Annotated in this window: 51 protein-coding genes (1 of these 51 cut by a window edge); 33 read left to right on the top strand and 18 right to left on the bottom strand. The window is 62.0% G+C overall.

Annotated features, from left to right (window positions below):
• The 4 genes from ACFIQF_RS21750 to dsrO form a co-directional block, all read right to left on the bottom strand.
• Positions 1–139 carry the start of a helix-turn-helix transcriptional regulator gene (locus tag ACFIQF_RS21750; protein ID WP_393945739.1) on the bottom strand. It extends 443 nt beyond the left edge of the window, so 139 of the gene's 582 nt are visible here — the first part of the coding sequence; the start codon lies at positions 137–139; its stop codon lies off the left edge, out of view.
• A gap of 270 nt (positions 140–409) precedes the next feature.
• A complete protein-coding gene (locus ACFIQF_RS21745; RefSeq protein WP_393945738.1) occupies positions 410–3,610 on the bottom strand; it encodes a tetrathionate reductase subunit A in 3,201 nt (1,066 codons plus the stop codon).
• Between the two features lie 96 nt (positions 3,611–3,706).
• The gene (gene nrfD / locus ACFIQF_RS21740) at positions 3,707–4,747 is read right to left on the bottom strand and encodes an NrfD/PsrC family molybdoenzyme membrane anchor subunit (protein ID WP_393945737.1); all 1,041 of its coding nucleotides are present in this window, start codon (positions 4,745–4,747) and stop codon (positions 3,707–3,709) included.
• A 13-nt stretch (positions 4,748–4,760) separates the two neighbouring features.
• Positions 4,761–5,528: a sulfate reduction electron transfer complex DsrMKJOP subunit DsrO gene (gene dsrO, locus ACFIQF_RS21735; RefSeq protein ID WP_393945736.1), complete on the bottom strand. Its 768-nt coding sequence runs from the start codon at positions 5,526–5,528 to the stop codon at positions 4,761–4,763.
• Between the two features lie 375 nt (positions 5,529–5,903).
• On the opposite strand from dsrO, the gene lepA reads away from it, so the two are divergent.
• The 19 genes from lepA to ACFIQF_RS21640 all read left to right on the top strand — a co-directional run bounded on the left by lepA (position 5,904) and on the right by ACFIQF_RS21640 (position 24,536).
• Positions 5,904–7,712 carry a translation elongation factor 4 gene (gene lepA, locus ACFIQF_RS21730; protein WP_393945735.1) on the top strand — a complete coding sequence of 603 codons (1,809 nt, stop codon included), beginning with the start codon at positions 5,904–5,906 and terminating at the stop codon, positions 7,710–7,712.
• Between the two features lie 28 nt (positions 7,713–7,740).
• Positions 7,741–8,709: a signal peptidase I gene (lepB, locus tag ACFIQF_RS21725; protein ID WP_393945734.1), complete on the top strand. Its 969-nt coding sequence runs from the start codon at positions 7,741–7,743 to the stop codon at positions 8,707–8,709.
• Between the two features lie 25 nt (positions 8,710–8,734).
• On the top strand, positions 8,735–9,103 hold the full coding sequence (locus ACFIQF_RS21720) for a DUF4845 domain-containing protein (protein ID WP_393945767.1): 369 nt from the start codon (positions 8,735–8,737) through the stop codon (positions 9,101–9,103).
• Entirely contained in the window at positions 9,104–9,787 is a 684-nt protein-coding gene (gene rnc / locus ACFIQF_RS21715; protein ID WP_393945733.1) for a ribonuclease III, read from the top strand. It begins immediately after the preceding gene.
• A gap of 66 nt (positions 9,788–9,853) precedes the next feature.
• The gene (era, locus tag ACFIQF_RS21710; protein ID WP_393945766.1) at positions 9,854–10,846 is read left to right on the top strand and encodes a GTPase Era; all 993 of its coding nucleotides are present in this window, start codon (positions 9,854–9,856) and stop codon (positions 10,844–10,846) included.
• 52 nt (positions 10,847–10,898) lie between these two features.
• On the top strand, positions 10,899–11,660 hold the full coding sequence (recO, locus tag ACFIQF_RS21705) for a DNA repair protein RecO (protein ID WP_393945732.1): 762 nt from the start codon (positions 10,899–10,901) through the stop codon (positions 11,658–11,660).
• Positions 11,657–12,424 (top strand): pyridoxine 5'-phosphate synthase, encoded by a 768-nt coding sequence (locus tag ACFIQF_RS21700; protein ID WP_393945731.1) that lies wholly within the window; start codon positions 11,657–11,659, stop codon positions 12,422–12,424. Before recO ends, ACFIQF_RS21700 begins: the two co-directional genes overlap by 4 nt.
• Before the next feature lie 63 nt (positions 12,425–12,487).
• A complete protein-coding gene (acpS, locus tag ACFIQF_RS21695; protein WP_393945730.1) occupies positions 12,488–12,880 on the top strand; it encodes a holo-ACP synthase in 393 nt (130 codons plus the stop codon).
• 111 nt (positions 12,881–12,991) lie between these two features.
• Complete coding sequence (gene nagZ / locus ACFIQF_RS21690) at positions 12,992–14,083, top strand: beta-N-acetylhexosaminidase (protein WP_393945729.1); 1,092 nt, start codon at positions 12,992–12,994, stop codon at positions 14,081–14,083.
• Between the two features lie 436 nt (positions 14,084–14,519).
• The gene (locus ACFIQF_RS21685) at positions 14,520–15,218 is read left to right on the top strand and encodes a gluconate 2-dehydrogenase subunit 3 family protein (RefSeq protein ID WP_393945728.1); all 699 of its coding nucleotides are present in this window, start codon (positions 14,520–14,522) and stop codon (positions 15,216–15,218) included.
• Between the two features lie 3 nt (positions 15,219–15,221).
• Positions 15,222–16,991 (top strand): GMC family oxidoreductase, encoded by a 1,770-nt coding sequence (locus ACFIQF_RS21680; protein WP_393945727.1) that lies wholly within the window; start codon positions 15,222–15,224, stop codon positions 16,989–16,991.
• Positions 16,992–17,004: 13 nt separating this feature from the next.
• The gene (locus ACFIQF_RS21675) at positions 17,005–18,378 is read left to right on the top strand and encodes a c-type cytochrome (RefSeq protein ID WP_393945726.1); all 1,374 of its coding nucleotides are present in this window, start codon (positions 17,005–17,007) and stop codon (positions 18,376–18,378) included.
• A 171-nt stretch (positions 18,379–18,549) separates the two neighbouring features.
• A complete protein-coding gene (locus tag ACFIQF_RS21670) occupies positions 18,550–19,377 on the top strand; it encodes an ABC transporter substrate-binding protein (RefSeq protein WP_393945725.1) in 828 nt (275 codons plus the stop codon).
• Positions 19,378–19,464: 87 nt separating this feature from the next.
• The gene (locus tag ACFIQF_RS21665) at positions 19,465–20,286 is read left to right on the top strand and encodes an ABC transporter substrate-binding protein (RefSeq protein ID WP_393945724.1); all 822 of its coding nucleotides are present in this window, start codon (positions 19,465–19,467) and stop codon (positions 20,284–20,286) included.
• A gap of 137 nt (positions 20,287–20,423) precedes the next feature.
• Positions 20,424–21,248 carry a transporter substrate-binding domain-containing protein gene (locus tag ACFIQF_RS21660; protein WP_393945723.1) on the top strand — a complete coding sequence of 275 codons (825 nt, stop codon included), beginning with the start codon at positions 20,424–20,426 and terminating at the stop codon, positions 21,246–21,248.
• A gap of 68 nt (positions 21,249–21,316) precedes the next feature.
• The gene (locus ACFIQF_RS21655; RefSeq protein ID WP_393945722.1) at positions 21,317–22,012 is read left to right on the top strand and encodes an amino acid ABC transporter permease; all 696 of its coding nucleotides are present in this window, start codon (positions 21,317–21,319) and stop codon (positions 22,010–22,012) included.
• A 9-nt stretch (positions 22,013–22,021) separates the two neighbouring features.
• Positions 22,022–22,735, top strand: coding sequence for an amino acid ABC transporter permease (locus ACFIQF_RS21650; RefSeq protein ID WP_393945721.1), 714 nt, complete (start codon positions 22,022–22,024; stop codon positions 22,733–22,735).
• A complete protein-coding gene (locus ACFIQF_RS21645) occupies positions 22,732–23,472 on the top strand; it encodes an amino acid ABC transporter ATP-binding protein (protein ID WP_393945720.1) in 741 nt (246 codons plus the stop codon). Before ACFIQF_RS21650 ends, ACFIQF_RS21645 begins: the two co-directional genes overlap by 4 nt.
• Positions 23,473–23,507: 35 nt before the next feature.
• Positions 23,508–24,536 (top strand): isopenicillin N synthase family dioxygenase, encoded by a 1,029-nt coding sequence (locus ACFIQF_RS21640; RefSeq protein WP_393945719.1) that lies wholly within the window; start codon positions 23,508–23,510, stop codon positions 24,534–24,536.
• A gap of 88 nt (positions 24,537–24,624) precedes the next feature.
• Here ACFIQF_RS21640 and ACFIQF_RS21635 read toward each other — a convergent pair whose 3' ends face one another.
• From ACFIQF_RS21635 to lysS, 5 genes are all read right to left on the bottom strand, one after another.
• Positions 24,625–24,798, bottom strand: coding sequence for a DUF1328 domain-containing protein (locus ACFIQF_RS21635; protein WP_393945718.1), 174 nt, complete (start codon positions 24,796–24,798; stop codon positions 24,625–24,627).
• 128 nt (positions 24,799–24,926) lie between these two features.
• Positions 24,927–25,601: a mechanosensitive ion channel family protein gene (locus ACFIQF_RS21630; protein WP_393945717.1), complete on the bottom strand. Its 675-nt coding sequence runs from the start codon at positions 25,599–25,601 to the stop codon at positions 24,927–24,929.
• 90 nt (positions 25,602–25,691) lie between these two features.
• Positions 25,692–26,717 (bottom strand): hypothetical protein, encoded by a 1,026-nt coding sequence (locus ACFIQF_RS21625; RefSeq protein WP_393945716.1) that lies wholly within the window; start codon positions 26,715–26,717, stop codon positions 25,692–25,694.
• Between the two features lie 58 nt (positions 26,718–26,775).
• A complete protein-coding gene (locus tag ACFIQF_RS21620; protein WP_393945715.1) occupies positions 26,776–27,789 on the bottom strand; it encodes a hypothetical protein in 1,014 nt (337 codons plus the stop codon).
• Positions 27,790–27,919: 130 nt separating this feature from the next.
• Complete coding sequence (gene lysS, locus ACFIQF_RS21615) at positions 27,920–29,464, bottom strand: lysine--tRNA ligase (protein WP_393945714.1); 1,545 nt, start codon at positions 29,462–29,464, stop codon at positions 27,920–27,922.
• A 277-nt stretch (positions 29,465–29,741) separates the two neighbouring features.
• Between lysS and ACFIQF_RS21610 the strand changes: the two genes are divergently transcribed.
• Positions 29,742–30,299, top strand: coding sequence for a YggT family protein (locus tag ACFIQF_RS21610; RefSeq protein WP_393945713.1), 558 nt, complete (start codon positions 29,742–29,744; stop codon positions 30,297–30,299).
• 95 nt (positions 30,300–30,394) lie between these two features.
• Here the strand turns inward: ACFIQF_RS21610 and accD are convergent, their stop codons facing one another.
• From accD to truA, 5 genes are all read right to left on the bottom strand, one after another.
• Complete coding sequence (gene accD, locus ACFIQF_RS21605; RefSeq protein WP_393945712.1) at positions 30,395–31,267, bottom strand: acetyl-CoA carboxylase, carboxyltransferase subunit beta; 873 nt, start codon at positions 31,265–31,267, stop codon at positions 30,395–30,397.
• A 64-nt stretch (positions 31,268–31,331) separates the two neighbouring features.
• Positions 31,332–32,141, bottom strand: coding sequence for a tryptophan synthase subunit alpha (gene trpA, locus ACFIQF_RS21600; protein WP_393945711.1), 810 nt, complete (start codon positions 32,139–32,141; stop codon positions 31,332–31,334).
• On the bottom strand, positions 32,138–33,406 hold the full coding sequence (trpB, locus tag ACFIQF_RS21595) for a tryptophan synthase subunit beta (RefSeq protein WP_393945765.1): 1,269 nt from the start codon (positions 33,404–33,406) through the stop codon (positions 32,138–32,140). Before trpB ends, trpA begins: the two co-directional genes overlap by 4 nt.
• A complete protein-coding gene (locus ACFIQF_RS21590) occupies positions 33,399–34,127 on the bottom strand; it encodes a phosphoribosylanthranilate isomerase (protein WP_393945710.1) in 729 nt (242 codons plus the stop codon). The genes trpB and ACFIQF_RS21590 overlap by 8 nt, the downstream gene beginning before the upstream one ends.
• 15 nt (positions 34,128–34,142) lie before the next feature.
• A complete protein-coding gene (truA, locus tag ACFIQF_RS21585; protein ID WP_393945764.1) occupies positions 34,143–34,961 on the bottom strand; it encodes a tRNA pseudouridine(38-40) synthase TruA in 819 nt (272 codons plus the stop codon).
• Between the two features lie 220 nt (positions 34,962–35,181).
• Between truA and dnaB the strand changes: the two genes are divergently transcribed.
• Positions 35,182–36,591, top strand: coding sequence for a replicative DNA helicase (gene dnaB / locus ACFIQF_RS21580; RefSeq protein WP_393945709.1), 1,410 nt, complete (start codon positions 35,182–35,184; stop codon positions 36,589–36,591).
• A gap of 95 nt (positions 36,592–36,686) precedes the next feature.
• Here dnaB and ACFIQF_RS21575 read toward each other — a convergent pair whose 3' ends face one another.
• The gene (locus ACFIQF_RS21575) at positions 36,687–37,592 is read right to left on the bottom strand and encodes a LysR substrate-binding domain-containing protein (protein WP_393945708.1); all 906 of its coding nucleotides are present in this window, start codon (positions 37,590–37,592) and stop codon (positions 36,687–36,689) included.
• A 175-nt stretch (positions 37,593–37,767) separates the two neighbouring features.
• Between ACFIQF_RS21575 and ACFIQF_RS21570 the strand changes: the two genes are divergently transcribed.
• From ACFIQF_RS21570 to ACFIQF_RS21555, 4 genes are all read left to right on the top strand, one after another.
• Positions 37,768–38,904 carry a branched-chain amino acid ABC transporter substrate-binding protein gene (locus tag ACFIQF_RS21570; protein ID WP_393945707.1) on the top strand — a complete coding sequence of 379 codons (1,137 nt, stop codon included), beginning with the start codon at positions 37,768–37,770 and terminating at the stop codon, positions 38,902–38,904.
• 186 nt (positions 38,905–39,090) lie between these two features.
• A complete protein-coding gene (gene amaB, locus ACFIQF_RS21565; RefSeq protein ID WP_393945706.1) occupies positions 39,091–40,623 on the top strand; it encodes an L-piperidine-6-carboxylate dehydrogenase in 1,533 nt (510 codons plus the stop codon).
• A gap of 143 nt (positions 40,624–40,766) precedes the next feature.
• Positions 40,767–41,951, top strand: coding sequence for an NAD(P)/FAD-dependent oxidoreductase (locus tag ACFIQF_RS21560; RefSeq protein WP_393945705.1), 1,185 nt, complete (start codon positions 40,767–40,769; stop codon positions 41,949–41,951).
• Between the two features lie 79 nt (positions 41,952–42,030).
• Positions 42,031–43,719, top strand: coding sequence for a thiamine pyrophosphate-binding protein (locus tag ACFIQF_RS21555; RefSeq protein ID WP_393945704.1), 1,689 nt, complete (start codon positions 42,031–42,033; stop codon positions 43,717–43,719).
• Between the two features lie 85 nt (positions 43,720–43,804).
• On the opposite strand, the gene ACFIQF_RS21550 is transcribed toward ACFIQF_RS21555, so the two are convergent.
• From ACFIQF_RS21550 to ACFIQF_RS21540, 3 genes are all read right to left on the bottom strand, one after another.
• Positions 43,805–45,547 carry a PhoH family protein gene (locus ACFIQF_RS21550; protein ID WP_393945703.1) on the bottom strand — a complete coding sequence of 581 codons (1,743 nt, stop codon included), beginning with the start codon at positions 45,545–45,547 and terminating at the stop codon, positions 43,805–43,807.
• A gap of 275 nt (positions 45,548–45,822) precedes the next feature.
• On the bottom strand, positions 45,823–46,311 hold the full coding sequence (locus ACFIQF_RS21545; RefSeq protein WP_393945702.1) for a peroxiredoxin: 489 nt from the start codon (positions 46,309–46,311) through the stop codon (positions 45,823–45,825).
• A gap of 156 nt (positions 46,312–46,467) precedes the next feature.
• Complete coding sequence (locus ACFIQF_RS21540; RefSeq protein WP_393945701.1) at positions 46,468–46,848, bottom strand: Mth938-like domain-containing protein; 381 nt, start codon at positions 46,846–46,848, stop codon at positions 46,468–46,470.
• A 218-nt stretch (positions 46,849–47,066) separates the two neighbouring features.
• On the opposite strand from ACFIQF_RS21540, the gene ACFIQF_RS21535 reads away from it, so the two are divergent.
• From ACFIQF_RS21535 to ACFIQF_RS21500, 8 genes are all read left to right on the top strand, one after another.
• Entirely contained in the window at positions 47,067–48,362 is a 1,296-nt protein-coding gene (locus ACFIQF_RS21535; RefSeq protein ID WP_393945700.1) for a pyridoxal phosphate-dependent aminotransferase, read from the top strand.
• Between the two features lie 75 nt (positions 48,363–48,437).
• Positions 48,438–49,772, top strand: coding sequence for a homoserine dehydrogenase (locus ACFIQF_RS21530; RefSeq protein ID WP_393945699.1), 1,335 nt, complete (start codon positions 48,438–48,440; stop codon positions 49,770–49,772).
• A 247-nt stretch (positions 49,773–50,019) separates the two neighbouring features.
• Positions 50,020–52,197, top strand: a complete 2,178-nt coding sequence (locus ACFIQF_RS21525; protein ID WP_393945698.1) for a M48 family metallopeptidase — start codon at positions 50,020–50,022, stop codon at positions 52,195–52,197.
• A 449-nt stretch (positions 52,198–52,646) separates the two neighbouring features.
• Entirely contained in the window at positions 52,647–54,071 is a 1,425-nt protein-coding gene (thrC, locus tag ACFIQF_RS21520; protein ID WP_393945697.1) for a threonine synthase, read from the top strand.
• 76 nt (positions 54,072–54,147) lie between these two features.
• A complete protein-coding gene (gene mobB, locus ACFIQF_RS21515; RefSeq protein WP_393945696.1) occupies positions 54,148–54,717 on the top strand; it encodes a molybdopterin-guanine dinucleotide biosynthesis protein B in 570 nt (189 codons plus the stop codon).
• 66 nt (positions 54,718–54,783) lie between these two features.
• Entirely contained in the window at positions 54,784–56,016 is a 1,233-nt protein-coding gene (locus ACFIQF_RS21510) for a molybdopterin molybdotransferase MoeA (protein WP_393945695.1), read from the top strand.
• 18 nt (positions 56,017–56,034) lie between these two features.
• On the top strand, positions 56,035–56,295 hold the full coding sequence (gene moaD / locus ACFIQF_RS21505) for a molybdopterin converting factor subunit 1 (protein WP_393945694.1): 261 nt from the start codon (positions 56,035–56,037) through the stop codon (positions 56,293–56,295).
• Between the two features lie 5 nt (positions 56,296–56,300).
• A complete protein-coding gene (locus ACFIQF_RS21500) occupies positions 56,301–56,633 on the top strand; it encodes a serine integrase family protein (protein ID WP_393945693.1) in 333 nt (110 codons plus the stop codon).
• Positions 56,634–57,130: the final 497 nt, after the last annotated feature.

Here is a 57,130-nt window from a genome sequence, read left to right as displayed (position 1 = left end):
ATATGCCCAACTTCTTGGCCCACTGCGCCTGCGACTCGCCCCGCCGCTTGCGGGCGATGACGATGTTCTGCGCCAGCTGCTCAATTTGCTGGAGCACCGCTTGCGGGTAGTCGGCGGGGGACGTGTTTTGTCTGGGCATGCATAGATGTTAGGCTTTTTCTGATTTTGTGTAAATCTATGAATTTTTAAAATGATTTGCAGTGATTTTTGAGGATTCTATTCATAGATATTGATTTATTGCAAATTTCCAGTCATGTATGAGTAAGGATGGAAATTGCTCAAGTGCACGGTAAGCTGACGTGGCTCGCCCAGGCTTGAGGGGCTGAAGATGGCAAAAAGGCCCGGCGCGTGCGCGCTCGGGCCTGTGTCTCATCGCACTTGCGGATAGGCAGTTCGTCTCAGCCTGCGCTCAGATTTTCCGTACCTTCACTGGCAAACCTTGCCGCACCACGGCGCCCGATACCCAGTCGATCCAGACATTGTCTTTGGCGGGGCGCGTGGGGTCGGCGAAGCCCAGTGTGTTGAGATTCACGCCCTGGCCGTGTTGCGGGTTGGCGTGCGTAGATTTGCCATCTACGACATGCGCTACCGTGCCCAGTTGCTTGTGGCCGTAGCCGTGTTCGATGGCGACAGCGCCCGGCGCAATGCCGGTGCGCACCAGCGCCACGCCTTGCAGTTGGCCGCCGGGTGTGCTGAGCTCGATGTGGTCGCCGTTGGCAATGCCCAATCGGGCGGCGTCGTCCCGGTTCAGGCTGACGGGGTTGTGCGGGTGCACCTGGCGCAGGCGCGATGCGGCGATGGACATGCTGCTCATCAGGTTGGATTTGTAGCTGGTCATGGTCAGCGGCCAGTCCTGCTCGGTAAACACCTTGCGCATGTCCGAGCCGTCGGCCAGGCGCGTGGGGTACCAGGTGGGGCAGCCGCTGTAGCGCTCGCCGGTCATGGAGTGGCGCATTTTGGCCAGGCCTTCGTGCCAGAAAGTGGCGGGAAACTTGGCCTGCAGTTTGAGCTGCTCGCCTTTCCAGGCGTCTTCCACTTTGTCGAAGCGGCCGCCGCGGCTCATCACCATGGCGACGCGGCGTACCTCGTCGGGTTTGAGGCGTTGCTCGACAGCGGGCATCCAGCGCGTGAGGCCGGTGATGGCGATGTCGTCGTCACTCGCTTCAGGTACCGGCTTGCCGGCCTGGTAGGCGATGTTGCACATGCCGCGCAGGTAAAAGTCTTCGGCACTTTCCAGATCGAGCGGCTCGCCGTCTTTGGTGGACATGGCGTTTTTGCCGAAGCCGGGCAGTTGCAGCTGCTTGGCCACAGCAAAGATGAAGCTTTCCAGGCTGACGGGTTTGCCGTCGGCCGTTTTGGCGGTGGCGGCGTCAACCGTGGGCCAGCGCACGGTGCTGCTTTTGGCGATGACATCGGCCCAGGGCGCGCCAATGCCCCAGCTTTCGTAGGTGACGGTGTCGGGCACGATGTAGTCGGCCAGTGCCGAGGTTTCGTTGATGAACGGGTCGACCGAGACAAACAGCGGCAGCTTTTTCACATCTTTGATGCTGGCGGCCAGCGTATTCTCAAAGCCGCAGATCGCGTAGATCGGGTTGCTCATGTGGTTGATCCAGGCCTTGACCGGGTAGGGGTAGCCCAGTAGGCCGGCGGCCAGCATTTCGCTCGACAGCCCGCCAGGTGCTGGATACCACGGAGCCTGGGCCGGATAAGGGTTTTGGCCGGCCGCTTTTTTGCGCTGGAACTCGCTGGTTTTCTCGTACGGAAAACGGGTGCGCGACAAGGCCACGCCGCTGGCTTTGACAGCACCGGGAAACTGCGCAAAGTTGTAGCGCGGGCCGGGGCCAAAGGGGCCGAAAGGGCCGGCGTCCATGACCCAGCCGCCTTTGACGTTGAGGTTGCCGATCAGGTTGTTGAGCATGGCAATGGCGTAGGCGGTGTAGAAGCCCGAGCCGTTCATGGTGCCGCCGTGCGAGTTGGCCACAGCCTGCTTGCCGTGGCTGGTGAATTCGCGCGCCAGGTCTTCGATCTCTTTAACGGGCACGCCGCACAGCGCGGCATATTCAGCCAGCGTTTTGCGGTGCGACTCTGCGCGCAGTTTGGCAAAGGCGCTGCACACGGCAATCGGTGCTGGCGCTTCGCTGGCACCGGCTGCTGGGGCGGGTGTGAATTCGCGCTCTACCAAAAGCTCAGCGGCTTGTGCCACGGTGTGCGGGGCGAGTTGGCCGCCGGGCAGTTGCACCACAAAAACATCTTGTGCCGGTGTTTTGTCGTCCACCGGCTCGGGCATGGGCAGGCCAATGTCCGCACCGCGCAAGAACTGGCCGTAGCGCGGGTGCTTGGGCTCGTTGATGAGCAAGTGCGTGGCATTGCTCCACGATGCCTCGCCGGCTGCAGCCATGGCGGCCGGGCCAGGCTGGGTGAGGAACTGCATGTCGTAGCGCTCGTGGTCAATGATCCAGCGAATCAGGCCCATGGCCAGCGCCAGATCGCTGCCCGGTTTGACGGGCAGCCAGCGGTTGTTGTCGCCCGCCGCGTGGCTGGACGAGGTAGGCAGCATGGGCGATACCACCACGTATTTATAAGTGTTCTCGTCGCGCGAGCGTGCCTCGGCCAGCTCGCGGCCTACGCGCTGGAAAGGGTTGCCCGATTGCGCTGGCGATGTGCCGATAAAAAGACCAAAGCGGGAGTTTTTCCAATCGGGCTTGCCGTGCGGCATGCCGACCATATCGCCCAGCGCAGCGCCAGTGCCCACGCGGTAGGTTTGGCCGCAATAAGAGCCGTGGTTGGAGACGTTGACGGTGCCGAAGGCCTGTTTGGCAAAGCGGTTGATGAGCGGTGTGCGGCCTTCGTTGGAGGCTTCGGTGAACAGCAACTGGTTGGCTTTGGGACCGTACTCGGGATTGGCCGGGTCGATCAGTGTTTGCACATCGCGGATGGCACGCAGACCTTCAACATGGCCTTCGCCAAACAGGTTGCCGCCTTCGCAGATTTCCTGCACCAGCTGCTCCAGCGAAATCGTCTTCCATTGGCCTGAGCCGCGCGGGCCTACGCGCTTGAGCGGTTGGAGCACGCGGTGCGGTGCTTTCTGGTGCTCCAGCATGGCCGAACCTCGGGCGCAACTGGTGGCACGGCCCTCAAGGCCGTTGTCGCCGCCGAGCATGGCGTAGACATCGCGCACCGGCGTTTCCATCGGTGCAGGATGCGTGGTGGCCAGCGGGTGGTAAGGGTTGCCGGCAATGCGGATGATCTGGTTGTGCTTGGTGTCCACGCGCAGGCGCACGCCGCACTGCGTCCAGCAGCCCAGGCAACTTGACGGGCTGACCACTTGGCCGGGGTGGGTGCTGAGTTGGCCAGTGACCGGGTCGATGCGGAACTCCGGCGTGAGCGAGTTGCCGCGGGTAGCGCTCTTGGTGGTTTTTCCCGAGCTGCCAGTGATCAGCCCTTTGGCACCTTTGGCCACGGTTTCGCCGTAGCCTGCAGCAAATGCAGCCAGGCCGCCGGCAACTGCGCCGCCGCGCAACAGCATGCGGCGGCGGGCGGCATCGGTGTTGCCGGCTTGTTGGCCAGCTGGGGCTGCGGGAGCGGGGGATTTTTGGTTCTTATCTGTCATGTTTGGGCCTCTGGAGAGAAGCGGGCGCTGCAGCCATGTTTGGGCTGGCTGCGAGCGCTGAAATTAGTGGTTGTTTTGGCTGAGGGCGGGGTAGGTTCAGGCGGCGCTCGGCGCTTGGCGGGCGGGGAACAGTTCCAGCGCCCAAGTGGCCATGGCTACCAGGGCCACGCACAAACCGGCTACGCCCAGCATGCCCAGCAGCCCGTCGCCGCCCAGCGGCATGTGGTAGAGGTACAGACCGGCGCCGAACTTGGGCACGCCTTGCACGCCCATGAACAGCGCCCAGCGGAAGGCCCAGGCCGATGCGGCCAGGCCCGTGCCCAGCACCAAGGTGTAGCCCTTGGCGCCCAGGCGGCGCTCGCCCCGCAGCAGCGCTATCACCACCGCAGCGCCAAACACGCCCGAACCGAGCATTGCCATGCGCCACACCGGGAACTCGCGGAACAGGCGCAGTGCCAGATCAAACGAAGGGCTTTGGCCGCTGATACCGTAGATGCCCCAGGTGAGGGCGCTGACAACCAAGGCCGTAGCCAGGCCCAGACCGAGGCTGCGCAAGCCTTGCAGCGCCGCTGCATCCGGCTGCCAGCGGGCAGGCAAAAAGCGGTAGAGCACAAAGCCCATGCCCACGGTGGCGAGCCAGCCGCTGAGCGCCAGGTTGATTGGTACCCACAGCGTGTTCCACAAGGGGCGCGAGCGCACCACCATGATTTCTGCGCCGGTGTAGACCACGATGCTGAGTGTGGAGAGCACCAGCAGTGGGGCGAGCCAGCGCATCAACCCCGGTTTGCCCAGCCACCACAGCGCGCACATCAGCACGCAGAGGCCGACGAAAGTGGGCATCAGCACGGCGCCCAGACTCATCCACGACCAGGGTGTGAGATGTGCATAAAAGTGCCAGAAGCGGGCGGGCTGGTGCAGATCGGCCAGCAAAGCCACGGGCGCAGCAATGGCGCTCATGGCCAGCACCAGCACAGCCGTTGGCAACAGGCGCTGGCGCAGGCCGCCAGTTGGGCCAAAGACGCAGGCAGAGCTGAGCAAGGCCGCGCCGGTGGCAATGCCGACCAGAAAGAAATACTGCACGGCCCAGGGCAGCCAGGCGGCTTCGTACGCAGGGGTCAGGAGTTCGATGATTTGCATGGTGTGACGCCTTTCACAGATGCTCGGCCACCAGGCGCACCGTGGCTTGGCCGTCGACGCCGTTGACGAACTCATCGGGCAGGCCGATGTAGAACACGTGGGGCTTGGTTTTCATGCCGGGTTTGAGGACTTTGATCTCGTCCTTGTGCGCTGCAATGCGGTGGTTGATTTCGCTGTTGGCGTCGTTGAGATCGCCGATCACGCGCGCGCCGCCCACGCAGCTTTCCACACAGGCGGGCAGCAGGCCGGCTTCCAGGCGGTGCTCGCAGAAGGTGCACTTGTCGGCCGTCTGCGTTTCGTGGTTGATGAAGCGGGCGTCGTAAGGGCAGGCCTGCACACAGTAGCCGCAGCCGACGCAACGCTCGTTGTCGACAAGCACGATGCCATCGGTACGCTGGAACGTAGCCTGCACCGGGCAGACCGGCACGCAAGGCGGCTCGTCGCAGTGGTTGCACAGGCGTGGCAGGCTGACCATGGCTGGCGCGCGCTCTGGCCGGTCTACCTCGTACTGCAACACCGTGGTGCGGAACTGGCCGATGGGCGGCTGGTTCTCTACCGAGCAGCTCACGGTGCAGGCCTGGCAGCCAATGCATTTGCGCATATCTACCAACATGCCAAAGCGCTTGCCCTCCATGCCAGGGCGGCGGGCCGGTTGAAAGCTTGGGTCGCCGGGTGTAACTGCTTGTGCCGAGGCACTGAGGCCAAAACCGGTGGCCAGGGCTACCAAATCTTGCAGAAAGGATCGTTTGCTGGGGTTTGTCGTGGTGCTGATGTCAGTCATGGGAGCCTCGCTCAGAGATATCGCTACAACGAAAACTGGCATGAAATAAGTTTTCGATATATCGATATGCGAAATATGAGTGATAAATTGACTGAATGTGTTGATGCAAGTCATGCCAGATTGCGGTCGTAACCAAAAATGCGGCCGCTCGCATGCGCTGCCACCCGAGCGCCTGGGCAGGAGGAGGTGGGGCGGGTTGCGCGACAGCGGGCGAGAAAAGCCGTTTCAGCCCCTGGAGCAGCAGGCCCGTATTTCCGGGGTACTTTGCTTTTTTGCCTACAATGCTTGCTTTTGGCTGGCCCTGGTCAGCCGCTTTGGCGTGCCTGCAGCTCTGGCAGGACGCATGCTCCCCCGGCCCTTCTTTGTTTGTCGTTGATGCAGCACATTCGTAACTTTTCCATCATTGCCCATATTGACCATGGCAAGTCCACCCTGGCCGATCGTCTGATCCAGCGTTGCGGCGGCTTGGCCGAGCGCGAGATGGAGGCGCAGGTGCTGGATTCGATGGACATCGAAAAAGAGCGCGGTATCACCATCAAGGCGCAGACCGCGGCTCTGCAATACAAGGCCAAAGACGGCAAGGTTTACAACCTGAACCTGATCGACACCCCCGGCCACGTGGACTTCTCGTACGAAGTCTCGCGTTCGCTGTCGGCTTGCGAAGGCGGCCTGCTGGTGGTGGATGCATCGCAGGGCGTGGAAGCGCAGACGGTGGCCAACTGCTACACCGCACTCGATCTGGGTGTGGAAGTGTTTGCCGTGCTCAACAAGATGGATCTGCCGCAGGCAGACCCGGACAACGCCAAGGCCGAGATCGAAGATGTGATCGGCATCGACGCCAGCGACGCGATTCCCTGCTCGGCCAAGACCGGCATGGGCATCGACGAGATTCTGGAAGCCATCGTCACCAAGGTGCCGCCGCCCAAGGGCAACCCCGATGGCCCGCTGCGCGCCATGATCGTGGACAGCTGGTTCGACCCGTATGTGGGCGTGGTGATGCTGGTGCGCGTGGTGGATGGCGAGCTGAAAAAGGGCGAGCGCTTCAAGATGATGGCCACTGGTGCGGCCTACGAAGCCAACAATGTGGGCGTATTCACGCCGGCCAACTCGCCGCGTGATTCGCTCAAGGCAGGCGAGGTGGGCTACATCATTGCCGGCATCAAGGAGCTGAAAGCGGCCAAGGTGGGTGACACCATCACGCTTGAAAAGAAGCTGCCCAACAACCTGGGTCCGGCCGACAAGGCGCTGCCCGGCTTCAAGGAAGTCAAGCCCCAGGTGTTTGCCGGTCTTTACCCGACCGAAGCCAGCGAATACGACCAGTTGCGCGATGCGCTGGAAAAGCTGCAGCTCAACGATGCGGCGCTGCAGTTCGAGCCCGAAGTCTCGCAGGCGCTGGGCTTTGGTTTCCGCTGCGGTTTCCTGGGCCTGCTGCACATGGAAATTGTGCAAGAGCGCCTGGAGCGCGAGTTCGACCAGGACCTGATCACCACCGCGCCCAGCGTGGTCTACCAGGTGCTCAAGGCAGACGGTGAGCTGATCGACGTGGAAAACCCCTCGAAGATGCCTGACCAGGGCCGTATTGAGGAGATCCGCGAACCGATCGTGACCGTGCACCTGTACATGCCGCAAGACTATGTGGGCCCGGTGATGACGCTGGCCAACCAGAAGCGCGGCGTGCAGATGAACATGGCCTACCACGGCCGCCAGGTGATGCTGACCTACGAGATGCCGCTGGGCGAGATCGTGCTGGACTTTTTCGACAAGCTCAAATCGGTCTCGCGCGGCTATGCGTCGATGGATTACGAGTTCAAGGAATACCGCGCCTCGGATGTGGTGAAGGTCGATATTTTGCTCAACGGCGAGAAGGTGGATGCGCTGTCGATCATTGTGCACCGCTCGCAATCGGTGTACCGTGGTCGTGCGGTGGTGGCGAAGATGCGTGAGATCATCAGCCGCCAGATGTTCGACGTGGCGATTCAGGCAGCCATTGGCGCCAACATCATCGCCCGCGAAACCGTCAAGGCCATGCGCAAGAACGTGCTGGCCAAGTGCTATGGCGGTGACATCACGCGTAAGCGCAAGCTGCTCGAAAAGCAGAAGGCCGGCAAAAAGCGCATGAAGCAGATCGGCTCGGTGGAAGTGCCGCAAGAGGCCTTCCTGGCTATCTTGCAGGTTGAAGATTAAAGACAGAGCGAGCCAAGCGACACAAGCTATGCAAATCCTGACGACACTGATTCTGGCCGCCTTTGTGGCCTATATGGGCGCGTGGTACAGCGGCGCGATTGAAGGCAACTTTGCATTGCTGTTGTTCCTGGCGACGGTGGTCACCGGCGCCTATTGGCTGGCTGAGCGTTTTTACTTTCTGCCCAAGCGCAAGGCGGCGGCAACGGCCCTGGCTGCGAACGCCGCCGAGCGCCGCCAGCAACTCGGTGCGCAGGGCATTGACAAGGTCGATGGCGACGATGTGCAAGAAGGCCAGGCGCGTTTGCTGATGCAGCCCTGGTGGCTGGACTGGACGGCTGGTCTGTTCCCGGTGATCGTGGTGGTGTTTCTGCTGCGCTCGTTCTTGTTCGAGCCTTTCAAGATTCCCTCGGGCTCGATGATCCCGACCCTGCTGGTGGGCGACCTGATTTTGGTGAACAAATTCACCTACGGCGTGCGCCTGCCGGTGATCAACAAAAAAATCACCGAAGGCAATGCGCCCCAGCGTGGCGATGTGATGGTGTTCCGCTACCCGCCACAACCGAGCATGGATTACATCAAGCGCGTGGTTGGCGTGCCGGGCGACGAAGTGGCCTACCTCAACAAGCGCCTGACCATCAATGGCAAGCCGGTGCCCACCACCAACCAGGCCGATTATTTTGAGCAAGACGCCATGCGCTACTTCAAGCAGATTGAAGAGCAGTTGGGCGAAAAGACGCACCGTGCCATTACCAATGCCGATGTGCCGGCCTTTGTGCAGGGCGCAAGCGATTTCAAGTACCGCGAAAACTGCCGCTACACCGTCGAAGGCGTGACCTGCAAGGTGCCCGAAGGCCATTACTTCATGATGGGTGACAACCGTGACAATTCGTTGGATTCTCGATACTGGGGTTTTGTGCCTGATGCCAATATCGTCGGCAAAGCCTTCTTTGTCTGGATGAATTTCGGTAACATCAAGCGCATCGGATCGTTCAACTAAAAACAGTTTTCAAGAGGGAATGTCTATGCGAGCCATGCAACGCACACCACGCAGTCGCCAGCGCGGCCTGTCCTTTATCGGGCTGGTTCTGTGGGGCTTCATCATCGTGGCCGGGGTGGCAGTGGGCAGCCAGGCAGTTCCCGTGGTGATCGAGAACATGAACATCAAAAAAGCGGCCACCAGAGCGGCACGCCAGGGCTCTACCGTGCAGGAAGTGCGCGACATTTACCAGAAGGCCCAGGCGATTGATGACATGAAATCGGTCAATGCCAAGGATTTGGATGTGACCAAGGATTCCAATGGCAGCATTGTGGTGTCGTACAGCTATGAGCGCGACGTCCCCTTGTTCGGGCCGGCCTACCTGGTCTTCCGTTTTAAAGATAGTGTGAAATAGGTGGAAGCAGAACTCAGTCGATTGCAGGAGCGCCTGCAGTATTCATTCTCGAACGGTGCGTTGCTGCAGCGAGCGGTAACGCACCGTAGCTTTTCTGCGGAACACAATGAGCGCCTGGAGTTTCTGGGCGACTCGGTGCTGGGCCTGGCGGTCTCGACCATGTTGTTCCAAAAGCTCAAGACCACGCCCGAGGGCGATCTCTCGCGCATTCGGGCCAACCTCGTCAAGCAAGACACCTTGCACCAGATCGCGCTGCGCCTGGAGCTGGCCAAGGTTTTGCGCCTGGGCGAGGGTGAGGCCAAATCGGGTGGCCGCGAGCGCCCCTCGATCCTGGCCGATGCGGTCGAGGCCATCATTGGCGCCGCCTACCTGGATTCTGGCTACACCGTGGCCGAAGGCATTGTTCACCACCTGTACGAGCGCGTAGAAATCTCGCAGCACATGCCGGCGGCTTCCAAAGATGCCAAAACCGCCTTGCAGGAATGGCTGCAGGCGCGCAAGAAATCTGTGCCTCTGTACGAGGTCACGGGCACCAGTGGTGCCGCCCATGCGCAGACTTTCCTGGTGGAGTGCACGGTGCCGTCGCTCCATGCCCGCACCCAGGGCCAGGGTCCGTCGCGCCGCGCAGCAGAGCAGGCGGCCGCCGCCATCATGCTGCAACACCTGCAAACCGAGCATCGCTGAGCTTTTATGACTTCCAAAAAATCCCCTGCGGCTGACGCTGCATCCACCTCGCCATCGGGCCAGTCCATGGCCGACCTGGATGCCATGCTGGCTGCTGCCAAGCCCGGCGCTGCTGTGGCCCGCTCGGCCGAAGTTGCCGCCGCAGCCGAACCGGTAGCCACCGGCCCGCAGCGCTGCGGCCTGATCGCTATTGTGGGCAAGCCCAATGTGGGCAAATCCACGCTGATGAACGCGCTGGTGGGCCAGAAGATCTCGATCACCTCGCGCAAGGCGCAAACCACGCGCCACCGCATCACCGGCATCCGCACCAAGGACAGCACGCAGTTTGTGTTTGTCGACACACCGGGCTTCCAAACGCGCCACAGCACGGCGCTGAACAAGTCGCTGAACAAAACCGTGATGGGCGCCATTGGCGATGTGGACCTGATCTTGTTCGTGGTTGAGGCCGGCAGCTTCACCCTGGCCGACGCCAAGGTGCTGAGCCTGTTCAAGCCCTGTATCCCCACACTGCTGATCGCCAACAAGCTGGACACCGTGCACCGCCGCCATGAAATTGCGCCTTGGCTGCGCGATATGCAAGAGCGCCACCCGTTTGCCGAGTTCGTGCCCATGTCGGCCAAGAACAAGGGCGATATCGAGCGCCTGTTTGGCATTTGCGAAAAGTACCTGCCCGAGCAAGACTGGTTCTACGGCGCCGACGAGTTGACCGACCGCAGCGAGAAGTTTCTGGCCGCCGAAACCGTGCGCGAGAAGCTGTTCCGCTTTACCGGCGACGAGCTGCCCTATACATCGACCGTGGTCATCGACAAGTTCGACGAAGAGCCGAGCAAGGCGCACGGCCGCTTCATGCGCATTGCCGCCACCATCGTGGTCGAGCGCGACGGCCACAAAGCCATGGTGATTGGTGAGAAGGGCGAAAAGCTCAAGCGCATCAGCACCGAGGCGCGCCAAGAGCTGGAGAAGCTCCTGGGCGCCAAGGTCTTCCTCGAAGTCTGGGTCAAGGTGCGCTCGGGCTGGGCTGACGATGAAGCCCGCGTCAAATCCTTTGGCTACGAATAAGCAGCGGCCCGGCCGGGCGCGCTGAGGCGGCCTGCTCGGGCAAGCAACTGCCATGGCTGTCAAACGCGTCAACGACGAACCCGCCTTTATCCTGCACCGCTACGACTGGAGCGAGTCGAGCCTGATCCTGGAATGCTTCACCCGCCACCGCGGCCGCGTGGCGCTGGTGGCCAAAGGCGTGAAAAAGCCCACTTCCAGCTTTCGCCCGGTCTTGCTGGCGCTGCAGCCCTTGCGCCTGTCGTACGGGCTGGGCGCGGACGGTGCCTCCGATATCCACACCCTCAAAAGCGCCGAATGGGTGGGTGGCCACACCATGCCGGTGGGCGAAGGTCTGCTCTCGGGCATGTACCTCAACGAGCTGTTGATGCGTCTGCTGGCGCGCGAAGACCCGTTTGCCGAGCTGTTCGATATTTACGCTGGCGTGGTGCGCGTGCTGGCTACCGACCATGGCGATGTGCTGGAACCGGTGCTGCGCGCTTTCGAACTGCTGCTGCTGCGCGCGCTGGGGCATTTGCCATCGCTGGCGCAGCAGACCTTGTCGCTGCAAGCCTTGGAAGATGGTGCACACTACGTGCTGGTGCCCGAGGCCGGGCTGCGCGAGGCCACGCCCAATGAGCGCGCCAGCCTCAGCGGCGCGCAATGGCGGCAGCTGGAAGCCGCGCTCTGTCAGCCAAACCCGTATCCTCAGGTCCTCAGGGCTTGCGTCTTGTGTGCGGGCGAGTTAAAAGCGCAGTTGCGTGCTGTGTTGCAACACCATTGCGGCCAGCCGGTGCTGCGTACCCGCCAGTTGATGATGGACATTCAATCGCTATGACTCCCGTAAAAACCGCCTTGTCGGTCAACCTCAACAAGGTTGCCCTGATCCGCAACACCCGCCATCTGGGCATTCCGAGCGTCACGCGGGCGGCACGCCTGTGTCTCGAAGCCGGTGCGCAGGGCATCACCGTGCACCCACGCCCGGACGAGCGCCACATCCGTGCTGACGATGTGGAAAAGCTGGCCGAAGTGGTGGCCACCTGGCCGGTGCCGCGCGAGTTCAACATCGAGGGCAACCCTTTCCACAACCTGATGGACTTTGTGCGCAAGTACCGCCCGCACCAGGCCACTTTTGTGCCTGACAGCGAAGGCCAGTTCACCAGCGACCACGGCTGGAGCTTCCCGGATGATGCCGAGCGCCTGCAGCCGCTGATTGCCGAGTGCAAGGCGCTGGGTGTGCGCGTGAGCCTGTTCATGGACCCGATCCCCGAGCAGATGGCCGCCGCCAAAGCCGTGGGCGCAGACCGGGTGGAGCTGTACACAGAGCCCTATGCCGCAGCCTTTGGCACGCCAGATCAAAGCGCACAGATCAAGCTCTATGCCGCAGCGGCTGAGGCAGCGCAGGCGGTGGGCCTGGGCGTCAACGCCGGGCACGATCTGAGCCTGCGCAATCTGACGCCGTTTGTGGCCAATGTGCCTAACGTGCTGGAAGTGTCGATTGGCCATGCTTTTGTGACCGACGCGCTGGAGCTGGGCTACGCCGAATCCGTGCGTGCTTACCTGCGCTCGCTGGCGGCCCGCCCGGACGGCGTATTGCTGTAACCACGGCTTCGGGCGCTTGCCCTGCAAGTGCCCAGACCGAACCAGACCGAATCTCGCTAGACCATGATTTACGGCATCGGTACCGATATTTGCGACATCCGCCGCATCCGCGCCACGCTGGACAGGCAAGGCGAACGCTTTGCCCAAAAAGTGCTGGCCGAGGGCGAGCTGGCCGTGTGGCGCCGCCGCTCCGAGCGCTGGCCCGAGCGGGGCGTGCGCTACCTGGCCACTCGTTTTTCCGCCAAAGAGGCGTTCAGCAAAGCCGTGGGCCTGGGCATGCGCATGCCCATGACCTGGCGGCACTGCGAAATCATCAACCAGCCCAGCGGCAAGCCGGCCATTCAACTCCATGGCGAGCTGGCCACCTGGTTTGCCGCACAGGGTTTGTCGGCCCACATCACGGTGACGGACGAGGTGGATTACGCGGCCAGCTTCTGCGTCGTGGAAAAGCTTTGAACCATTGAACCGCTATTTTCAAAAACAGCCGACTGACCCGCTTTGCCGCAAAGCGCCAGCGCGCACCAGCCCTTACCATGGGCTCCGCCCCGTATTCACTCGCACCACACCATGAACCTCCACGCTCCTTTGATCATTGACATTGCCGGCAAAGCGCTCACCGACACCGACCGTGCGCGCCTGGCGCACCCGCTGGTGGGCGGCATCATCTTGTTTGCCCGCAACTGGGAAAACCGTGCTGCGCTGGTGCAGCTGTGTGCCGACATCAAGGCCGTCAAGCCTGACTTGCTGATTTGTGTAGACCACGAAGGCGGCCGCGTGCAGCGCTTCAAGACCGACGGTTTCACGCATCTGCCTGCCATGCGCCAGCTGGGCCAAATGTGGATGGACGACGGCCAAGGCCGCCAGCAACGCGAAGGCAGCGGCGCCATGCGCGCCATGGATGTGGCCACTGCCGCCGGCTATGTGCTGGGTGCAGAGCTGCGGGCCTGCGGCGTGGATTTCAGCTTTACGCCGGTGCTCGATCTGGATTACGGTGAAAGCTCGGTCATCGGTGACCGCAGCTTCCACCGCGACCCTCGCGTGGTTGCCACGCTGGCGCGCAGCCTCATGCACGGTTTGCTGCAGGCGGGCATGGGCAACTGCGGCAAGCATTTTCCCGGCCACGGCTATGTCAAAGCGGATTCGCATGTCGACATTCCGGTCGATGCCCGCAGCCTCAAGGCCATTCTGGCCGAAGACGCTGCACCTTACCCTTGGCTGTCCAGCGTGCTCACGGCCGTGATGCCGGCGCATGTGGTTTATCCCAAGGTGGACAAGCGCCCGGCAGGCTTCAGCGAAAAGTGGCTCAAAGACATTCTGCGTGGCCAGCTGCGTTACGACGGCGCCATCTTCAGCGACGATCTGAGCATGGAAGGCGCACGCCGCATCAACGGCCAACTTATCAGCTATACCGATGCTGCTTTGTCGGCCCTGCAAGCCGGTTGCGACATGGTGCTGCTGTGCAACCAAAGCCTGGGCCTGGGTGAGCATGTCGATGAACTGCTCGACGGCATGGATGCCGCCTTGCGCGATGGCCGCTGGGTTCCGAGCGAAGACTCGGAAGCCCGCCGCCAGGCGCTGCTGCCCGATACGGCGCCACAAACCTGGGACGAGCTGATGCACCAGCCGCATTACCAGCAAAGCCTCGATTTGCTGCCCTGATACTTCTTTCTCCAAGAAAAATCCGCTGCCCAATGGTTGGGTCAGCGGATTTTTTTATGGCTGCACGGTCTGCGAAAACCCTGGATTTTCAGTGCCTTAGCTGGGTGGAAGATGCGCCCAAGTCTTAGGTCTTATATCTAACATCAAACCCCTTGTGTTTTGCTCCAACAAAAGACCGCGGCCTACATGCAACTAAAGGTTGCGCCTACAACAAACATTGGCCATTGTCTCTACCATGCAAGAGTTTGGGCGATCTGGGCCTTTGGCGAGAAGGCTTGGGCCCAATGTGTGCATGCACTAGCAGTGCGTGTTGTCCTGGAGGTTCAGCTCTGCAAGCTGCGCTCCACGGCAAGTGATCGACCCCAAAAGTACCCCCAGCAACCGTCCGGCACGCCTGCGTGCGGCTGGGCCGTTTGCACGATGAAGGAACAAAACAATGTCTAACATATCTCCACCCAGCCGCAGGTCGTTCCTGCTGGCCTCGGGCGCCGGTGTGGCGCTGACCGGCGCTGCCGTGACTTTCCATGCCAATGGCAAGGAAACGCCCGTCAAGCTGGACCAGTACAAGCCTGAGTACCTGAACCCTGAGGAATGGGCTTTTGTACTGGCTGCCACGGCGCGTCTGATTCCTTCGGAAGGCGACGGCCCCGGCGCCATCGAGGCCCATGTGCCCGTGTTCATCGATCGCCAGCTCCAGGGCTACTACGGCAATGCAGAGCTGTGGTACATGGAAGGCCCGCACGATCCGGCTGCTACGCCTGACCGTGGTTGGCAAACGCCGCTGAACCCGGCACAGCTCTACCGCAAGGCCATTCCCGCCTTCAACGCTGCTTGCAAAGAAAAGTTTGGCAAGGAGTTCAAGGACCTGGCTGCCGAGCAGCAGGACGAAGCACTGACCGCACTGCAAAAAGGCCAGATCAAGCTGGACCCGGAGCTGAGCTTTTTCTTCAGCACCTTGCTCGCCAACACCAAGGAAGGCTATTTCGCCGACCCCATGCACGGCGGCAACTTTGGCATGCAGTCGTGGAAATACATCGGCTTCCCCGGTGCTCGTGCCAGCTACGCCGAATGGGTGGGCCAGCACAACAAGAAGTACCCGCTGGGACCAGTGTCGATCAAGGGCGAAAGGGCATAAACCATGGCACGCATTGAAAAGAAAAAAGACGTGGTCATCGTTGGCCTCGGCTGGACCGGCTCCATCGCCGGTATGGAACTGGCCGCGGAAGGCCTGGAAATTGTGGCACTGGAGCGCGGTGGCGACCAGAACACGGTGCCCGAGTTCAAGTACCCGAACCAGATTGACGAGCTGACCTATGGCGTGCGCCTGAAGAACATGCAGCGCCCCCGCCAGGCCACCGTGACGGTGCGCCGCAGCGACAGCGAAGTGGCGCTGCCTTACCGCTCGATGGGCTCTTTCCTGCCCGCCAACGGCGTGGGTGGTGCAGGCACGCACTGGAACGGCCTGCTGTGGCGCCCACAGCCACAAGAAATCCAGCTGCGCAGCTATGTGAAAGAGCGCTGGGGCGAGTCGATCATTCCTGAAGGCATGAACCTGATGGACTACCCCGTCACCTACGACGAGCTCGAACCCTTCTTCACGCAGTTCGACGAAGTGGCCGGTATCTCGGGCAAGGCCGGTAACCTCAACGGCAAGATCCAAGAGGGCGGTAACCCGTTCGAAGGCTGGCGCTCCAAAGAGTACCCCATGCCTGCGCTGCCCCACACCTACGACTCGACCAAGTTCGAAGCCGTGGCCAAGCAAATGGGCTACCACCCGTTCACCGCGCCTGCCGGCATTGCGTCTACCTCGTACGTCAACCCGTACGGCATGCAGATGGCGCCTTGCAACTTCTGTGGTTTCTGCGAGCGCTTTGGCTGCTACCAGTACTCCAAGTCGTCGCCCCAAACCGCGGTGCTCGACGCGCTCAAGCGCAAGAAGAACTTCAGCTACCGTACCCACTGCGAAGTGCTGCGCGTAGAAAGCTCGGAAGACGGCAAGACCGCCACCGGCGTGACCTACTTCGACTCGAACACCAACGAAGAAGTGTTCCAGCCTGCCGATCTGGTGATCCTGTCTTCTTACCAGCTCAACAACGTGCACCTGCTGCTGGTCTCGGGCATCGGCAAGCCTTACGACCCCAAGACCAATGAAGGTGTCACCGGCAAGAACTACGCCTACCAGATGAACGGCGGTGTGACCATGTTCTTCAAGGGCGAGTACTTCAACCCCTTCATCGGCCACGGCTCCAACGGCATTTGCATTGACGACTTCGGCATCAACCAGAACGACTTCGGCAAGCTTGGCTTCATCGGCGGCGCCTACTGGCGCGTGGGTTCGATGAACGGCCAGCCTATCCGCTCCATGCCGCTGCCCAAGGGCACGCCTGGCTGGGGTGCCGGCTGGAAAAAGGGCATTGGCGAGTGGTACGGCCACTCCATGTCGATCGGCACGCACGGTTCGCACATGTCCTACCGCGTCAACCACCTCGACCTGGACCCTACTTACAAGGATCCGCATGGCCGTCCGCTGATGCGCATGACCTTCAACTGGCAGGACAACGACCTGAAGATGAACCAGTACCAGAAGCTCAAGGCCAGCGAAGTGGCCAAGGCCATGAACCCCGACATCATGCAAGCCGGCTTCAAGGACATTGGTGCCACCTTCGACGTGCGCCCTTACCAGACCACGCACAACACCGGCGGCCACATCATGTCGGCCAACCCGCGCGAAGGCGTGGTGAATCGCTATTGCCAAACCTGGGACAAGCACAACGTGTTCGTCTTCGGCGCCGGCAACTTTGTGCAGAACACCCAGTACAACCCCACCGGCATGGTCGGCGGCCTGGCTTACTGGACGCTGCACGCGATCCGCACCCTGTACCTGAAGAATCCCCGCCCTTTGGTCTGAGGAGTAGTACCCCATGAAAAAAGTCCTCAGCATTCTGATCGCCCTGGTTGTTCTGGGCATCGTCGCCGCACTGGCACTGGCTTACGCACCGTTCAAGCCCACGCCAGCCAACGAAACCCTGCCCGCCGACTGGAAGGCCGAAGCCGGCCGTGGCGAATACGTCATGCGCGCCGGCGACTGCATGGCCTGCCACACTGCCAAGGGTGGCGAGCCTCTGGCCGGTGGCAATGGCATCCACAGCCCGATGGGCGTCATCTGGGCCTCCAACATCACGCCTGACAAGGAAACCGGCATCGGCAACTGGACGCTTGACCAGTTCCGCGCTGCCATGGTGGACGGCGTCGGTGGCCACGGCCAGCAGCTCTACCCGGCCATGCCGTACGAGAACTATCGCTTCATGAAGGAAAGCGATATCCGCGCTCTGTACGACTACATCCAGACAGAAGTCAAGCCCGTGAAGAACCAGGTGGAGGCCACCAGCCTGAGCTTCCCGTTCAACATGCGTTTTGGCATCCGCGCCTGGAACTGGCTGGCCCTGTCGGGTGAATCGCAGTTCAAGCCCATGGCTGGCGACGAGCAGCAAATCCGCGGCCAGTACCTGGTCGAAGGCGCTGGCCACTGTGCCGCTTGCCACAGCCCACGCACGGCCTTCATGGCCCAGAACGGTACGCGCCTGTCGGACGCCAACTTCCTGACCGGCGGCGTGCTCGACGGCTGGACCGCTCCCGCCCTGCGCGGCGAAGGCTCGGCCATCAAGAACTGGACCGCTGCCGACGTGGCTGCCTACCTGGGCACCGGCCGCAACGTGCACGCTATTGCCAACGGTGAAATGGCCTTGGCCATTGAGCACTCGCTGCAATACATGACCGATGCCGACCTGAACGCCATGGGCGTGTTCTTGAAGAGCATGGATGGAAAGCCCGTGGAAAAAGTGGCTGCACAAGTTGCAACAGTCGGCCCACGCAGCACGCCTGCACTTGCTGCTGACGATGCCGGCAAAGCCACCGCTGCACTGCTGACCTCGGCCGCGCCCGACATGCCTTTGGGCGCCCGTCTGTACCTCGACAACTGCGCTGCCTGCCACTTCGTGTCTGGCAAGGGCTCGCCCGAGATCTTCCCCGAGCTGCAAGGCAACGCCATGGTGCAAGGCAAGGACGCCAGCCCGCTGCTGGGCGTGATCTTGCAAGGCACCTCCGTGCCTTCGACGGACCGCCGTCCCATGCACCTGGCCATGCAAGGCTATGCTGACCGCCTGACCGATGAAGAAGTGGCCCAACTCGCTACCTTTGTGCGCAAGGGCTGGGGCAACCAGGCATCGGACGTGAGCGCCAGCGAGGTGAGCAAGCAGCGCGCCAAGTTGAAAGCGGACGCCGCTCCTCAGCGCTAAAACCTGGCATTCCCAGACAAGCCTTGCAGTGAAATCTGCAAGGCTTTTTCTTTGCCTATCAGGCCAGGCACTTATTTCCTTATAAGTAAAAAATTGTTCATATAGGCTTCTTATAACTCTAAGATGGCTTCCTATCAGTGCCGCCGTGGGGCGGCCAGAAAAAGGATTGCCATGAAGAAGACGGGTGTGTGGGCTGCAGCGGCTGTGTTGGCGCTGGCCTGGGGTTCGGCGCAAGCCGATGTGCTGGCCGATATTCAGAAAAAGGGCGAAATCGTGGTGGGCGTGCTGGGCACGGACGAGCCCAACAGCTTTATCGATCCCAAGACCCGCGAGCTGGTGGGTTACGACGTAGACCTGGCCAAGGCCGTGGCCACCAAGCTGGGTGTCAAACCCGTGTTCAAGCAGCTGACGGTGGCGGCGCGCATCCCCGAGCTGCAGCAAGGCCATGTCGACTTGCTGGCCGCATCGCTCACCCACACCAAGGAGCGCGAGGCGCAGCTGGAGTTCTCCATCACCACCTTCATCACTGGCCAGACCGTGCTCGTCAAAAAGAGCAGCGGCATCAACGATGTGCCCGATCTGGCAGGCAAGCGCGTGGTCACCGTCAAGGGCGGCACGCAAGAGCCCAACACCAAGAAGGCGGTGCCCACGGCCACCGTCATCACCTTTGACACGGCGCCGCAGGCTTTCCAGGCTTTGCAGCAAGGCAAGGCAGCGGCTTTTGTGAACGACGACAAGAGCGTGGTGCGTGCCCTGGTGCAACTGGGCGAGCAAGGCAAGGACTACAAGATTCTGCCCTCGAACCTGAGCATCGAGCCGCTGGCGCTGGGCATCAAAAAGGGTGAGCTGACGTTGAAAAAAGCCGTGGACGACAGCCTGCGCGAGCTCGAAGCCAGCGGCAAGGCCGAAGCCTTGTACGAGCAGTGGTACGGCCAGGCCAGCCCCTTGAAGATGCCCAAGCGCAACTTCAAGCTCGACAGCGACAAGGTTGCCGACTGAGCAGCTCCAGCTGGCCAAGCGGGCTGAGACACCGAAACGGGCAGTTGCCACGCGCCTGCCCGTTTCCCAATAACAAGGAAAAAGAAAATGAAGCAAATTGCCTGGATGGGTGCAGCCTTGCTGGCTGCGGCGGCCAACACGGCCTGGGCAGACCAGTTGGCCGATATTCGCGCCAAAGGCGAAGTAGTGATTGGCGTGCTGGGCACGGCCGAGCCTTACAGCTTTATCGACCCCAAGACGCGCGAGCTGGTGGGCTATGAGGTAGACCTGGGCAAGGAGCTGGCCAAGGCCCTGGGCGTGAAGCCGGTGTTCAAGCAGCTGGCGGTGGCAGCACGCATCCCCGAGCTGCAACAAGGCCATGTCGATGTGCTGGCTGCTGCACTGGCCAAGACGCCTGAGCGCGAAGGCCAGATCGATTTCTCGTTGCCCACCTTTGTCACCGGCCAGAAGGTGCTGGTCAAGAGCGCAGGCGGGGTCAGCACGCTGGCGCAGCTCGACGGCAAGCGCGTCGTCACCGTCAAGGGCGGCACGCAAGAAGGCAACATCAAAAAGGCAGTGCCCGGCGTGCAAGTCATCACCTTTGACCAGGCTCCGCAGGCTTTTCAGGCGCTGCAGCAAGGCAAGGGCGCGGGTTATGTGGACGACGAAGCCGCTTTGCTCGATGCCGTGGCCAAAGCAGGCGATGGTGGCAAAGCCTTTGGCCTGTTGCCTGAGCGCGTCAGCACCACGGTGGTGGCGGTGGGCCTGAAAAAGAACGAGCCAGCGCTGAAAGCGGCAGTCAATGAGGCGCTGACGCAACTGGAGAAATCCGGCCAGGCCGAAAAAATCTTCTTCACCTGGTACGGCCCGCAAACCCGCCACCAGTACAGCGTGCGCGACTTCAAGTTCCAGGAAACCGCAGCCCGATAAGCACTGCCTTACCGATTGCAACAACAGCCTCGGGTTTGCGAGAGCGCAGCGGCCTGAAAGCCGCTGCTACAGTGTTCGGTGGCCTGAAACCGGTTCACGGTGGCAGATAGAACGAATACTACAAGGAGTAGAGCGATATGAAACGACGCATTTGGATGGCCGCAGTAGCGAGCCTGGTAGTTGCCAGCGGTGTGGCGCATGCCGACCAGGTGGCCGATATCCAGAAAAAAGGCGAGCTGGTAGTGGGCGTGCTCGGCACGGACGAACCGCTGAGCTTTATCGACCCCAAGACCCGCGAGCTGGCCGGTTACGACGTAGACCTGGGCAAGGCCGTGGCGGCCAAGCTCGGTGTCAAGCCGGTGTTCAAACAGATCACGCTGGCCGCTCGCATCCCCGAGCTGCAGCAAGGCCATATCGACTTGCTGGCCGCTTCGCTGACGCACAACAAGGAGCGCGAGGCACAGATCGACTTCTCGCTGACCACGTTTGTGGCTGGCCAGAAGGTGCTGGTCAAGGCCAACAGCGGCATCAAGGACGTGCCCGATCTGGCCGGCAAGCGCGTCTCCACCGCCAAGGGCAGCTCGATGGAAGTGAACATCAAGAAAGCCGTGCCCACGGTGACTGTGGTGTCGTTCGACACCTCGCCGCAAGCCCTGGTGGCCATGCAGCAAGGCAAGGTGGCGGCATTTGTGAACGAAGACCAAAGCTTGGCCCGCGCCCTGGTGCAACTGGGCGACCAGAGCAAGGACTACCTGATGCTGCCCACCAGCATCAGTTCCGAGCCGCTGGCGCTGGGTATCAAAAAGGGTGAAGCCGGTTTCAAAAAAGTGGTGGACGACACCTTGCGCGAGCTGGAAGCCGGCGGCAAGGCCGAGGCCATGTACGAGCAGTGGTTTGGCCAGAAAAGCGCTTTGAAGCTGCCCAAGCGCACGTTCAAGTTCGAAACCGACAAGATCGACTGAGGCAAGGCCTGGCCCTGTGAAGACAAGGCGCTGCACCCAGCGCCTTGTCTTGCTTATGGATAGCTGAGATGACGACTTTTGATGTGCAGATGCTCTTGCACGGCCAATACCACGAGATGCTGGTGGCCGGGCTGAAGATGTCGCTGCAGTATTTGTTTTTTGCCTTCTGGATTGCGCTGCCGCTGGCTTTGGTGGTGGCGCTGTGCCGCTTGTCGCCTTTCAAGGCGTTGCGCTGGATAGGTGCAAGCTTTGTGGAAGTGGTGCGCAGCATTCCGCTGCTGGCGCAAATGCTGTTCTGGTACTTTGGCGTGCCTGAGCTATTGCCCGCTGCCTGGAAAGAAGCGCTGTACGCCGGCCCGGTGGAATCGATCTGCGCCGTGCTGGCGCTGGGTGTCTACACGGCGGCCTACATGGCTGAAGACATTCGCAGCGGCATCCGCGCCGTGCCGAGTGTGCAGATGGAAGCAGCGCGTGCCTTGGGGCTGACGTACATGCGCACCATGCGCCTGGTGATCCTGCCGCAGGCTTTTCGCTTTACCGTGCCGCCACTCATTTCGCAAACGCTGAACATGTGGAAAGGCACCTCGATCGCCACCGTCATCGGCGCGGCCGAGATGATGTACCAGGCCGGCCAAGTCGAGAGCCAGTCGTTCCGCAGCTTTGAGGCGTTTGCCTTTGCCAGCGCAGCCTATCTGGCCGTGTCGCTGCTCATCACCATGGCGGCCGTCTGGTTCCAGCGCCGCTATCCGGTGCGCACGATGTAAGGGGGCGCTGTGCTGGAATTGATTCAAACCTATTGGTTGTATTTTCTGGTGGGCCAGTACCCCAACGGCCCGCTCGGCGGCTTGGCGCTGACCTTGATTTTGGCCAGCCTGGGCCTGTTGCTCTCGCTGCCGCTGGGCTTGGTGCTAGGCATGGCGCGCATCTCGTCGTGGCGCGTGGTGCGCTGGCCGGTAACGGCGCTGGTGTACGTGGTGCGTGGCACGCCGCTCTTGATGGTGGTGTTCTGGGCCTATTTCTTTTTGCCCAGCGTGACAGGTTACAAGACCGACCAGTTCTGGACCATGCTTATCGCGCTGGTGATTTTTGATGCGGCCTATCTGGCCGAGATTGTGCGCGCCGGCATTCAAGGGCTGCCGAAAGGGCAGATGGAATGCGCTCGCTCGCTGGGCTTGTCGTACTTCAAGGCCATGCGCACGGTGGTGCTGCCGCAGGCCATGCGCAACTCGTTGCCCTCGCTGGTGAACCAGTTCATCTCGACGATCAAGGAAACCTCGCTGGGCTACATCATCGGGCTGGCCGAGGTGAGCTTTATCGCCACGCAGATCAACAGCCTGGTGTTCACCAAGCCGGCCGAGGTGTTCGGCATTCTGGGCCTGACCTATTTTGTGCTGTGCTTTGGCCTGTCGCGCTTGGCATTTTGGATAGAGAAACGGCTGGAGCGCAAAGGCTTGGGCAACCGCCGTGTACAGAAGGTAGCTGCATGATTGAGCTGAAAAACGTGAACAAGTGGTATGGCGATTACCACGCGCTGGTCGATGTCAACGAGACCATTCCGACCGGTGAAGTGGTGGTGGTGTGCGGGCCTTCGGGCTCGGGCAAATCTACGCTGATCCGCACCATCAACCGCTTGGAAGAGATCCAGGGCGGCAGCATTACTCTGGATGGCCAGGATGTGCACGACCCCAAGCTGGATGTGAACCAGCTGCGCGCCGGCATCGGCTTTGTGTTCCAGCAGTTCAACCTGTTTCCGCACCTGACGGTGCTGGAAAACTGCACGCTGGCCGCGGTGCAGCTGAAAAAGCTGAGCGCCGCCGAAGCCAAGGAGCGCGCCATGGCGCTGTTGCAGCGCGTGGGCCTGGCCAATAAGGCGGATGCGATTCCCAGCCAGCTCTCGGGCGGCCAGCAGCAACGCGTGGCGATTGCGCGGGCGCTGACCTTGCGCCCGCCCATCATGCTGCTGGACGAACCCACCAGCGCGCTCGACCCCGAGATGGTGGGCGAGGTACTGCTGGTGATGCGCGACCTGGCCAAGGACGGCATGACCATGGTCTGCGTGACGCACGAGATGGGCTTTGCCCGCGAGGTGGCCGACCGTGTGATCTTCATGGACCAGGGCGCCGTGCTGGAGCGTGCTACGCCGGAAGACTTTTTCCAGCGCCCGCAGCACCCGCGCACGCAAAAGTTTCTGGCGGACATCCGTTCGCCGTTCGACAAATCCTGACCCCGGCGCGAGCCCGCCAGGACGTATTTCTTGTTATGACTACTGCTACTTCTTCTGCCACGGCCAGCCTGCCGGTGATCGATATTGCGGCGCTGCTCAAGCCCGGCGCCAGCGACGCAGAGCGCGCCCTGGTGGCCGATGCCATCGGCCGCGCTTGCCGTGAGCACGGGTTTTTCTACATCAGCCAGCATGGCGTGCCGCAAGCACTGATCGACAAGCTGCACACGCTGAGCCAAGAGTTTTTCAGCTGGCCCGAAGAGCGCAAGCTGCAATGGCGCATGGCTTTGGCCGGCCGTGCCTGGCGCGGTTATTTCAAGGTGGGCGGCGAGCTGACCTCGGGCCTGCCCGATTGGAAAGAAGGCCTCTACCTGGGCACCGAACTGCCGGCCGAACACCCGCTGGTGCAAGCCAAAACGCCGGTGCACGGCCCCAATCTCTTCCCCGATCTGGCCGAGTTCCGCGAAACCATTTTGCAGTACATGGACGCCGTCACCCAGGTGGGCCACCGCGTGATGGAAGGCATTGCGCTGAGCCTAGGCCTGCCGGCGCAGTATTTTGCCGAGCGCTATACCGCTGACCCGCTGGTGCTGTTCCGCATCTTCAACTACCCCAGCGTGGCAGTGCCCGCTGGCGTAGACGCACCTTGGGGCGTGGGTGAGCACACCGATTACGGCCTGTTGACTGTGCTGTACCAGGACAGAATTGGCGGCCTGGCCGTACACACGCCGCAAGGCTGGGTGGATGCGCCGCCGCTGCCCGGCACCTTTGTCTGCAACATTGGCGATATGCTCGACCGCATGACGGGCGGCTTGTACAAATCCACGCCACACCGCGTCAAGCGCAATACCTCGGGCACGGATCGCCTGTCTTTCCCGCTGTTTTTCGACCCCAATTTCGAAGCCCGCGTGCAGCGTATTGAAGGTCTGCAAGGCGCGCCGGACCGCGACGACAGCGCTGAGCGCTGGGACAAGGCCAACGTCCACGCTTTCAGCGGCCGCTATGGCGACTACCTGCTGGCCAAAGTCTCCAAGGTGTTTCCGCAACTCAAGGACGAAGTGCTGTAAGCAGCGCTCGCCCTTGATGGGCGGAAGCCATGAAAAATGCCTGCAAATCTGCAGGCATTTTTTTCATTTTTGCTGGGTCAGCAGGCCGCTAGGCGACCGCGCCTACGCCCAGCAAGGCCACAACCAGGAAGATCACGGTGATCGCAATAAAGATGTAGAACAGGAATTTTGCGATACCGGCAGCGCCCGATGCCACACCGGTAAAGCCAAAAACGCCGGCTACCAGCGAGATCAGGGCAAAGATGATGGCCCACTTCAACATACAAAACCTCCTTGCACTTGGAGCTTTTGAGCTTAGTGGCGAGGGCTCGTGCGCCGGGTGGGTGAATGGGGGCAGGCGCAGTAGGCGAGGGCTGACAAAGGCCTGGGCCAGCTGCAGCCTGTGCGGGTTTATGGCGCTGTTGAAGCTGGCGTTGCACTGCTTGGGGCCGCTGGCGTAGCTGTGGCCGGTGCCGGGCTTGCAGGCGCGTTGTTTTCTTCTGCTTTGGCAGCCTCGGGCGAGGGTGGCAAGCCGCTCCAGCGGCGTACCACTTTTTGGAACATGTGCGCGTTGGGGATCTGCAGCACGGCGCCGTGCTCTTTGTCGGCCACAAAATCCTGCAGCGTGGTGTAGAGCATGTTGATGTCGATCACCCGGCCTTTGGCGCCGGGTTTGTCCAGCGCATCCAGCACCTCGATGTAGTCGCCCAGGCGGTAAGGCCGCACGGTGAAAATCAGCAGCGCGCAAAAGAAGTTGGACAGCACGCTCCAGGCCGCAAAAAACGCCACCGCACCCACAGCGGCAAAGCTGGAAAACGCCGTCCACAACACGGTGGCGCTGACGCCCATGCGCTCCAACACCGCCAGCACGGTTGCCGCAATGATGAGCCAGCGCACCAGGCCTTTGACCGGTACTGTCAGCTCCAGCGGCCATTTGTAGTGGTAGGCCGCGCGGGTGATGAGCTTGCGCGTGATGTAGTGCAGCGCAATGGCCAGCAGCAGCACCAGGCCGATCTGGATGGCCGGGATGAGGATGTCCAGCCAGTCGGTGGCCCAGGCGGGAATCAGTGCTTTGAGTCGGTTCATGGCAGGCAAAAACAAGGCGATACAGGGTGGCGTGAACAACCCGTTAGCTTAACCGCATTGCGTGACGGGAGCGGGGCGCCCAGCAAAGCCTCAGGCCATGGGCAGTGTGGCGTGGTGCGCTTGGCAGCTGTCATCATGCCAAGTAACCAGCGGCTGCACTTCGGCGGTGATGGACTGCACGCCCAATTGGCTGACGAACTGGCAGGCGCTGTATTGCTGCGCTCGTGCGTCGTACTGCTGGTTCCAGCGTTGGCGCTCGGCAGCGTGTTTCTCTTTCACCGGCCAGCGGCGCGCTTGCTCGCTCGGGCCATTCATGCCCATGCGCCAAGGCTTGCCAGTGACGCGGGCGCGAAAGCACTGCTGGCGCTTGCACAAACGGGCGTAGAGCGGGTCTACCTGCAGCGCGGCAAACAGGGCTTTCACATCGGCATCGTCAAAGCGCATGGGCCGGTGGGTGACGATGACGCGCAAGCCTTTGGGTGTTTTGTACAGGCGCAGGCCCCAGTCCGGGTGTTGCTGGCTGAACGTGGTGATGCGCTCCAGCGCTGCTCTTTCCATCTCTGTCGCTGCTGACTGCCGGGGCCGTGCCAGCCAACGGCGCAGATTGCGTATGAAGAGCAGGGCGAAAAAGCCAATCCAGAGCCAAGACAGCAGATATTGTTTGGTGAAGGCCTGTGCTTCCAGCAGCAAGAGCAACAGCGGCCCCAGCGTCAAAGCCAGCGAGAACACCGGGAATAGATGCGGAAGCGGAGGCTTGGCTGGCGCGGTGTCCACATCGGCAATGGCCACATCAGGCGTGTTCAGGCAGTGCGCGCCGTAGCTGTTGCGCGTTTTTACTGCGTGGCCGCGCTCCTCCAATATTTCTTCACGGATAGGCGTTTCGCCGCTCAATCCATAGGTGCCGGCGTGTTCGATGCGCCGAAACCCCCGCCCCAATTGGCGTTGCTCGGGCGGTTGCAGCAACAGCTCCAGCGCCTCTTGCGCCCGCGCCTTGGCGTGGGCGTCAGCGGCCAGTTGGCTCTCGTCCGACCAGCCCCAGCGTTGCACTGTACAGCCGTGGCGCAGGCCGGTCTGGTGGCGCAAGCGCACTTGCGCCCAGTAGCGGGGAATCTGCATGCGCGCCAGTATACGGGTGGCAAAAAATGCAGCCCTTGGCCAGCTTTGGTGGCCAGCCTCAAGCCATGGGCAGCGTGGGCCGCAAGGCGTGGCTGGCCTCGTCGTGCCAAGTGACCAGTGGCTGCACCTCGACGGCGATGGACTGAACGCCCAATTGGCTGACGAACTGGCAGGCGCTGAAGCCGGGGACCTGCTCGTCGTAATCCTTGTTCCAGCGCCAGCGATCGGCGATGTATTTCTCGGCCACTGGCCAACGCCGGGCTTGCTCGCTGGGGGCGGTGATGTCCATGCGCCAAGGCTTGCCAGTGACCCGGGCGCGAAAGCACTGCTGGCGCTCGCACAGGCGGGCGTAGAGCGGATCGACCTGCAGCGCGGAAAACAGGGTTTGCACATCAGCATCGACGGAGCGCATGGGCCGGTGGGTGACGATGATGCGCAGCCCCTTGGGTGTGTTGTACAGGCGCAAGCCCCAATCGGGGTGTTGCTGGCTGAACGCTGTGACTTGCTCCACGGCCGCGAGTTTGGGGTCTCTGCGCTGTGCATAAGCTTTGCGGACGGCCAGCCAGTGCTTGAACATGCGCAACGCCAACAGCGCAGCTGCTGCCAGCGAAACCCAGGCCACCATGACCCAGCCTTGCGCCATGCACAGCACATACCAGCCCAGCGTCACCACGGCCAGCGTGGCCAGCGGCAGCGCATTGGGTTCAGGCAAAGGCGGCGCAAAATCCACATCGGCAATCGCGACATCGGGCGTGTTCAGGCAGTGCGCGCCGTAGCTGTTGCGCGTTTTCACTATGTTGCCGCGCTGCTCCAACACCTCTTCGCGGATAGGCGTTTCACCGTTCAGGCCATATTCACCCAGGCGCTCCATGCGCTGAAAACCGCGCCCCAATTGGCGCTGCTCTGGTGGTTGCAGCAACAGGTCCAGCGCCTCTTGCGCCCGCGCCTTGGCGTGCGCTTGCGCGGCCAGCTGGTTCTCGTCCGACCAGCCCCAGCGCTGCACCGTAAAGCCGTGGCGCAGGCCGGTTTGGTGGCGCAAGCGCACTTGCGCCCAGAAGCGGGGGATTTGCATGCGCGCCAGTATATGGGCGAGGATCGCAGACCGGCTAGCGCGGTTTACACGCATAAAAAACTGCCAGCGCTTGTTAACCAAGTGCTGGCAGTGGTGTGCCTTGCAAGGCCGCTGCGGGCGGCCGTGGCGATTACTGTTCGCGGCGCAGGGCGGGGAACAGAATGATGTCGCGGATGCTGGCCGAATCGGTCAGCAACATCATCAAACGGTCGATACCGATACCGCAGCCGCCGGTGGGAGGCATGCCGTATTCGAGGGCGCGCACAAAGTCGTGGTCGAAGTACATGGCTTCGTCATCGCCACCATCTTTGGCGGCTACCTGGGCGTTGAAGCGGGCGGCCTGGTCTTCGGCATCGTTCAGCTCGGAGAAGCCGTTGCCGAACTCGCGGCCGGTGATGTAGAGCTCAAAGCGCTCGGTCACTTCGGGGCGGTCGTCGTTGGCGCGGGCCAGCGGGCTGATCTCGGTCGGGTGCTCCATGATGAAGGTGGGGTTCCAGAGCTTTTCTTCGACCACTTCTTCAAAGTACAGCACTTGCAGGCTGGCCAGCGTGCGGGTGCTGAGCTTGTCCTGCTCTTCCTTCATGCCCAGCTTCTTCAATGCATTGATCAGCCAGTCGCGGTTGCCCACGTTGTCGCCGGCTTCGGTGTACTTGACGATGGCTTCAGGGATGGTCAGGCGCTCGAAAGGCTGGGCCAGATCGACCGGCTTGCCGCCGTAGCTCAGCTGCAGCGTGCCCACGGCCTTTTGCGCGGCGTCGCGCACCAGGGCTTCGGTGTAGTCCATGATGTCGCGGTAGTTCCAGTAGGCCGCGTAGAACTCCATCATCGTGAACTCGGGGTTGTGGCGCACCGAGATGCCTTCGTTGCGGAAGTTGCGGTTGATCTCGAACACGCGCTCAAAGCCGCCGACGATCAGGCGCTTGAGGTAAAGCTCGGGCGCAATGCGCAGGTACATGTCCTGGTCGAGCGCATTGTGGTGCGTGATGAAAGGCTTGGCGTTCGCTCCGCCGGGGATGGGGTGCAGCATGGGCGTTTCGACTTCGAGGAAGCCGTGCTGCACCATGAAATCGCGAATACCGGCCACGGCCTTGCTGCGGGCCACAAAGCGCTGGCGGGCGCTGTCGTCGATCATCAGATCCACATAGCGCTGGCGCACCTTTTGCTCCAGATCGGCCATGCCGTGGAACTTGTCGGGCATGGGGCGCAGGCTCTTGGTGAGCATGCGGATCTTGGTGGCCTTGATCGACAGCTCGCCGGTCTTGGTCTTCATCAGCGTGCCTTCGGCGCCGATGATATCGCCCAAGTCCCACTTCTTGAAATCGGCGTACACGTCTTCGCCCACGGCGTCGCGCGTCACGTACAGCTGGATGCGGCCGGTGGCGTCTTGCACGGTGGCAAAGCTGGCCTTGCCCATCACGCGCTTGAGCATCATGCGGCCGCCGACGCTGACCGTGACGGCCTGGGCTTCCAGCGCCTCAGGCTCGGTCGCTTCGTGCGCAGCGATCAGTGCTGCTGCGCGGTCGGCGGGCTTGAAGTCGTTAGGGAACGGCACACCACCCTGTGCTTTGGATTGTTCGCGCAGGGCTTTGAGCTTTTCGCGGCGCTCGGCAATCAGTTTGTTTTCATCTTGCGCAGCCACGGGTGCTGCGTCGTTGGTGGTGTGGTTTTCAGACATGAAGCAAGCCAGCCAAGCGCTGGTAATCGGCCAAAACCCGCTATTTTAAGATTTTTGCCGCCGCCCCGGTCCGCAATAGCCGTAGTGCCCGACTGCGGTGCGGCTTTTGCGTGGGTGGCGAGGCAGCGCCGGCGCCCGGGAAAGCTTGTCGGCGCAGGGTTTTTTGCTGCCAGGGATTGCCGGTCAGTATTTACAATGCTGCAATAACGCTTGCTGTCATTGGTTTTGCAGCTTCTTTTTGTATAGCATTCGGGCGCCAGCCCAGGGTGGATTGAGCATGCTTTTTCAGATTTTGTCGCTGCTGCTGAATGTGGTGGGTGGTTTGCTCACCGGCGCTTGCCTGCTGCGCTGGTACATGCAGCAGCAGCGCGTGTCTTTCAATAACCCGCTGGGCCAGTTGGTGCTGGCGCTCACCAGCTGGATGGTGCTCCCGCTGCGCAAGCTGAGCAAAAGTTTGCCGGGTGGCGACTGGGCCAGCCTGATCGGCGCCTGGCTGGTGCAGCTGCTGCAGTTTTTTCTGCTGTGGCTGCTGCTGGGTGGCGTGGCACCGATTGCCTCAGTGCTGGTGGTTGCCACCATTGGCGTGGCCAATATTGCGCTGTCGACCATGGTGGTTGTTACCCTGGTGCACTGCATTTTGTCGTGGCTGGGCACGGGCAACGCCGTTATCCAGGCCGTCTTTTACCAACTGACCGCGCCTTTGCTGCGCCCGCTGCGCAAAGTCATCCCGCTGGTCGGCGGCGTGGATCTCTCGCCCATCGTGCTGATGGTGCTGCTGCAGGTAGTGGCCATTGTGCTGGCGGGTTTGCAGTCGAAGCTGTTGTTGGTGGTGTAGTCGTTAAGTGACTGCAGGGTTGATCTAAGAAGCCACAACAAAAAACGCCAGCGATTTGCACCGCTGGCGTTTTGTGTTTGGGTAACTGCTAAAGCTTAGGCCACAGCATCGGCCGGCATGCGTTGCAGCATGGCCAGGCTGCTGGCGATGCGGTCGCGCAGTTCGCGGCGGTCGACGATCATGTCCACGCCGCCTTTTTGCTGCAGGAACTCGGCGCGCTGGAAGCCTTCGGGCAGCTTCACGCGCACGGTGTTCTCGATCACGCGGGGGCCGGCAAAGCCGATCAGGGCGTTGGGTTCGGCCATGACGATGTCGCCCATGAAGGCGAAGCCGGCCGAGACGCCGCCCATGGTCGGGTCGGTCAGCACGCTGATGTAGGGCAGGCCCTTCTTGGCAAAGCGGGTCAGCGCGGCGTTGGTTTTGGCCATTTGCATCAGGCTCAGCAGGCCTTCTTGCATACGTGCGCCACCGGTGGCGGTGAAGCAGACGAAAGGTACTTTCTGTTCCATGGCGGTTTCGACGCCGCGCACAAAGCGCTCGCCGACCACCGAGCCCATGGAGCCGCCCATGAACTCGAACTCAAAGCAGGCGACCACCAGGTTGATGCTCTTGACCGAGCCGCCCATCACCACCAGGGCGTCGGTTTCGCCGGTGTTCTCGAGCGCTTCTTTCAGGCGCTCAGGGTATTTGCGGCTGTCCTTGAACTTGAGGGCGTCGACCGGCAGCACTTCCTGGCCGATTTCGTAGCGGCCTTCGGCGTCCAGAAACTGGTTCAGGCGGGCGCGTGCCGACATGCGGTGGTGGTGGCCGCACTTGGGGCAGACGCTGAAGTTCTGCTCCAGATCAGTCTTGTAGAGCACGGCTTCGCAGGCGGGGCACTTGATCCACAGGCCTTCGGGGATCTGGCGGCGTTCGGCCGGATCGGTTTGCTGGATCTTGGCGGGTAACAGTTTTTCTAGCCAGGACATGTTTTTCTTCCTTTGCTCCAGGAGCTTGTCGGGCTGCCGCGCTGGCAGCAGCCCAAGGGGCGCATTATGCGTCAAGCGCCTTGCGGATGCCGCGCAAAAAGTCAGACACGAGGGGGACGACTTTCTCGTGCGGCTGGTTTTCAATCAGCTGGATGATGCGCGTGCCGATCACCACGGCATCGGCCACTTTGCCAATGGCCTGGGCGGTTTGCGCATCGCGAATGCCAAAGCCCACGCCCACGGGGATGTGCACATGCTCGCGGATCTTGGGCAGCATGGCTTCCACCGCTGCCGTGTCCAGCGTGCCGGCACCGGTCACGCCCTTGAGCGAGACGTAGTAGACATAGCCGCTGGCCACACGGGCCACTTGCTGCATGCGCTCGGCCGTCGAGGTAGGGGCCAGCAGGAAGATCAGGTCCATGCCATGCTGGCGCAGGTCGGCGGCGAAGGCTTCGCATTCTTCGGGCGGGTAGTCTACCACCAGCACTCCGTCCACACCGGCGGCAGCGGCATCGCGCACAAAGCTGCCGGCGCCGTGGATCTGGTCGTAGCGCTCGACCGGGTTGGCGTAGCCCATCAGCACCACCGGGGTGGCGTCGTCTTTTTTGCGGAACTCGGCCACCATGGCCAGCACCTGCTTGAGGCCCACGCCCAGCGAGAGCGCTTTTTCGCCCGCTTTCTGGATGACGATGCCATCGGCCATGGGGTCGGAGAAGGGCACGCCGAGCTCGATCACGTCGGCACCGGCCTCGACCATGCCGTGCATCAGCGCAGGCGTGATGTCGGCAAACGGAAAGCCGGCGGTGACGTACGGAATCAAGGCCTTGCGGCCGGCCAGTTGCAACTGGTCAAAAGTGGCTGCAATGCGGCTCATTTGGAATGTGCTCCTTTCACGGTCACGCCGCGGCTGGAAGGTTGGGTGTAGAAATCCACGCCCGACAAATCGGCCACGGTGCCGATGTCCTTGTCGCCCCGGCCCGAGAGGCAGACCAGGATGGATTGCTCAGGGCGCATGGTTTTGGCCAGCTTCATCGCGTAGGCGACGGCGTGGCTCGATTCCAGCGCGGGGATGATGCCTTCGGCATGGCACAGGTAGTGGAAGGCTTCGAGCGCCTCTTTGTCGGTGATGCCGACGTATTGCGCGCGGCCAATCTCCTGCAGCCAGGCGTGCTCGGGGCCGACGCCGGGGTAATCGAGGCCGGCGCTGATCGAATGGGTTTCGGTGATCTGGCCGTTGTCGTCTTGCAGGATGAAGGTGCGGTTGCCGTGCAGCACGCCCGAGCTGCCGCGTTGCAGCGAGGCCGAGTGTTTACCACTGTCCAGGCCTTCGCCGGCCGCTTCCACGCCGATCAGCTGGGTTTTTTCGTACGGAATATAGGGGTAGAAGATGCCCATGGCATTGCTGCCGCCGCCCACGCAGGCCAGCACTGCATCGGGCTGCTCGGCGGCCATGTGCAGGTCTTTGAACAGCTCGGGCATTTGCTCGATGCATTCCTTGCCGATGACGCTTTGGAAATCTCGCACCATCATCGGGTAAGGGTGCGGGCCCGCCACCGTGCCGATGATGTAGAAGGTGTTGTCCACATTGGCCACCCAGTCGCGCATGGCTTCGTTGAGCGCGTCCTTGAGGGTTTTGCTGCCCGATTCGACCGGCACCACGGTGGCGCCCAAGAGCTTCATGCGGTAGACGTTGGGGCTTTGGCGCTTGATGTCTTCGCTGCCCATGTAGATCACGCATTCGAGCCCGTAGCGCGCGCAGATCGTGGCCGTGGCCACGCCGTGCTGGCCGGCGCCGGTTTCGGCAATGATGCGCGGCTTGCCCATGCGCTTGGCGAGCATGGCCTGGCCGATCACGTTGTTGATCTTGTGCGCGCCGGTGTGGTTGAGGTCTTCGCGCTTGAGGTAGATCTGCGCGCCGCCCATTTCACGCGACATGCGCGCTGCGTGGTAGACGGGCGAGGGACGGCCCACGTAGTGCGCCAGCTCGTACTGAAACTCGCGCAGAAACTCCGGGTCGTTCTGGTACTTGGCGTAGGCCTCACGCAGCTCGGTGAGCGCGTGGGTCAGGGTTTCGCTGGCGAAAGAGCCGCCATAGGGGCCAAAGTGGCCGGCAGCGTCGGGTTGTTGGTATTCAAACATAGGGATTTTGGGCAAGAAGCGCGTCGGCTGCACGCACGGCAGCGACGAACTGGTGGATCTTGTCGGCGTCTTTTTGGCCTTTGACGGGGTGGCCGTCGGGCCCGGTTTTCTCGACGCCGGAGCTCACATCAACCGCGAGCGAAACGCAGCGCGGCCTGACCTGCACAATGCCATCGGTCACGTTTGCAGGCGTGAGTCCACCAGACAAAACGAGATGAGAGGCTACGTTTGTTGGAAGCAGTGACCAATTGAATGCCTTGCCGCCACCACCGAATCCGTCAACATGGGCGTCGAGCAGAATGGCTTTGGCGTGTGAATATCGATTTGCGTATTCTACGAGGTCGAACTGCGCCGCAGCGTCACCAAGGGGTATGCGCGCTGCGCGCAGAAAAGCGCGTTCGCCGCCGCGGGTAGCAGCCAGGCAATCCTCGGGCGATTCGTCGCCATGGAACTGCGCCACAGCGCCCGGCACCGCAGCGCAAGCGGCCATCACCTGGGCTGGGTCTTCATTAACAAAGAGCAGCACAGGCGTGACAAAAGCCGGCAGGCGGCGAGCCAGCTCGGCAGCGCGCGCCACGCTGACGGCGCGCGGGCTTTTGGCGTACAGCACAAAGCCAATCGCATCGGCCCCGGCGGCCACGGCGGCATCCACATCCTGCTCGCGGGTCAGGCCGCAGATTTTGATGCGGGTACGGATAGGGGAGAGTGCAGCGGTGCTCATGGAGCAAGGTCTCCTTCAGGCAAACCAGTCGAACGTGATGGCTTCGGTGGGCAGGCCCCAGTGCGCGTCGTACTGCGGGCCCAGAAAATACAGCCCATCGGGCGAAAAAGTGGGTGCGGCCACCTCGCGGCTGCGCGCTTCAAGCACCTCCTGCATCCACTGCGGCGGCTTGACGCCCTGGCCGATCATGATGAGGCAGCCCATGATGTTGCGGATCATGTGGTGCAAAAAAGCGCTGCCCTGGAAATCGAAGCGCCAGTAGCACGAAGGCACGCCTTCGCGCGAGGCGCTCAGCCGCATCGGGCTGTGCGCAATATCGATGGCGTAAAGCGTTTTCACCGGCGTTTTGGCTTGGCAGCCTGCTGCGCGGAAGGACGAAAAGTCATGCTCGCCCAGCAAATACTGCACCGCTTGCTGCATGGCCGCCAGATCCAGCGGCTGAAAAACCCAGCCCACCCGGCCAAACTCTACGCTCGGCCGCACCGGCGATTGCAGCAGCGCATACCCATAGCGGCGCGAGGTGGCGCAGGCGCGGCTGTGAAAAGCGTCCGGCACGGCGCGCGCCCACTGCACGGCAATGTCTTTGGGCAAAAAAGTGTTGGTGCCGCGTACCCACGAAGCTTCGGTACGTTCTACCGGCGCGTCGAAATGCACCACCTGCATCAGGCCGTGCACGCCCGCATCGGTACGGCCGGCACAAATGGTGGCCACAGGAGAAGCAGCGAAGCGGCCCAGGGCCGCTTCGAGATGGTCTTGGACAGTGTTGCCGGACGGCTGGCTTTGCCAGCCCTGGTAGGCCTGCCCGTTATAGGTGATACCCAGTGCGATGCGCATGGGGTGGATCATACCTGCTGGCGCAGGTCGGCCGGAGCGGTTGCGCAGCGGCCGGCTGGCAGCGCAAAAACCAGGCATTTCGCGGCTGTCAATGTGGGAAATCATGGCCAGGCCAGCCGCCACCTCGTCCGCAGGCTTGGCATTCGACTTGCGCTATTCTTGGGGGAATAAAGCGTCGGCAGCCGAGCGGCGCGCATCCCCTTCTTGAGTACTTCCCCCCATGTCAGAGACTTTTCCCCCGATGGACGATGCGTTCATCCCTCCCGATAAACAGGTGGCGCAGCTGCGCATTCCGCCGCACTCGATCGAGTCCGAGTCGAGCGTGCTGGGCGGTCTGCTGCTCGACAACAACGCCTGGGACCGCGTGGGCGACGTGCTGTCCGAAGACAACTTCTACCGCCACGAACACAAGCTGATTTTTGCCGCCATGGCCAGCATGATCAACGCCGGCAAGCCAGCCGACGTGATCACGGTGTACGAGCACCTGCAAAGCATTGGCAAGGCCGAAGAGGTAGGCGGCCTGGCCTACCTGAACCAGCTGGCGCAGTACGTGCCCAGCGCCACCAATATCCGCCGCTATGGCGAGATCGTGCGCGAGCGCTCCATCTTGCGCAAACTCGTCACCGCCAGCGATGAGATCGCCACCAACGCCTTCAACCAGCAGGGCAAAACGGTGGACCGCATTCTGGACGAGGCCGAGCAGAAAATCTTTGCCATTGGCGAAGAAGGCTCGCGCATGAAGCAGGGTTTCCAGTCGCTGGACAACCTGGTGGTGGACTTGCTCGACCGCGTGCAGGAGATGGCGGACAACCCGGTCGATGTGACCGGCGTGCCCACCGGCTTTGTCGACCTGGATCGCATGACCAGCGGCCTGCAGGCGGGCGATCTGGTGGTGCTGGCGGCGCGTCCCTCGATGGGCAAGACCTCGTTTGCGGTGAACATTGCCGAGCACGTAGCGCTCAACGAAGGCCTGCCGGTAGCCATCTTCTCCATGGAAATGGGCGCGGCCCAGCTGGCGGTGCGTATCGTCGGCTCGATCGGCCGCGTTAACCAGGGCAATCTGCGCACTGGCAAGCTGACCGACGACGAGTGGCCGCGCCTGTCGGAAGCCATTGAGCGCCTGCGCACCGTCAGCCTGCACATCGACGAAACGCCGGGCTTGACTCCGTCTGAGCTGCGCGCCAACTCGCGCCGCCTGGCGCGCCAATGCGGCAAGCTCGGCCTGATCGTGGTCGACTACCTGCAGCTGATGAGCGGCTCGGGCTCGGCTGCCAGCTCGGACAACCGCGCTACCGAGCTGGGCGAAATCAGCCGGGGCTTGAAGATGCTCGCCAAAGAGCTGCAGTGCCCGGTGATTGCGCTCTCGCAGCTCAACCGCTCGGTGGAGCAGCGCACCGACAAGCGGCCCATGATGTCTGACTTGCGTGAATCCGGCGCTATCGAGCAGGACGCGGACATCATCATGTTCATCTACCGCGACGACTACTACAACAAAGAGAGCAACGAGCCCAATGTGGCCGAAGTCATTATTGGCAAGCAGCGTAACGGCCCGACGGGCACGGTCAAGCTCTTCTTCCAGAAGAACCAGACCCGCTTTGAAAACCTGATGGTGGGCGCGGACGATTATTGATTGCGTTGATGGCGCAGCTCTGCGCTTTGCCCTCGTAATAACGGCCAGCTTGGGTTCACACCGGGCTGGCCGTTTTCATGGGGCAGTTCAAACCTTTATTCGTCGGCGTCGGCCTGGCTTTGCTGAACCACCCACTGTTCGAAGGCCAACAGCGCCTGTGAAGGCTCGCGGTAGCTGGGGTGGCTGAACCAGTAGCTTTGCGTGCCGGGCAGGGTTTGCTCGTGGGCGCGCACCACCTGGCCGGCATCCAGCGCCGGCTGCACTAGCACTTGTGGCACCAGGCCAATGCCCAGCCCGGCGCTGGCGGCCATGATGACCATCGAAAACAGCTCATAGCGCGGCCCGCGCGAGGCTTGTACCGAATAATCCCAGCCCAGCTGCGCATACCAGTCGCGCCAGGCGTTGGGCCGGCTTTCCAGGCCGATATGCACCAGGCTGCGCCAATCCTGCTCGCTGGCCAAAGCGTGTTGCTCGGCAAACGCCGGGCTGCAAACAGGAATGCAGACACCATCGCGCGCAATGCGCTGGCCCCGGGTTTGGGGCCAGAGGCCGTCGCCGGAGTAAATGGCGCCGTCAAAACCGCTTTCCTCAAAAGCAAACTGCTCCGAGCGCACCGACAGGTGCACGTGGATATCGGGGTGCAGCTGCGCAAAAGCGGGCAGGCGCGGCACCAGCCACTGCGTGGCAAAGCTGGAGACCACGGCCAGGTGGATGGCGTAGCCCTGGGCGCGGCTGTTGGAGATTTCCTGCGTGTCTCGCTCCAGCCCGTTGAGGTGCAGGCGCACGCGCTGCGCATATCGTTTTCCCGCATCGGTGAGCATGACGCGGCGTTTGTGGCGCACAAAAAGCGGCACGCCCAAACGGTCTTCCAGCGCGGCCACATGGCGGCTGACGGCGCTGGCAGTCAGCGCCAACTCGTTGGCAGCACGGGAAAAATTGCCGTGGCGGGCCGAGGCCTCGAAGGCCATCAAGAGCCCGATATTGGGAATCGCGTTGCGCATGGGCGGGGGACTTTGTTCAAAAAACGCACGATGTCTGGCTATTTTCGCATTTTGTTGTTCCAACTTGTTCACCTAGTATTTTCTGCATCACGCGGTCTGCCGCACGCACGGCAGAGTTTTGGCCCTCGACACGGGAGCGTCCATGCAGCGCCCCGGCATTTTTGGAGACACGGAAATGGTGGTTCAGAAGCAGACAGTCTGGCTGGTGGGTGGTGTGGCATTGGTGTCGTGCCTGGCGGCAACGCAGGCGAGCGCGCAAACGGTAAAGATCGGCCATGCGGCGCCGCTGTCTGGCCCCATGTCGCATTGGGGCAAGGACAACGAGAACGGCATCCGCCTGGCGATTGAAGAGCTGAACGCGCAAAAGCTGGTGATCGGCGGCAAGCCGGTGCAGTTCGAGCTCAAGTCCGAAGACGACCAGGGCGACCCCAAGCAGGCCGTGGTGGTGGCCAACCAAATGGTCGATGGCGGCGTACAAGCTATGCTGGGCCACTTCAACTCGGGCGCGGCCATTCCGGCAGCGCCCATCTACAACAAACAAAGCATTCCCAACCTCTCGCCCGCCACCAACCCCGGTTTTACCGAACTGGGCTACAACAATGTCTTCCGCGTGCTGGCCAGCGATGCTGACGTGGGCGCCGCGCTGGCGCAACTGGCCGTAGGCAAGCTCGGCGCCAAGCGCATTGCCATCGTGGACGACCGCACCGCCTATGGCAAAGGCTCGGCAGACGATTTCAGCAAGCGCGTCAAAGCCCTGGGCGCCGAGATCGTGGCGCAGGAATTCACCACCGACAAGAGCGTGGACTTCTCGGCCATTCTCACCAACATTCGTGGCAAAAAGCCCGACGTCATCTTCTACGGCGGCATGGACGCGCAAGGCGGCCTGATCGCCAACCAGATGAAGCGCCTGGGCGTCAAGGCCAAGCTCATGGGCTCGGACGGCTTGTGCACGGCGGAAATCCTGAAGATCAGCCAAGGTGCGGTCAACGACGTGCTCTATTGCAGCCGGGGCGGCGAAGAGCTGGCCAAGCGCCCCAAGGGCGCCGATTTTGCCAAGCGCTACCAGGACCGCTTCAAGACCGAAGTGCTCACCTATGGGCCCTTCATGTACGACGCGATGATGATCGTGGCCGCCGCCATGAAAAAAGCGGATTCCACCGAGCCCGCCAAATACCTGGCTGCGGTACGGGATGTGAATTACGAAGGCGTGACCAACACCTTCAACTTCGACGACAAAGGCAATCTGAAAAACGCCGGCGTCACCGCCTATGTGTACAAGGACGGCAAGCAGACCCAGATTCCCTACCAATAAGCGATAAGCCCTGGGCCCCGGCTGGCTGGTGCTGCCGGCCAGTTGCCTGGGCGACTGGCGGCACGCGACTGGTTGGCCCCGCCCCTTTATAGTGAAAACCACCGCTTGCGCCTGCCCAGGCAGCGCGAGCAGCTTCTTTTTTGATAGTAGGCCGCCCCCGGCCTGGAGAGCAAGGAAAGACGAGCGATGACTGCATCCACCACCCGTTTGAAAGACATCTGCCAACAACTGGCGCTGGATCTGCAGCCCCTGGCAGGCCAAGACATTGCCAGCCGTTCGCCGGCTGACGGCGCCACCTTGGCCACGCTCAAAGCGCACAGCGCGCAGCAGGCCAACGACGCGATCCAGGCTGCGCACAACGCGTACCTGCAGTGGCGCAGCGTGCCTGCGCCCGTGCGTGGTGAGTTGGTGCGCCGCTTTGGTCAAACCCTGCGCCAGCACAAGGCTGCGCTGGGCGCGCTGGTCTCGGTAGAGGCGGGCAAGATCACCTCCGAAGGACTGGGCGAAGTGCAAGAGATGATCGACATCTGCGACTTCGCCGTCGGCCTGTCGCGCCAGCTGCATGGCCTGACCATTGCCAGCGAGCGCCCCGGCCACCGCATGATGGAAACTTGGCACCCGATGGGTGTGGTCGGCATCATCTCGGCCTTCAACTTTCCGGTCGCCGTATGGTGCTGGAACACGGCGCTGGCGCTGGTGTGCGGCGATGCCGTGGTGTGGAAACCATCTGAGAAAACGCCGCTCACCGCCGTGGCCTGCCAGCATTTGCTGGAGCAGACGATTGCCGCCTTCAACCAAGAGCAGCCGGGCGCCGTGCCCGCAGGCATCAGCCAGTTGCTGATTGGTGGCCGCGATGTGGGCGAAGTGCTGGTGAACAACCCGCTGGTGCCCGTGGTCAGCGCCACCGGCTCCACCCGCATGGGCCGCCAGGTGGGCGCCAAGGTGGCCGAGCGCTTTGGCCGCTCGATCCTGGAGCTGGGCGGCAACAACGCCATGATCGTCACGCCCAGCGCTGATCTGGAGCTGGCTGCCCGCGCCATCACCTTCGCCGCAGTCGGCACTGCCGGTCAGCGCTGCACCACTTTGCGCCGCCTGATCGTGCACAAGAGCGTGGCCGAGCAACTGGTGGCGCGCCTCGAAAAAATCTACGGCAGCATTGCCGTGGGCGACCCGATGACCGAGGGCACCCTGGTCGGCCCGCTGATCGACCAGGCTTCCTACGAAGCCATGCAAGCTGCGCTGGCGCAAGCCAAGGCCGATGGCGGCACGGTGGTGGGCGGCCAGCGCGAGCGCGAAGACCTGGGCGCCAACGCCTATTACGTGCGCCCGGCGCTCGTCAAAATGCCTGCGCAAACCAAGGTGATGGAGCACGAAACCTTTGCGCCGATTCTGTATGTCGTCACCTATGACGGCAGCACCGAAGACGCGATTGCGCTGCAAAACGGCGTACCGCAAGGCTTGTCGTCGGCTATCTTCACCAGTGATCTGCGCGATGCCGAGCGCTTCATGTCGCCAGCGGGCAGCGACTGCGGTATTGCCAACGTCAACATCGGCACTTCGGGCGCCGAAATTGGCGGTGCCTTTGGTGGTGAAAAGGAAACCGGCGGCGGCCGCGAATCTGGCTCGGACGCGTGGAAAGGCTATATGCGCCGCGCCACGAACACCATCAACTACAGCGGCGCGCTGCCCTTGGCGCAAGGTGTGCGCTTTGACGTTTGACCCCCTGAGCCGCTAGTGCGGCTTCCCCCGCTCTCTCCGTGCGGGGGCAGCACCACTGCGGTGCGGCCGGCTCCGGCCCTTGCTTGGGCCGTGCTGGGTTGGAGCGATTGAGCTGGACCTGAGTTTGTTCGTGAGAGATCGTGATGAATGAGCAGCCTATTGTGATCGTCGGCGGTGGCGCGATTGGTAGCGCCATTGCCTACTTTCTGACCCTGCAGCAGCCGGGCTTGCCGGTGCTGGTGATCGAGCGCGATCCGAGCTATGCGCAGGCCTCGTCGGCGCTGTCGGCGAGCTCGATCCGGCAGCAGTTCTCGACGGCGATCAATATCGCGCTGTCGCAGTTCGGCATCGGCTTTTTGCGCAATTTGCAAAACGAATTGGCGGTGGGTAACGACCGGCCGGACATCGGTCTGGTGGAAGACGGTTATCTCTACCTGGCCACGGCAGCCGGTGAGGCTGTGCTGCGCGAAAACCATGCACTGCAGCGCGAGCACCAGGTGGATGTGGCGCTGCTGGAGCCAGTGCAATTGCGGGCGCGCTTTCCATGGCTGAACGTGGATGACATCGTGCTCGGCTCGCTCGGGCTCTCGGCCGAAGGCTGGTTCGATGGTTATCTGCTGATGGCATCGCTCAAAGCCAAGGCGGTATCGCAGGGCGTGCGTTATTTGCGTGCCGAGGCTGCAGGCGTGGAGCAATCCAAGCACGATGGCGTAACGCACGTGGATGCCGTGCTGTTGGCCGATGGCACGCGCATCGCGTGCCGCGCCATGGTGAACGCGGCGGGCGCTTGGGCCAAACCGGTGGCTGCTTGGTTGGGCGTTGATTTGCCCGTGCATGGCAAGCGGCGCACGGTGTTCAACCTGTCCAGCCCGGCGCAGCTGCCGCGCTGCCCGTTGCTGATCGATCCGAGTGGCATCTGGCTGAGGCCAGAAGGCAAAGGCTTCATCGCGGGCTTTTGCCCCGAGCCGCAGTTTGACGGCAATGACATTCCGCTGGACGTGGAGCACGAGGCTTTCGAGAGCTTTGTCTGGCCCACGCTGGCCGAGCGTATTCCCGGCTTTGAAGCGCTGCGCGTAGAAAGCGCCTGGGCGGGCTACTACGAGATGAATCTGTTTGACCACAACGCCATCCTCGGCCTGCACCCGAGCTGCGACAACGCCTATTTCGCCAATGGTTTTTCCGGCCACGGCCTGCAGCAAAGCCCGGCTGCTGGCCGCGCCATTGCCGAGCTGGTGCTGACCGGGCGCTACCAGACGCTGGATGTCAGCCCGCTGGGCTGGGAGCGCCTGCTGCGCAACGAGCCGCTGCTGGAAAAATGCATTATTTGAGGCTGCGCTTGCCGCAGCAAAGAGCAGGGTGCCGGAAGGTTTCAGGTACGCTGCGTCAGAGAATTTGAAGGAGACAGACATGACGAATGCCAACACGCCTCGCACCGGCGGCCAACTGGTGGTGGACCAACTGGTGATCCACGGCGCCAAGCAGATTTTTACCGTGCCCGGCGAGAGCTTTCTGGCGGTGCTGGACGCGCTGTATGACGCACCCATCCAGACCACGATCTGCCGCCAGGAAGGCGGCGCCGCCATGATGGCCGAGGCCCAAGGCAAGCTCACCGGCCAGCCCGGCATTTGCATGGTGACGCGTGGGCCGGGTGCTACCAACGCATCGGCCGGCATGCATGTGGCCATGCAGGATTCCACGCCGCTGATCGTGTTTGTGGGCCAGATCGAGCGCGGCGCACGCGACCGCGAGGCTTTCCAGGAGCTGGATTACCGCGCCGTTTTCGGCCCCATGGTGAAGTGGGCCACCGAGATTGACGACGCTGCCCGCGTGCCCGAAATCATCGCCCGCGCCTTTGCGGTTGCCACGAGCGGCCGTCCTGGCCCGGTGGTGATTGCGCTGCCCGAAGACATGTTGCGTGATACGGTGCTGGTGCCTGATGCCAAGCCGTACCAGCCTGCGCCCGGCAAGCCTGCGGATGCCGATGTGCAAACCGTGGTGGCCAAGCTGGCTGCGGCCAAGAACCCCATCATCATTGCTGGCGGCTCGCGCTGGAGCGAGCAGGCGCACCAGGATATTGCGGCTTTTGCTGCCGCCCATGCCGTGCCGGTGGCTTGCTCTTTTCGTCGGCAAATGGTTTTCCCGGCCAACCACCCCAACTACGCCGGCGATGTGGGTCTGGGCGTGAACCCCAAGCTGATCGAGCGCGTGAAGAACGCCGATCTGGTGCTGCTGCTGGGCGGCCGCATGTCCGAAGTGCCTTCGCAAAGCTATACGCTGCTGGGCATTCCGGTGCCGGCGCAGCAGCTGATCCACGTACACCCCGATCCGGACGAGCTGGGCCGCGTCTACCAGGCCGAGCAAGCCGTTGTGGCTGCCCCCGATGCGTTCTGTGCCGCACTGGTCAAACAAGCCGCGCCGCCATTGAGCGATGCACGCAAAGCGCTGGTGGAGCAGGCGCACGCTGACTACCTGGCCTGGAGCAACCCGGCGCCGATCAAGGTGCCTGGCGATTTGCAAATGGGCCAATTGATGCAGCATGTGCGCGATGTGTTGCCCGCCGATACCGTGTGGTGCAACGGCGCTGGCAACTTTGCCACCTGGGTGCACCGCTTCTGGCCCTTCACCGCCTACGGCAGCCAGTTGGCGCCTACCAGTGGCAGCATGGGTTACGGCTTGCCAGCGGCAGTGGGGGCCAAGCGACTGTGGCCTGAGCGCAGCGTGGTCTGCATTGCTGGCGACGGCGATTTTCTGATGCACGGCCAAGAATTTGCCACCGCCGTGCAATACGGTTTGCCGGTGGTCGTGCTGCTGATCGACAACGGCATGTACGGCACCATCCGCATGCACCAGGAGCGCGATTACCCCAACCGCGTCAGCGCCACCGAGCTGCGCAACCCGGATTTTGTGGCCTACGCCAAAGCCTTTGGCGGCAACGGCGCCCGCGTCAACAAGACCGAAGAGTTTGGCCCCGCACTGGCCGAAATGCGCGCCTGGGCAGCCGAGCACAAATTGCCCGTGATCGTGCACTGCAAGCTCGACCCGCAGGCCATCACGCCCGCCCGCAGCCTGGACCAGATTCGCGGCACCGGCGTGTAAACCCAACCAGTTCTGCGCAAGCAGCGCAGACAAAGAAAAAGCACCTGGAGAAGGTGCTTTTTCGTTTGGTGCGCGGGCCTATGTTTTACAGCACATCACTGGCAAAGTCTGCGAGACGCGAACGCTCGCCGCGGGCCAGCGTGATATGGCCGCTGTGTGGCCAGCCTTTGAAGCGGTCCACCACATAGGTCAGGCCCGACGAGCCCTCGGTCAGGTACGGCGTGTCGATCTGCGCCAGGTTGCCCATGCAGATGATCTTGGTGCCGGGGCCCGCGCGCGTGATCAAGGTCTTCATCTGCTTGGGCGTCAGGTTCTGTGCCTCGTCGATGATGACGTACTTGTTCAAAAAGGTGCGGCCGCGCATGAAGTTCATCGACTTGATCTTGATGCGGCTGCGGATCAGATCATTGGTGGCAGAGCGGCCCCATTCGCCGGGGTTGCCGCCGTCGCCCTTGGCCAGGAACTCCAGGTTGTCGTCGAGCGCGCCCATCCAGGGGCCCATCTTCTCTTCTTCGGTGCCGGGCAGAAAACCGATGTCTTCGCCCACGCTCACGGTGGCGCGGGTCATGATGATCTCGGTGTAGCGGCGCTCGTCGAGTACCTGCGTCAGGCCGGCGGCCAGCGCCATCAGCGTCTTGCCGGTACCTGCGGTGCCGGCCAGCGTGACAAAGTCGACATCCGGGTCCATCAGCAGGTTCATTGCGAAGTTCTGCTCACGGTTGCGCGTGGTCACGCCCCAGACATTGTTCTTCTGGTGGCCGTAGTCCTTGAGGGTTTCGAGCACAGCGGTCTTGTCGCGGATCTCGATCACGCGGGCAAACAGGCTGGCTTCGCCCGGTGCCTCGTAGAACACGAACTGGTTGATGTGCAACTGCTGCGTGATCGGGCCGCTGATGCGGTAGCAGGTAGAGGCGCCCGACTGCCAGCTCTCAACCTTTTTGCCCACCTTGGCCCAGAAATCCAGCGGCAGCTGCAGCATGCCGGTGTACAGCATGTCGCCGTCTTCCAGCGTCTTGTCGTTCTGGTAATCCTCAGCTTCCAGGCCCAGGGCGCGCGCTTTGACGCGCATGTTGATGTCTTTGGACACCAGCACCACCTGGCGCTCAGGGTAGCGCTGGCGCAGGGCTTCCACCACGCCCAGAATCTGGTTGTCGGCCTTGCCCTGGGGCAGGCTCTCGGGCAAGTGGTAGTTCAGCGGCTCGGTCTGGAAGAACAGACGGCCGGCAGCGCCTTTCTGGCCGGTGGCATCGAGATGGATGCCTTGGGCCAGCTTGCTTTCTTGCGTGGCGACCAGGGCATCCAGCGTGCGGCTGGCCTGGCGGCCGTTGCGCGCCACCTCGGTCATGCCCTTTTTGTGGCCATCGAGCTCTTCGAGCACGATCATCGGCAGGTAGATGTCGTGCTCTTCAAAGCGGAACAGGCTGCTCGGGTCGTGCAGCAGCACATTGGTGTCGAGCACAAACAGCTTGGGCTTGCCAGTGCCGGTTTTGGCGGCCTTGGCCGGCTTGCTGGCAGGCGCTGCCGCAGCCGTGGCGGGTACGTACTGGGCCGGCGCAGTAGGCGTGTTGGCGCTGGTGGCCGGCTTTTTGGCTGTCGTCTTTTTGCCGCGAGCGGGCTTGGCAGCTGGGCTGGCCTGGGCAGCCGGTGCAGCGGCCGTGCGCTGCAGCGCTTGCTCGGCAGCGGCTATTTCAGTGTGCTCCAGATCCAGGTCGGACACATCGTCGATCACCGGGCCTGTGGATTTGCGGGTGGAGGTGCCGGCCTTGGCGGCCAGCGTGCTGGAGGAAAGTTGGCTACCACGGCGGGTAGGTGCGGGAGGCAGAGGCATGAAGCTAAAGGCCTTTATCAAACTTTCGCCCAGGGGGCGATATCCACATCGGAGCGGGCACGCGCCATGCAAAAAAGGCCATCTCGCAAGCAAGACAGCCTTGGATCAGCAGGGGCGGCAACACATTCCGGGCTCAAACACATGGGGCCCATTATGCACATTCTGGCCGTCGGAAAAATGTCAAATTTCTGTCACGCCATACATGACAACGGCGCATCCCTGCGAAGCAGGTGATGCGCCGTGCGCGCTGCCCAAGGAGGGCAGCAGTAGAAAGCTCAGGCAGCTTTCTTTTGTGCGGCCTTCATCGATTTGACGGCCTTGAGCACTTCTTCCACATGGCCGGGCACTTTCAGGCCGCGCCATTCTTGTACCAGCAGGCCATCGGGGCCGACCAGGAAGGTGGAGCGCTCAATGCCCTTGACCTTCTTGCCGTACATGATCTTGTTCTTGACCACGCCGAACATGTGGCAGAGTTTTTCCTCGGTGTCGGCAATCAACTCGAAGGGCAGCTCAAGCTTGCCCTTGAAGTCGTCGTGCGATTTCATGTTGTCGCGCGATACACCGAACACTGCCGCGCCCGCCTTGACGAAGTCCGCGTACTTGTCGCGGAACTGCATGGCTTCGGTCGTGCAGCCGGGAGTGTTATCCTTTGGGTAGAAGTACAGCACCAGAATTTGCCCCTGGTGCGACGCGTTGGAGACCTTTTGGCCTCCGGTTGCTAGTGCTTCAAATTCTGGCAGGGGTTTGTTGACGACAACAGCCATAACGCTCTATTTTCTCCGGAGTAATCGCAAAAAGGCCGCAGGAATCGAGTATTCATATCGTTGTTGTTATGTGGGCCCGCGACCGCAAGCGAGTATTTTACCCCGAATCGAAATATTTATCGAGCCCCCCTGATAATCACAGGCTATCAATTGTGGTTATCCTGCTGCAGCTTCCACAACCACTGCCAGCAAAACCTTGCGCCCCTCACCCGCCAAAACGTTGTAAGTGCGGCATGCAGCCGCGGTATCCATGGCTTCGAAGCCTATTCGTTGCGATATCAACGGTGCCAGCCAGGCGGGATTGGGAAATCGTAAGCGATTGCCACTTCCGAAAATAATTGTTTCTACATCGTAATCGGCCAGCTGGGCAAAATGCGCTGCGCCCAGTTCGGCAAAACTGCTGCAATTCCAAGGCTGCAGCGTGCCGTTGGAGCAGACCACCAGGCTGTGTTCGTAGCGCTGTTTGTCGATGGCGACCCAGCCGGGGCCGTAACCGGTGGCGGTCAAGGTGTTGGATTTGTCAGGCTGGAATTTCATGGCGTTGGCGGGCTCGGGCCCGGTTGAATGTTGCTCGCCAGCCGCGGCCTGCGTGTTGCGGCATGGCTGGCCTGGGCAATCGGTACCACTACAACGTGGTGATTGTGAAGAACTGTGGTCAAATTATAGGTTTCACCTAGTCGGGTTGTGGCTTTGAAGGGCAGGCAAGGTTGTCTGCCGACCGCAACCCCATGTTTTCACAGGTAGTACGTTCTGTCATGAAGACCATCCACAAGTCCGCCAAGCTCGCCAATGTGTGTTACGACATCCGAGGGCCGATCATGGACGCGGCCAAGCGGATGGAAGACGAAGGCCAGAAGATCATCAAGCTCAACATCGGCAACTTGGCCGTGTTCGGCTTTGATGCGCCCGAAGAAGTGCAGCAGGACATGATCCGCAACCTGCCCAACTCGGCCGGCTACTCCGACAGCAAAGGCATCTTTGCCGCGCGCAAGGCGGTGATGCACGAAACCCAGCGTCTGGGCGTCAAGGGCGTGACGCTGGACGATATTTACCTGGGCAATGGCGCCTCTGAGCTGATCAGCCTGGCCACCAATGGCCTGCTGGATGTGGGCGACGAGATGCTGCTGCCCGCGCCCGATTACCCGCTGTGGACGGCGGCGACCAGCCTGTCGGGCGGCACGCCCGTGCACTACATGTGCGACGAAAACAATGGCTGGATGCCCAATCTGGCAGACATTCGCGCCAAGATCACGCCGCGCACCAAGGGCATCGTGGTCATCAACCCGAACAACCCGACCGGCGCGCTCTACAGCAAAGAGCTGCTGCTGCAGATCATCGACATCGCGCGCGAACACGGCCTGGTCATCTTCGCCGACGAGGTGTACGACAAGGTGCTGTACGACGATGTGGTGCACACGCCGCTGGCCACGCTGTCGCAAGATGTGCTCACGCTCACCTTCAACTCGCTGTCCAAGGCTTACCGCAGCTGCGGCTACCGCGCCGGCTGGATGGTGATCTCGGGCGACAAATCGGGCGCTGCCGATTACATCGAAGGCCTGAACATGCTCTCGAACATGCGCCTGTGCGCCAACGTGCCCGGCCAGTGGGCGGTGCAGACCGCGCTGGGCGGCCACCAGAGCATTGACGAGCTGGTGCAAGAGGGCGGCCGCCTGCGCAAGCAGCGCGATCTGGCCTGGGAGCTGATCAACGCCATTCCCGGCGTCAGCTGCGTCAAGCCACAAGGCGCGCTCTACATGTTTCCGCGCCTCGATCCTCAGGTCTACCCGATCAAGGACGACCAGGAGTTTTTCCTGCAAGTGCTCAAGGAAACCCGCGTCATGCTGGTGCAGGGCACGGGCTTCAATTGGCCCAACCCGGACCACTTCCGCATCGTCTTCCTGCCGCACGAGCCCGATCTGCGCGAGGCCATCAACCGCTTGGCCGGCTTCCTGGCCAAGTACCGCCAGCGCCACGGCACCGACAAGCTGGCGGTAGTGCCAGCGGCTGCTGAGGCGCCGGCCAAAGCAGCCAAGGCCAGCAAAGCGGCCTGAGTACATTTGATAGCTGCTAGCGCTCGCCAGTCGGGCGCTAGTTTGTTTTTTAACTGAGCAAGTATTAGAAATTCTATGAAACCGATCCAAGTAGGCTTGTTGGGCATTGGCACCGTCGGCAGCGGTGTGTTTAACGTGTTGCAACGTAACCATGACGAGATTCGCCGCCGCGCCGGCCGCGAAATCGCCATCACCATGGTGGCCGATCTGGACGAAACCCGTGCCCGCGCCGTGGTGGGCGAGCACGCCAAGGTGGTCAAGGACGCGCGCGAGATCATCGCCAACCCCGAGATCGATGTGGTGGTAGAGCTGATTGGCGGCTACGGCATTGCCAAAGCCCTGGTGCTGGAAGCCATTGCCGCTGGCAAGCACGTGGTTACCGCCAACAAGGCGCTGCTGGCCGTGCACGGCACCGAAATCTTCAAGGCCGCTGCCGAAAAGGGCGTGATGGTGGCTTACGAGGCGGCCGTGGCCGGTGGCATTCCCATCATCAAGGCGCTGCGCGAAGGCCTGACGGCCAACCAGATCCAGTGGATCGCCGGCATCATCAACGGCACGACCAACTTCATCCTGTCCGAAATGCGCGACAAGGGCCTGGATTTTGAGGTGGTGCTGAAAGAAGCCCAACGCCTGGGCTATGCCGAAGCGGACCCGACCTTCGATATCGAAGGCGTGGACGCTGCCCACAAGGCCACGTTGATGAGCGCCATCGCTTTCGGCATCCCCGTGCAGTTCGACAAGGCTTATGTGGAAGGCATCACCAAGCTGTCGGCCGCCGACATCAAGTACGCCGAGCAACTGGGCTACCGCATCAAGCTGCTGGGCATCACCAAGCGCGCCGACAAGGGCATTGAGTTGCGCGTTCACCCATCGCTGGTGCCAGCCAAGCGCTTGATCGCCAATGTCGAAGGCGCCATGAACGCCGTGGTGGTGCAAGGCGATGCCGTGGGCACCACCTTGTACTACGGCAAGGGCGCAGGCTCCGAGCCTACCGCTTCGGCTGTGATCGCTGACCTGGTGGATATCGCCCGCCTGGATGGCGCCGATGCATCGCACCGCGTGCCGCCACTGGCTTTCCAAAGCAGCACGCTGAGCGAAGCCGGCCAAGAGCTGCCCGTGCTGCCGATGGCCGAAGTCGTCACCAGCTACTACCTGCGCATGCGCGTGGCCGATGAAGCCGGCGTGCTGGCCAAGGTCACCGGCATTTTGGCCAACGCCGGCATCAGCATCGATGCTGTGCTGCAGCGCGAAGCCGACGAAGTGGGCGGCGAAGGCTCCACCCAGACCGATCTGATCATCCTCACGCACGACACGCGCGAAGGCGACATGGACAAGGCCCTGGCCGAGATCCAAGGCCTGCCCACGGTGTTGGCCCCGATCACCCGCATCCGCAAGGAAGAGCTGAACTAAGACAAGCCAGGTCTGATCGCTCTCAGCCGGGGAACAGCCCGGTCAGTGTGATCAGCGCATCCGGCTCATTTCCCAAGGCTGGCGCCCATGGCGCTGGCCTTTTTTGTTTTTGCGGGCGGCACTGCTGTTGCAAATTGGTTAATCGAAATTGTTTGTTCAATTGTTGTTGTTAATAATCTGATCTCTACTGCGTGGGCCGTCTGGCCTGCGCGCCGAGAACAAGCCATAACAAAGCGTGGACGCAAACATGTCTGAGACCGATAAAAAATGGATGGCCCGCCTCAAGCGCTGGGCGGTGTTGTTTGGCATTCCTTTGCTGATGCTGGCCATGGGCTGCTGGCAGTGGACGCGCACCGATGCGCCCATCGACGTCAGCGCCAAAATCGCCGAATACAAAGCCGTGGTGCAAGAGCTGGAAGACATGGAGGCCAAAGCGCCGGGGCGGGGCGCCACTGTTCGAGACAGCAAAGGCCGCGAGCACCCGATCTGGAAGGTGAAAAGCGATTACCAGCGGGCGATTGCCGAGCTGGAAGGCCAAAGCCTGAACGTCACCACGCGCAACCTGCAACCCACACTGGCAGCCTGCACGATCGTTTTCAGCGTGCTGGCGCTGCTGTGGTCGGCGCTGGGCGTTTTCTACCAGCGCAGCATGGGCAAGAAGGCGCTGCAGTCGCGTGAACTGCTGCTGGCTACCTTCCAAAAAGGCCGCAAGCTTTTGCCCACCTACATGGTGGTGATGGTGTTGCTGCTGTTTGCGGCCGCCATTCCGCTGCTGGTGTTCGAGATGATGCCGATTCTGCGCCACCGCAACTACAGCAAGGGCGACATGAAATTCATGTTCGTGCTCGGCGGTCTGGCGCTGTTCTTGTTTTATTCGGGCGGCAAGCTGCTGTGGGATGTGTGGAAAGCATCGCGCAAGCCGATGGAGAACGAGCCGATCGACGTGATGGGCCAAACCATCAGCCGCGAGCAAGCGCCCGAGCTCTGGGGCTTTGTCGACCGCGTGGCCAGCAAGACGGGCTCAGGCATGCCTGACAGCATTGTGGTGGGTTTGAACGAAGGCTTCTTTGTCACTGAACACCCGGTCAAGCTCACGAGCGGCGCCATGGTGCCGCAAGGCCGTGTGCTGTATTTGCCGCTGCCGTACATGGCTTTCCTGAATGCGGGCGAAGTGGCGGCCGTGATTGGCCACGAACTGGGCCACTTTATTGGCGAAGACACGCTCTACAGCCAACGCTTCTCGCCTATTTACAGCGCCACCATCAACCACCTGGTGGCCGTGAGCGGTGGCGAGCAGCGCGAGGAATCCTGGCTCGACTTTTTGCGCCGGCCGGCCACTTTGATGGGCGAGATGTTTCTGGACAGCTTCCATGAAGCCGTGCGTTATTGGAGCCGCAAGCGCGAGCTGGCCGCCGATGCAGTGGGCGCCAGCGTGGTCAGCCCGCAGGCCGTGGCTTCGTCGCTGTTGCGTATTACGGCGCTGGAGCCGCATGTCAGTGAGGCGTTGCAGGCCAATTGGGACCGGGGCGAAACCGTCGAAGGCGGCGTGCTTGGCCATGTGCGCCAGTTGGTGGCCAGCAAAGGCATGGTCGACCCGAGCGAGCACCTGGAAAACCGCCAGTCGCACCCCACCGACACCCACCCTGAGCTGGCCGTGCGCCTGGACTCGCTGGGCGTCGCCATCTCGCCCGAGCTGCTGGCTCGCGCCATGGATGCCCAGGGCAGTCGCCTGCTGCAAGAGTTTGGTCTGGAGCAGGGCGCTCGCCCGGCAGCAGGCCGCACCTTTGCCGGCAGTGTGGCACCGGCGCCCGTGGTTGATGTGAATGCCGCCTTGCAAAACGAGTTGAGCAGTGCGGCCGCGAGCAACCGCAGTGCCAAGGTGGCCGAGCTGCGAGAAATCTCGGCACTGGCCCAGGACCAGACCGTGGTCTACGAACGCTCGCTGGGCATGGTTTTGCTGTTCGGCGCTCTGGCTGTTGCTTGTTTGATCGGGGCGGTGCTCATTGCGCTTGCCAAACAGAACTGGGGTGTAACGGCTGGGGTGGCGGCTGCTGGATTGGCCTGCGTGGGCTTTGCTGTTTTGTTCTGGCGCGACGGCCAGCATCCGGCCTTGGTGCTGCAGCCCGAAGGCCTGCGCCTGTTCCATGCGCCAACACTGCTGCCCTGGTCTGCCATTGACGACTTCGAGTTCAATGAGACCAACCACATGTTCACCCTCATCATGCCGCTCGAACAGGGCGTGGTGCCGCCGGCCATGGGTGTGGGCAAACGCCGCGCCCAGTACCAGCAGAAAAAGCAGCGCATTGTGCTGATGCTCAAAGGCGTCAAGAAAATGAAAACCGAGGCCTTTGCCACATTGATGGTGAACTACTGGCGCGCCTACCATGCCCGGCAGGAGCTGCAACGCATGGGCGTGCTGGTTTGAGAGGCTACAACGCCGCCGTTACCTGAGCCTCAGCTTCATGCCGAGGCTTTTTTATAGGTCAACAAGGTTTTCCGGGGGCGCAAGTGTGTTAACAAAAGAGGCTGTATTGCTTGGGTTTAGAGTTTTCGTTTTAAGGTGGCGATATGACCGCGTATGCTTTGTTGCGGGGTCTTGCCGTACCAAGGTACTGTCTGCGCCCCCGACGCCGCGCCTACGCGGCCATCTCGCCATTGCGGTGAACTATTCCAGCGCCCGCTTCACTGCAAAGCGATGCTGTTTGAATACCATTCAATCCAACTCTTGGTTTTCTCCGTACTCTGGGAAGGCTTTTTTTCGCCATTGCAGTCGGCATTTCAGTGCCGCATGTAGCAGTACTGGCGGCTGCACGATAATAGACAGTTGCTCCCGGGCCCGCCTTCGGGGCCTTGTCCACTTTTTTCGCACCCTCCATGCTGTATCTCTCCACGCGCGGCCATGCCGAACAAAAACGTTTCTGCGACATCTTGCTCGAAGGCCTGGCGCCCGATGGCGGCTTGTACCTGCCGGTGCAATACCCGCAAATTGACGATGCCAAGCTGAGCCAGCTGCGCGAGACGCTGGCAACCCAGGGCTATGCTGCGCTGGCTTTTGAGATTCTGTCGCTCTATATCGACGACATCCCTGCTGCCGATTTGAAGGCCTTGTGCGCCAAGACCTACACCAAGCAAGTCTTTGGCACCGACGCCATCGTTCCGGTGCGCCAGTTGGACGGCAACTTGCTGATCGAAGCCCTGTCCAACGGCCCCACCTTGGCTTTCAAAGACATGGCCATGCAGCTGCTGGGCAATCTGTTCGAGTACGAACTGGCCCGCCGTGGTGAAGAGCTGAACATTCTGGGTGCCACCAGCGGCGACACCGGCAGCGCGGCAGAATACGCCATGCGCGGCAAAAAGGGCGTGCGCGTTTTCATGACCAGCCCGCACGGCCGCATGAGCCCGTTCCAGCAGGCGCAAATGTTCAGCCTGCAAGACGCGAACATTCACAACATCGCCATCGAAGGCGTGTTCGACGACTGCCAGGACATCGTCAAGGCCGTCAGCAACGACCACGCTTTCAAGGCGCAGTACAAGATCGGCACCGTCAACTCCATCAACTGGGCGCGCCTGCTGGCCCAGGTGGTGTACTACTTTGCCGGCTACCTGCAAGCCACCAAGAGCAATACCGAGAAGGTCAGCTTCACCGTGCCGAGCGGCAACTTTGGCAACATCTGCGCCGGCCATGTGGCGCGCCAGATGGGCCTGCCGATCGCCAAGCTGGTGGTGGCCACCAACGAGAACGATGTGCTCGACGAATTCTTCCGCACCGGCGTCTACCAGGTGCGCGGCTCGGCCAATACCTACGAGACATCGAGCCCTTCGATGGACATCAGCAAGGCCAGCAACTTTGAGCGCTTTGTGTTCGATCTGGTGGGCCGCGACGGCGCCCGCACCAAGCAACTGTTTGCCGATGGCGTGGCCAAGCAAGGCAAGTTCGATCTGAGCGCCGATCCGGCCTTCAAAGACGCGGCCACCAAGTACGGCTTTACCAGCGGCAAAAGCACGCACGCCGACCGCCTGGCCACCATTAAAAACACCTACGAGCGCTTCGGCCAGATGATCGACACCCACACCGCCGATGGCGTGAAGGTGGCGCGCGAGCACCTCGGCGCCGAGCCGATGATCGTGCTGGAAACGGCCTTGCCCATCAAGTTTGCTGCCACCATCGAAGAAGCGCTGGGCCGCCTGCCCGAGCGTCCGGCGCAGTTCAACGGTATTGAAGACCTGCCCAAGCGCGTGGTGGTCATGGCCGCCGACACCGACAAGGTGAAGGCTTTCATCGCAGACAACTGCAAGTAAAAAACAGCGAGCAATCGCAATCGGGTTGGCGGCGCTGGCAAGGCCGGCGCCAGCTTTCATCAAGCAAGGAGCAGGTATGCAGGTGGTGTGTTTTGCAGGCTATTCGGGCAGCGGCAAGACCACCCTGATCGAGCAGCTGATCCCTGTGCTGCGTGCGCAGGGTCAGAGCGTTTCGGTCATCAAGCACACCCACCACCGCTTTGATGTGGACACGCCGGGCAAAGACACCTGGCGCCACCGCCAAGCCGGCGCTTACGAGGTGCTTGCTGCTTCTGACCAGCGCGTGGTGCTGATGCGCGAACTGCCCGCCAGCCCGCAGCCGCAACTGCCCAATGTGCATGCGCTCATCGCCCAGCTCGACAGCGGCGTGGACTGGGTGCTGGTAGAAGGCTTTAAAGACTGCGATCTGCCCAAGCTCGAAGTGCTGGCCAACGAGCCCGAAGCCGCAGGCAAAGCGCCGCTCTACCCGCACGACAGCTGCGTGCAAGCCATCGTGCATTCGCCCGCCCGTGTGTTGAGTCCGAGCAGCGCTTTGCCGGTGTTGCCGCGCGACGAGCCGGCCGCCGTAGCGCACTGGTTGCTGGCCCATGCCGAGCTGTTTGGCTACACGCCGCCTTGCGTGTTTGCGGCCGATATGGCCGGTTGATTCAGCGGGCTGCGCACCGCCGCCCGCCGTGGCCAGTGCAGCCCAACAGTTAGAGGAAAAACCGAGATGAATGCATCTTCCCGCATACCGCTCAAGCGCCTGGATGACGCTCTGGCCGAGCTGCTGGCGCAAGCCGCGCCACTGGCACAGACCGAGCAAATCAGCACTTTCGATGCCGATGGCCGTGTGCTGGCGCAAGACCTGGTGTCTGCACTGCAAGTGCCATCGTTCGACAACAGTGCCATGGACGGTTACGCCATGCGCGCTGCCGATGTACCTGCTGCTGGCGCTGTGTTGCCCGTCAGTCAGCGCATTGCGGCTGGCAGCGTGGGCGAGGCTTTAGCAGCAGGCACTGCAGCACGCATTTTCACCGGCGCGCCCGTGCCCGCTGGTGCCGATGTGGTGGTGATGCAAGAAGAATGCACGGCGTTGGAAGACGGCCGCGTGCAAATCAATGCCGCGGTCAAACTGGGCCAGAACATTCGCCGCGCTGGCGAAGACATTGCGCTGGGCAGCACCATCATCGCTACCGGCACGCGCCTCACACCGGCCGAGCTGGGCCTGGCCGCCAGCATTGGCTGCGCCACGCTGCAAGTGGCTCGCCGCCCGCGTGTGGCCTTGTTCTCGACCGGCGACGAGCTGGTGATGCCGGGTGATGTGGCGCCGCAAGATCTGCCCGCTGGCAGCATCTACAACAGCAACCGCTTTTTCCTGCGTGCCATGCTGCAGCGCCTGGGTTGCGAAGTGCTGGATCAGGGCATCGTGCCCGACAGCTACGAAGCCACAGTTGCTGCATTGCAAGCGGCAGCGCAAGACTGCGATCTGGTGCTGACCAGTGGTGGCGTCTCGGTGGGCGAGGAGGATCACGTCAAACCGGCTGTCGAAGCACTGGGCAGCCTGGACCTGTGGGCCATTGCCATCAAGCCGGGCAAACCATTCGCTTACGGCAAGGTGGGCAAGGCTCATTTCGTCGGTTTGCCTGGCAACCCGGTGTCGAGCTTTGTCACCTTCGCCTTGCTGGTGCGCCCCTTCGTCTTGCGCTTGCAAGGCGTGCAAAACACGGCACCGCAAGCCGTCAACCTGCAGGCGGATTTTGACTGGCCGCGTGCGGACAAACGCCAGGAGTTTTTGCGCGCTCGCATCAACGCCCAAGGAGGCCTGGACCGCTTTGCCAACCAAAGCTCGGGTGTGCTGACATCGGTGGTCTGGGGCGATGGCCTGGTCGACAACCCCGCAGGCAGCACCATTGCGCGCGGCGACACGGTGCGCTTTATCCCCTTTGCGCAACTGCTGGCCTGAGACTAGGAAGGCATTCTCATGAGCACCAAAACCATCCAGCTGCGCTACTTCGCCTCCATCCGCGAAGCCATAGGCACCGGCAGCGAAGCCTTTGTGACGGACGCCACCAACGTGGGCGCACTGCGCGATGCCTTGCTGGCCCGTGGTGAGCCCTATGCCACTTGTTTGGCGCGTGGCCGTGCCGTACGCATTGCCGTGAACCAGACCATGAGCGACGAGCAAGCGCCGTTTGCCGATGGCGCAGAGATAGCGTTTTTTCCGCCGGTGACAGGAGGCTGAGGAACATGGTAAAGCCAGCCGACAAAGCCGACGCTTTGCCCGTCGATGCGGCCATCAGCGCACGCACGCGCAAAGCGCTGTCCGAAGCACGCGAGCGCGGCGTCAAACTGGGCACCGCTGGTGCCGACAACATCCGCGCTACCGTAGAAAAGCGCAAGGCCGACGCTGACAGCTTTGCGCAGCAACACGCCGCCTTGTTCGCCGAGATGCAGGCGCAGGGCCTTACCCACCGCAAGATGGCAGAGGTGCTGAACGAGCGGGGTGTTGCCGCTGCACGCGGTGGTGTTTGGACGCACGGGCAAGTACAGAGGATGTTGTTGCGTTTACGTGGGGAGTAGTGGGAAGCGGTGCAAGCGCTTCCGTTGCTTACAGCAAGTGGCTGGATTTGTGACGGACGCGTTGCGGCGAGCGTTTGTTTTCTTTGTGAAGACTTCTGCGCTTTGCGCAGATGCCGGGAGTTCGCCCCGGCTGGCGACTCACTTTCTTGCTGCACGTCCGGTGTGCCGGCCCAGAAGAAAGTAAGCAAAGAAACGTGCCCTGCAGCCAGCGTCCCCGACCGCCCCGCGTAGCGGGGCAATCGGGGCAACCTGCGATCGGAGAAAACGCCGGTGTGCGTCATAACTCTCTCCGCGCCAAGGCGCTGCGTTCAAACAGATGACGCAAGTCAGAGCACGAAGTTTGGCTGTCCTGCGGCAGCCAAACCGCCGGCGTTTACTCCGATCGCAGGCGCTGGCTGAAAGGGGTGGAGGAACATCCTCAACAGCCAACAGCCAACAGCCAACAGCCAACAGCCAACAGCCAACAGCCAACAGCCAACAGCCAACAGCCAACAGCC

Source organism: Comamonas trifloxystrobinivorans, from assembly GCF_043359985.1.
GTDB classification, from domain to species: Bacteria; Pseudomonadota; Gammaproteobacteria; order Burkholderiales; family Burkholderiaceae_C; genus Comamonas; species Comamonas trifloxystrobinivorans.
The sequence above is the reverse complement of the archived record's forward strand: the minus strand, read 5'-3'. Positions and strand labels throughout refer to the sequence as shown.

Coding starts and splice junctions, on each gene's coding strand:
- ACFIQF_RS21745 (WP_393945738.1), bottom strand. CDS start 3,610: ATGACAGATAAGAACCAAAAATCCCCCGCTCCCGCAGCCCCAGCTGGC.
- nrfD (WP_393945737.1), bottom strand. CDS start 4,747: ATGCAAATCATCGAACTCCTGACCCCTGCGTACGAAGCCGCCTGGCTG.
- dsrO (WP_393945736.1), bottom strand. CDS start 5,528: ATGACTGACATCAGCACCACGACAAACCCCAGCAAACGATCCTTTCTG.
- lepA (WP_393945735.1), top strand. CDS start 5,904: ATGCAGCACATTCGTAACTTTTCCATCATTGCCCATATTGACCATGGC.
- lepB (WP_393945734.1), top strand. CDS start 7,741: ATGCAAATCCTGACGACACTGATTCTGGCCGCCTTTGTGGCCTATATG.
- ACFIQF_RS21720 (WP_393945767.1), top strand. CDS start 8,735: ATGCGAGCCATGCAACGCACACCACGCAGTCGCCAGCGCGGCCTGTCC.
- era (WP_393945766.1), top strand. CDS start 9,854: ATGGCCGACCTGGATGCCATGCTGGCTGCTGCCAAGCCCGGCGCTGCT.
- recO (WP_393945732.1), top strand. CDS start 10,899: ATGGCTGTCAAACGCGTCAACGACGAACCCGCCTTTATCCTGCACCGC.
- ACFIQF_RS21700 (WP_393945731.1), top strand. CDS start 11,657: ATGACTCCCGTAAAAACCGCCTTGTCGGTCAACCTCAACAAGGTTGCC.
- acpS (WP_393945730.1), top strand. CDS start 12,488: ATGATTTACGGCATCGGTACCGATATTTGCGACATCCGCCGCATCCGC.
- nagZ (WP_393945729.1), top strand. CDS start 12,992: ATGAACCTCCACGCTCCTTTGATCATTGACATTGCCGGCAAAGCGCTC.
- ACFIQF_RS21685 (WP_393945728.1), top strand. CDS start 14,520: ATGTCTAACATATCTCCACCCAGCCGCAGGTCGTTCCTGCTGGCCTCG.
- ACFIQF_RS21680 (WP_393945727.1), top strand. CDS start 15,222: ATGGCACGCATTGAAAAGAAAAAAGACGTGGTCATCGTTGGCCTCGGC.
- ACFIQF_RS21675 (WP_393945726.1), top strand. CDS start 17,005: ATGAAAAAAGTCCTCAGCATTCTGATCGCCCTGGTTGTTCTGGGCATC.
- ACFIQF_RS21670 (WP_393945725.1), top strand. CDS start 18,550: ATGAAGAAGACGGGTGTGTGGGCTGCAGCGGCTGTGTTGGCGCTGGCC.
- ACFIQF_RS21665 (WP_393945724.1), top strand. CDS start 19,465: ATGAAGCAAATTGCCTGGATGGGTGCAGCCTTGCTGGCTGCGGCGGCC.
- ACFIQF_RS21660 (WP_393945723.1), top strand. CDS start 20,424: ATGAAACGACGCATTTGGATGGCCGCAGTAGCGAGCCTGGTAGTTGCC.
- ACFIQF_RS21655 (WP_393945722.1), top strand. CDS start 21,317: ATGACGACTTTTGATGTGCAGATGCTCTTGCACGGCCAATACCACGAG.
- ACFIQF_RS21645 (WP_393945720.1), top strand. CDS start 22,732: ATGATTGAGCTGAAAAACGTGAACAAGTGGTATGGCGATTACCACGCG.
- ACFIQF_RS21640 (WP_393945719.1), top strand. CDS start 23,508: ATGACTACTGCTACTTCTTCTGCCACGGCCAGCCTGCCGGTGATCGAT.
- ACFIQF_RS21635 (WP_393945718.1), bottom strand. CDS start 24,798: ATGTTGAAGTGGGCCATCATCTTTGCCCTGATCTCGCTGGTAGCCGGC.
- ACFIQF_RS21630 (WP_393945717.1), bottom strand. CDS start 25,601: ATGAACCGACTCAAAGCACTGATTCCCGCCTGGGCCACCGACTGGCTG.
- ACFIQF_RS21625 (WP_393945716.1), bottom strand. CDS start 26,717: ATGCAGATTCCCCGCTACTGGGCGCAAGTGCGCTTGCGCCACCAGACC.
- ACFIQF_RS21620 (WP_393945715.1), bottom strand. CDS start 27,789: ATGCAAATCCCCCGCTTCTGGGCGCAAGTGCGCTTGCGCCACCAAACC.
- lysS (WP_393945714.1), bottom strand. CDS start 29,464: ATGTCTGAAAACCACACCACCAACGACGCAGCACCCGTGGCTGCGCAA.
- ACFIQF_RS21610 (WP_393945713.1), top strand. CDS start 29,742: ATGCTTTTTCAGATTTTGTCGCTGCTGCTGAATGTGGTGGGTGGTTTG.
- accD (WP_393945712.1), bottom strand. CDS start 31,267: ATGTCCTGGCTAGAAAAACTGTTACCCGCCAAGATCCAGCAAACCGAT.
- trpA (WP_393945711.1), bottom strand. CDS start 32,141: ATGAGCCGCATTGCAGCCACTTTTGACCAGTTGCAACTGGCCGGCCGC.
- trpB (WP_393945765.1), bottom strand. CDS start 33,406: ATGTTTGAATACCAACAACCCGACGCTGCCGGCCACTTTGGCCCCTAT.
- ACFIQF_RS21590 (WP_393945710.1), bottom strand. CDS start 34,127: ATGAGCACCGCTGCACTCTCCCCTATCCGTACCCGCATCAAAATCTGC.
- truA (WP_393945764.1), bottom strand. CDS start 34,961: ATGCGCATCGCACTGGGTATCACCTATAACGGGCAGGCCTACCAGGGC.
- dnaB (WP_393945709.1), top strand. CDS start 35,182: ATGTCAGAGACTTTTCCCCCGATGGACGATGCGTTCATCCCTCCCGAT.
- ACFIQF_RS21575 (WP_393945708.1), bottom strand. CDS start 37,592: ATGCGCAACGCGATTCCCAATATCGGGCTCTTGATGGCCTTCGAGGCC.
- ACFIQF_RS21570 (WP_393945707.1), top strand. CDS start 37,768: ATGGTGGTTCAGAAGCAGACAGTCTGGCTGGTGGGTGGTGTGGCATTG.
- amaB (WP_393945706.1), top strand. CDS start 39,091: ATGACTGCATCCACCACCCGTTTGAAAGACATCTGCCAACAACTGGCG.
- ACFIQF_RS21560 (WP_393945705.1), top strand. CDS start 40,767: ATGAATGAGCAGCCTATTGTGATCGTCGGCGGTGGCGCGATTGGTAGC.
- ACFIQF_RS21555 (WP_393945704.1), top strand. CDS start 42,031: ATGACGAATGCCAACACGCCTCGCACCGGCGGCCAACTGGTGGTGGAC.
- ACFIQF_RS21550 (WP_393945703.1), bottom strand. CDS start 45,547: ATGCCTCTGCCTCCCGCACCTACCCGCCGTGGTAGCCAACTTTCCTCC.
- ACFIQF_RS21545 (WP_393945702.1), bottom strand. CDS start 46,311: ATGGCTGTTGTCGTCAACAAACCCCTGCCAGAATTTGAAGCACTAGCA.
- ACFIQF_RS21540 (WP_393945701.1), bottom strand. CDS start 46,848: ATGAAATTCCAGCCTGACAAATCCAACACCTTGACCGCCACCGGTTAC.
- ACFIQF_RS21535 (WP_393945700.1), top strand. CDS start 47,067: ATGAAGACCATCCACAAGTCCGCCAAGCTCGCCAATGTGTGTTACGAC.
- ACFIQF_RS21530 (WP_393945699.1), top strand. CDS start 48,438: ATGAAACCGATCCAAGTAGGCTTGTTGGGCATTGGCACCGTCGGCAGC.
- ACFIQF_RS21525 (WP_393945698.1), top strand. CDS start 50,020: ATGTCTGAGACCGATAAAAAATGGATGGCCCGCCTCAAGCGCTGGGCG.
- thrC (WP_393945697.1), top strand. CDS start 52,647: ATGCTGTATCTCTCCACGCGCGGCCATGCCGAACAAAAACGTTTCTGC.
- mobB (WP_393945696.1), top strand. CDS start 54,148: ATGCAGGTGGTGTGTTTTGCAGGCTATTCGGGCAGCGGCAAGACCACC.
- ACFIQF_RS21510 (WP_393945695.1), top strand. CDS start 54,784: ATGAATGCATCTTCCCGCATACCGCTCAAGCGCCTGGATGACGCTCTG.
- moaD (WP_393945694.1), top strand. CDS start 56,035: ATGAGCACCAAAACCATCCAGCTGCGCTACTTCGCCTCCATCCGCGAA.
- ACFIQF_RS21500 (WP_393945693.1), top strand. CDS start 56,301: ATGGTAAAGCCAGCCGACAAAGCCGACGCTTTGCCCGTCGATGCGGCC.